A 57,671-nucleotide genomic window follows, 5' to 3' on the forward strand; every position below is an offset into this window, starting at 1 on the left:
CCTGACGCCTGAAACCTGACGGCGCTATCGGTGGGCCGGCGCTCGCAAGCTCGCTGGTCCCACCCTACGCTCTTCTTTTGCCCCGATCACGCCCCCAAGGCCGCGGCGGGCACGGGAAACGATTCGCACAGCTCGCGCACCTCGCCGCGCACGCGCCGCGCCAGGCCGGCGTCGTCGGCCGAGCGCAACACCTCCATGATCCAGCCGCCGATGCGCGTCATCTCGTCGGGTCCCATGCCGCGCGTGGTGAGCGCCGGCGTGCCGATGCGAATGCCGGAGGGATCGAGCGGCTTGCGCTGGTCGTAAGGAATCATGTTCTTGTTGACGGTGATGCCGCAACGGCCGAGCGCCTCTTCGGCCTGCTTGCCGGTCAGGCCGATGGTGGTCACGTCGGCCAGCATCAAGTGGTTGTCGGTGCCGCCGCTGGCGAGTTTCAGTCCGCCGGCCACCAGCCGCTGGGCCAGGGCTTTGGCGTTGTCGATGATGCGCCGCGCGTACTCTTTGAAATCGGGCCGCAGGGCCTCGGCGAAGCAAACCGCCTTGCCCGCGATGACGTGCATCAACGGCCCGCCTTGCAGGCCGGGGAAAACGCTGCGGTCGATGTCTTTGGCATAATCGCCGCGGCACATCGTCATGCCGGCCCGCGGACCGCGCAGCGTCTTGTGTGTGGTGGTCGTGACAAAGTCGGCGACCGGCACGGGGTTATGGTGCAGTCCCGCCGCCACCAGTCCGGCATAGTGGGCCATGTCGACGAACAGCTTGGCCCCGCAATCTTCGGCGATCTCGGCGAAGCGGTCGTGCGGAATCTCGCGCGGATAGGCACTTGCCCCGGCCACGATCATCTTCGGCTTGTGCTCGCGGGCCAGCGAGGCGACCTGGTCGAAGTCGATCAGGTTCGTGTCGCGCGTCACGCCGTAGCTGATGAAGTGGTACAGCTTGCCCGACAGGTTCAGCTTCATGCCGTGCGTCAGATGGCCGCCGTGGGCCAGGTCGAGTCCCAGCACGGTGTCGCCAGGTTCCAAGGCGGTGATGTACACCGCCTGATTGGCTTGGCTGCCGGAATGGGGCTGCACGTTGACGTGTTCGGCGCCGAACAGGGCCTTGGCCCGGTCGCGGGCCAGCTCTTCGACGCGATCGACGCATTCGCAGCCGCCGTAATAGCGCCGGCCGGGATAGCCCTCGGCGTACTTGTTCGTCAGCACGCTGCCCACGGCCTGCATCACGGCCGGGCTGACGTAGTTCTCGCTGGCGATCATTTCCAGGCCGTCCTGCTGGCGGTCGATCTCGCCGGCGATGGCGGCCCAAACGTCCGGGTCTTCTTGCTCGATGAAGTTCATGATCGCCTTACTATAACGGAGGCGTGCGGCCCGTGGCCAGTAGGCCAATCAATCGTAGTCGATGGCCCCATCCCCTGGAACCGGCGCCCCATTCATGGCAAGATGGAGCCTCGTCGCGGTGCGCATTCCCAAAAACATCAATCGTGGCCGATGAGTAAACGTGTTGCCGTAATCTTGGCGGCCGGAAAAGGGACCCGGATGAAGTCCGATCTCCCCAAGGTGCTGATCGAGGTCTGCGGACGCCCGATGATCGACTACGTGCTCGATGCTCTGGCCGAGACCGCTGTCGATCGCGTGCTGGTCGTGGTCGGCTATCGGGCCGATCTCGTGCGGCGGGCCCTGGCGGACCGGCCCCAGGTCGAATTCGTCGAGCAGACGGAGCAGCTCGGCACGGGCCATGCCGTGATGGTCTGCCGCGAGGCCCTCGCCGGACATGAGGGTGCCGCGCTGATCGTGACGGGCGACTCGCCGTTGGCCCAGCCCGACTCGCTGCGGCGGCTGCTTGAAGACTTCGACCGCGACCGGCCGGCCTGCTTGCTGGGCACCGCGCACAAGGAAGACCCGCACGGTCTGGGGCGGATTGTCCGTGACGCGCGGGGCGAGTTTGAGCGGATCGTGGAAGAAAAAGACGCCAGCGACGACGAGCGGCGGATCGGCGAAGTCAATATGAGCTGCTACGTTTTCGCCGGCCCCGACCTGCTTTTTGCACTCGACCATATCCGTCCGGCCAACCGTCAATCAGAATACTATTTGACCGACTGCCCCGGCGTATTGAAGGCGGCGGGCAGAACGGTGCGGGCGTTGCCGGTGCTCAAGCCGATCGAGGCCCTCAGCATCAACACCCGCGAAGAACTGGCGGCCGTCGAAGCGGTCGTGCGCAGCGGCCGGCACCGGGCCGGTTTTTGACTGCTGCTTGGTAATCCGCATGACCTACGTTAGGAACCCATGAACGACTTGAAGATTTTCAGCGGCCGGGCAAACCGCGAGCTGACCACGCGCATTTGCGAATATCTCGGCTTGCCGGTCGGCGCCGTTTCGATCGGCAATTTTCCCGACGGCGAAATTTCGTGCAAAGTCGACGAGGACGTGCGCGGCCGCGACGTGTTTCTGGTGCAGCCCACGTGTCCGCCGGTCAACGAAAACCTGATGGAGCTGCTGATCATGATCGAGAGCTGCATGCGGGCCAGCGCCGAGCGGATCACGGCCGTCGTGCCGTATTACGGCTATGCCCGGCAAGACCGCAAAGACGAGGGCCGCGTGCCGATCACCGCCAAGCTGGTGGCGAACCTGATTACGCGGGCCGGGGCCGACCGCGTGCTGGCGATGGACCTGCACGCCGCTCAAATCCAGGGTTTTTTCGACGTGCCGGTCGACCACCTTTACGCCTCGCCGGTGCTCAACGACCATTTCGCCCGCATGAAGTTTTCTGAGGACGAGTTGGTGGTGGTCAGCCCCGACGAAGGGAGCACCAAGCGGGCGCTGGGCCACGCCAAGCGGCTGGGCACGCGGCTGGCGATCGTCGACAAGCGGCGGTCGAGCGCCGAGAAGACGCGGCAAGAGTACATCATCGGCGCCTCGGTCGAGGGCAAAATCGCGCTGATGTTCGACGACATGATCAGCACCGGCAGCTCGATCTGCGGCGCCGCCAAGAAGGTGCATGAGGCGGGCGCCCGCGAAGTTCACGTGGCCGCCACGCACGGCGTGCTCTGCGGCAAGGCGATCGAGAACATCGAAAAGGCGCCGATCAAGAGCATGGTGATCACCGACACGATCCCCCTTTCGCCCGAAAAAAAGCTCCCCAAAATCCAAGTGCTGACCGTGGCCCATCTCTTGGGCGAGGCGATCAAGCGCATCCACCGGAACGAATCGGTGAGCAAGCTTTTTGTTTGATCGCGGTCGTGCGCCGTCACGTACGGGCACCACAACACTTCTTGAATTTTTTGCCGCTGCCACATGGGCAAGGATCGTTGCGTCCGACCCGTGGCGCCCGAGCGGGCAGCGGCCTGGCCGCCATGGGTTCGCGAAGCGCGGTGACGGACGGTGCCGGCGACGTGGGGAGACCAGCCAACAAGGGAACCCGCCTCTCGGCGGGCGATGGCCTGGGTTTCTCTTGAAAACTGGCCCAATGTCGCAGCTCCTCGATGGTGTCCTCGATCGGCGTTGGCGGGCACTCGTCGAGAGAGCCGCGAATCTGCGCCTCGCCCTCCGCCAGGCTTTGCTCGATGTACGGCAAACTGATGATGCTGGGATCGGCAACGCCGCGCCGGTAGGCTTCGCGAATGTCTTCCATCGCTTCCCGCGGAGCGAAATCCGCCAATTCAGAAATGAGGCCGCCGGCAATCTTGTGATCGTTTTCGTCGATTGCCCGCCGCAGAAGCTGCTGCAATCGCCGGACGGCCTCGTCGCGCTCCATGCGGCCGTCGCGCACCAGGTGTAGGTAGGCGTTGGCGGCGGCCCAGCGGACGTACTCATTCAATGCTCGGTCGCCAATCAGCGCGTCGATCGCTTCCGGCCGCTCGCCCGAGAACAGGACCAGCGCCCGCGGGAGCGCGGAATGTACGGCCTCACCGAACAAGTCGAAAGGCAAGTCACCGGGCAGCGAAAACGCCTCGACCATAACCGGAAGCGCTTCCGCCACCTTGAACTCAAGCAGCAGGAAGAGGGCGAAGAAGTGGGCGTTGCCTTTGGGCGGCTCGCCGGCGCGGGCCAGGGCGACCGCGCTTCGGATGACCTCGATGAGTCCGGGAATCATCAAATCGCGGTGCTTGCGGGCCTGGCGAATCGCCTCCTCCGGCAACCGATGAACGCCCGCGTCGAGCTCAGCCAAGATGTGTAACGACCCCGCCTGCGCGGCCAACGACGCCGCTTCGTCGGCCAGATCGAGCAGGCGTCGCAGATCAGCCTCGCTGAAGCTTTGATCGTCGCCTTCGTGCGGCGGCGAGTACCGAGCAAGCTTCTCCCGAACGCGGGTCAGGCCTGCTGACAACTCCTCAGCGCCTTCGTCGAGATCAGCACGCAGCAGTTCCGAAAACGCCTCGACGACCCGAGTCAAACGTTCGTAGTTCGGCAGCGACGCATCGCGGATCACGGCCTTTAATTGCCCCGCTTGTTCGATGAGATCCGGCATCGTCGTCCCTCCATCTCGTTGTCGAAGTAGGATACACCACTAATGCCCTAATGATACCGGCGTTTGGCAAGATTGCTCGTCCTGCACCCCTTTCCCAGCCTCCCGTAGAACTGGCCTGTGCCCGAATGGCCGATTCTCGCTAGAATCCCGGCCCACCGTAATGGACGTTGCCAACGGTGGGCCGGCGCTCGCAAGCTCGCTGGCCCCACCTTACTGCTTCCCTGTGCCAAAAAGGCCGTGCTGCCCTGTACCCTGAACCCCGGACGCCCCGCAGGCGGCGGCTGTTTGAATGACGACGGTCCAGACGGACATCTCCACAACATCTCCACCGGCCGCCGCCGCGCGCTCGCCTCGCAGGCGCTTTATCCGGCGCGCCTGCTTGCTGGCCCTTGCCGTCGCGGCCGCGTATGCCGGATGGTGGGCCTTCTGGCACCACCACGCGAAGCGCTTCCAGGAGGTCCGCAAGGGCGTTTTCTATCGCGTCGCGCAGCCTTCGGAGCTCGGCTTTCGCTATCTGGTCAACGATGTGGGCGTGAAGACGGTGCTCAGCGTGCAGCTTTACGACTTTCGGCTGCGCCGGGGGCTGGTGAGCTTTGGCCCGACCGATGGCTGCCGCGAGTCGGAATACGTCGAGCAGCTTGGTGCCCGGCCGGTGCAGTGGCCGATGGGCGTCGAAAAAAGCTGGCCGTGGCTCACGCCCTGGCAGTTCGAGCAGTTCTTCCGGCTCATGGACGATCCCGATAATTGGCCCGTGGCCGTTCACTGCCAAGGCGGGCGTCACCGCACGGGCACGCTCTCGGCCCTGTTTCGACTGGAATACGATCGCTGGCCGGCCGATCGGGCCTTGGCCGAAATGTACTCGTTCAAGTTCGGCGGAGCGATCCGGCTGCAAGAACACAACCTCCGCACCTATCTGCCGCGGCCGCACCCCGATGCCGCTGAATGGAACTCACTGGCGAGCTTCTGCTCGGCGCTTGTGGCCGGTCCGTGCGCCGATTACGAGGAACTTGTGCGGCGGTTGCGCGCCCTTCGCGAGGCGTTGAGGAGCAAGGCCGCACAGCATGCCGATGCAGGGTGGGACCAGCGAGCTTGCGAGCGCCGGACCACCGATAGCCACGTGCATGATGGTGGGCCGGCGCTCGCAAGCTCGCTGGTCCCACCCTACGAAGCCGGCAGTCTGCCGGAAGTCGACGAGCAGTTGTCAAACTACATCCAGCACGACGGGCACTTCGCCATTCCGCTAACCCAGCGGTTGATCGACCAGCCCGACGACCCGCTGGTGCCTGTCGTGGCGGCCAAGGCGGCGGCCAGCGTCGAAAGCCTCGATGCGGGCAGAGCGAACTGGTCGATGGCGGCCGCCTTGCTGGCCGATTTCGGCGGCCAAGACCAGCAGCGGCGGCTGCGAGCGGCATTGAGCGATGCGGCGTTTCAGCAAGCGTCGCCCGAACGCTTCGACGCCTTGGTCGACGGCGTGACGAACCGCTACACACCCAACCGCATCGCCTTTCTGGTGCCGCTGCTGGAGAACGAGGCAGGGCACCTTCGCGACGGTGCGCGGCAGTATCGCTATTGCGATACGGCGGTGGCCCGGCTCTCGGCGATCGTCGACGAGAATTTTCCCGACATCGTGCCGGGCTGGGGCATCGACGCCTGGAACAACGGCCGCGTGGCGGCGCGTGCGTGGCTGGCATCGCATCCGGCGGAGACCGAGCTTCGGCCGCTTGTGCCTGCCTCGGGCCAGACCGAGGTCTTGCCCGGCGACCCCGCACCGCGCGAGGATCTCAGCCGGGCAAAACTTTGAGGCTTTTCAGATGTAAGGTGGGACCAGCGAGCTTGCGAGCGCCGGCCCACCGTAAGCGACGTCTTTCACGGTGGGCCGGCGCTCGCAAGCTCGCTTGCCCCACCTTACGCCTACTGGCCAAGACCAAAAACCCAAGACCAAAGACCTTCTACTTACGATACCTCTGCTTGGACTTGCGCGAGGAGGTCTTTCCGCTGCCGTTCGAGCCGGGCGGCGAACTGAGGCGGGCGGCAGATTCACCTCCCGCGGTGCCGCCGCTCTGCGGGGCCGGTTTGGGCAGCAGCTTGCGCTCGGCGATGCCCCAGAGGCTCGAAGCGATGAAGTACAGGCACAGGCCGCTGGCCACCTTGAAGAACATCACGCCCATGAAGATCATCATCCATTGCATCATCTTCTGCTGCATGGCCGCCTGCTCGTCGGTGGGCGGCGGCAAGAACATCTTTTGCTGCACGATGAACAGCGCGATCGTCAGCAGCGGCAAAACGTTCAGATAGGGACCGAGCCAGCCGGCGGCCTCGTCGGTGAGCATGTCGATCGGCAGGTACGGCTTCCAATACCAGAGCATGTCGGGGGCGCCGAGGTTCGAACACCAGCGGACCGACTCGCTGATCAGCGGCGCCTGCCGCAACTCGATGTCGACGGCCAACGAGCGGTACAAACCCAGGAAAATCGGCAACTGCACCAGCGCCGGCAAGCAGCCGCTGAGCGGATGATAGTCGTGCTTGCGAAAGAACTCGCGTTGGGCGCGCATCCGCTCTTCGGGGTTCTTGTATTTGTCGGCCAGCTTTTTCAGTTCCGGCTGCAGCTCCTGCATCTTGGCCGCGTTGAGCGCCTGCTTGCGGCTGAGCGGAAACATGCCGGAGCGGACCAGCACCGTCAACATGATGATGGCCAGGCCATAGTTGCCGACAACCCCATAAAAAAAGTGCAGGATGGCCAGCATCGGCCTGGAGACCCAGCCAAACCAGCCGTAGTAAACCAAGTCGCCCAAGCCATAGGGCCGCACATACTGATCCAAGAGATCCGGGCGCTTCGGTCCGGCGAAGATCTGGAACTCCTGAGCCAGCGGTTTCTCCGGTTCCAGCGTGGCCACGTCGCTGATCAGGCGGCAGGAAACGTCGACCAGCTTCTTCTTGTATTTGTCGGCGGGCACTCGGCCGACCCGCAACGGCAGCAATTCCTTGAATCTCACCGACGCGTCGCCCGGCACCTTCGGAATCAACATCGCGGCGACGTATTGAGCATCGACGCCGGCGTAGACCAGGTCGACTTCCGTGTACGGTTTGGGTAGCTCGTCTTCGGCGAAGCGGACCGCATTGACCTGATCGTACTGAAAGCGTTTGTTGAGAATGCGGCCGATCGCCAGGTCGCGTATGCCCGGTGATCCGGACTGCCCGATTTTCGTGTTGAGCGAGTACCACCAGCCCTCGATGGGCAGCCCGGTGGGGCCGTCGAGCCGGTAGGCCACCTTCTTGCCCTTTTGGCCGAGGTTCTCGACTTCCACGCGCAGATTCAGATGATAGGCCGGCGCGTGCAGGTCGTCTTGCTGCTCCGGCGTCAGTCGAGCGATGCTGTAGGTCTTGACGACCCGCAATTGCTCCTTGTCGAGCAGATACTCGAACGACACCTCGTCGGGCTTCGCGGGGTCGCGCGGAAGCACGGTCCAGTTGGAGGTCCGCAGGCGCAGGCCGGGCAACTCTTCGTCGCCGGCCGCCAACGTCTTGTCGCCGATCTGGTTCAGGGTCAGCAGGAAGGAAAGCGGATCGGACCCTTCGGGCTTGACCACCTCCAAGGGGCGCCGGGCAAGCTTGGCGTTCAACGTTTTCTTTTTGCCCGCGCGATCGACGGTGAGCGTCACCGAATCGCCCGGCTTGTGCCGCTGCAAAAGATCGCCGAATTGCCTGACGGCAATGACGGTATCGTCATCCACCGCCGTGACGACGTCGCCCGGCTTCAGCCCGGCCCTTGCCGCCGGCGTTGCGTCGCCCACCACGCGGACGAGATACCCGGCCTTGTCCGGCGGCCTGGCTCCTTCGAGATGCCCGATGTAGCCGCTGCGGTCTTCCAGGTCGTGAAAGCGGGGACTGTTCAGCTCGATGCGTTGGACGGCCGCGCCACGGCTGGTGATCGTCGCTAGCATGCGATAGGGATCGTCGGGGTCCGCCGAGCCGAGCGTCGCGAACACCAGCTCCGGTTCCTTGCGCGCGGGTTCGGCCGGGGCGGGGCCATCTTTTTCGGCCTGCCGCTCATGCTTTTGCGCTTCGGCCTTTTGCTTGTCCGCTTCGGCCTTTTGCTTGTCCGCTTCGGCCTTTTCCTGTCCGGCTTGGGGCGTCTTTTCGGCCTTCTTGACCGCTTCTTTGGCCGCGACTTGCGCCGGCTTTTTCGGCGGCGCGGGGGGTCGATTCTTCTGCATCCACCACAGCGCGGCGAAATTGCAGACGATCACCAGGGCCGACAGCGCGAAAAATAGGATGTATCGCTTAAGCATCCGCTCTCATTTCTGAATCCAGTCCGTGCGCCAGAGCGAGCCACGACGCTTCCTCGCCCCATGCTGTTCGTCGGACTCGGGCCGTTCTTGTGCCGAATCTTCCACTGCGGACGGCGTTTGGTCAACGGCCCTCGCGGAGCCGGTCGCCCAAAAAATTGTCCAGTTCCGGCGTGGCGTAGATTTTCTCGATCGTCTTTTCGAACGGATACTCGATGCGGCGGAACTTGACCAGATCGTCTTCGAGCACCACGTAGCAGGCGCGCGGGTCGCCGTCGCGCGGCTGCCCCACGGACCCCACGTTGATCATCGTCTTTTCCGTCGTCAGACGATATTGATAGCCCATCTCCTCCGGGCTGAAAAACGAGCAGCTTTGCGTGAACACGCCCGGCACGTGGGTGTGTCCCTGAAAACAGTGCTGTTCGATCAGCGAAAACAGTTTTTCCATTTTTCGTTGATTATAGATGTCTTCAGGAAAGACGTATTCGTTCAAGGGATTGCGGGCCGAGCCGTGGACGAACAGAAAGCCGTTTTCGCGCCGGTTGCGGGGCAGCTCGCCCAGAAAATCCCAGCGGACGGCGTTCTCAGCCGGCTTGCCCGGCCCGATCTCCAGTTGGTCGCGGGTCCAAAAGATGGCCCGTTCCGCGCCGGAGTTGAAGCCTTCGGGGTCGAACAAGGCGCCCTGATCGTGATTGCCCAGGATGCAGACATTCATCGTCATCACCCGGTCGATGCACTCGCAGGGATTCGGCCCGTAGCCGATAATGTCGCCCAGGCAGTAGATTTCAGTAATCCCCTGCGACTCGATATCGGCCAGCACGGCCTCGAGTCCCTCGAGATTGCTGTGGATATCGCTGATCAAGGCACGCTTCACGCCCGTCGACCTTATTGGTTAGAAGAACTGGCGCGCCACGAGCGCGCCCCGGCCGCCAAAAAATCGCCACAAACCCAACGCGCAGTCTAAGTTAGCGACCCACGGCGGTCAAGCCATCGGCCCGCTGGTTCCCGCGGCGTCAGGCATCAGGCATCAGGTTGTTTGTCTGACGCCTGACGCCTGAAACCTGACGCCTTAAATCGTGGGCCGGCGCTCGCAAGCTCGCCGCCCCCACCTTACGATTATATGCCGGCGGCACGCGAGTCTATTCCACGGCAGGACAATTTTGCACATTTTGGCCCTCGAAACCAGCGGAACCAGCGGCAGCGTGGCCGTTTTTGACGACGGCAACGTCTTGGCCGAGGTGCGGCTAGAGCCCGCTCAGCGCAGCGCAAGAGTGCTGGCACCGGCTATCAAGCGGCTCATCGAGCAGGTCGCCTGGAGGCCGGCCGACGTGGATTTGGTGGCCGTTGCCATCGGCCCCGGCTCGTTCACGGGGCTGCGTGTCGGCGTGACGACTGCCAAAACGTTCGCCTACGCCGTCGGCGCGGAGGTCTTGGCCGTCAACACGCTGGAGGTCATCGCGGCCCAGGCCACGACGGCGGGCCACGGCGAGCTGATTGCCGCGGCCATCGACGCCCAGCGCGGCGACGTCTACACGGCGACGTTTCGCCGCCGCGCGCCGTTGGGTCTCGAAATCGTCGTCCCGGTGAGCATTCGCCGCGCTGACGAATGGATCGCCGGCTTGTCGGCTGGCACGCTGGCAACCGGGCCGGCGCTGGAAAAGCTGTTGCCGCGATTGCCGGCTGACGTGGCTGTTGCCGCCGGAGAACTCTGGTTTCCCCAGGCGAACATGGTTGGCCGGCTGGCGGCCGCGAAGCACGCCGCCGGGCAGCGCGACGACCTCTGGCGGCTGGCGCCCCTTTATCTGCGGGCCAGCGCCGCCGAAGAGAAGGCCGCTCGCCAAGGCGGCGATTGACAGATGGCCGTCGAAACGGCGCTGGCTGGGGCAGAGATTGGCCACGCTCTTCCTGGGCCGGTGAAAACTTGGGCTATTGCATGGGTTGACGGCATTTTGCTTAAAGGGTTTTTGTTCCGGCGAAGCGTAAGGCGGGGCAACCTCGCTGGCCCCGCGCTACGCGCCGGCCGCCACCGGCTCTTTCCGCTTGATCATCAGCACCTCGTTGCCGAGATCGTTGTACGTCACCTCGTCCATGAACATCCGCATCAGCACCAGGCCGCGACCGCCTTCACGCGCCAAGGGGGCCGGATCGTCGGAATCGGCCACCGGCATGACGTCGAAGCCGGGGCCTTCGTCGCGGACCAGCAACCGCAATTCTTCGGGCGAAATGTGTACTTTGACGAAAATCTTTCGTTCGCAGTAGGGAGCCTGGCCCCGACGCTGTTCGGCCACCCCCATGCTCAGGCCTTGCAACAGGTTGGCGCGGTCTTCCTGCATCTGCTCGAAGCTCAGCTCCAGGTTGCCGCGATAGAGCGCGTTGAGCAACGCTTCTTCCAGGGCGATGCCGATCCGCACTCGACCGGTAGTGTCGCAAAGCTGCACCTTATCGACCAGCCGTTGCACCACGTCCACCAACGGGTCGATCAGTTCCGCGTCGTTCTCCAAGTTCAGGGCAAACTCGGTCCAGGCCAGACACTGCGCCAGCCGGTCGAGGTTGTGGTCGGCCCGCGACACCGCCAGCACCTGCTCGACCGTGTCGACCAGCTTTTCCGGCAGGACCGATTTGGGCACATAACTCGCCGCGCCCGCTTCCAGGGCTTCGACGGCCAAATCTTCGCTGCCGAAGGCCGTCATCAGCACGACGGGCACGCGCGGATGGTGCATCCGCACCCGGCGGATCAGCCCGAGCCCGTCCAATTCGGGCATCTGCAAGTCGGTGACGACGATGTCCGGCTCGCGCCGCTTGAGGTACTCCAACGCGGCCACGCCGTTTTCGGCGGTCTCGACGCTGAGCGTCGTTCCCTGGCTCAACAGCAGGCTGGCCAAACGGCGATCGACGGGCGAATCGTCGACGACAAGAACAGAAGGCATCCGCGCGCCTCTTTAAAAAAATGGTTTCACGTCAATAGACCGCTGACGTGGCCGGGAGTCAAGTTTTTTGAAGGGTTCAGGCTTCATGTTCCGCAAAATAGAGCCCGGCGTAGACCTTCGGGTCGATCAGCACGTCGCGGCTCGCTTGCTCCTGGAGCCACTTCGCCACGCGATCGAGCCCAATGGCATGCACCTCGATCTGTTCCGATTCAACCCCGCCCCCGGCGGCAACCTGTTTCAGCCCCCTTGCCACCACCATGGCCACCAACTCAGTCGCCAGCCCCGACGTGGGCGGACCCATCGCCATCACGTGGACGCTTTCCGCTTCATAGCCGGTTTCCTCCAGCAGCTCGCGCCGCGCGGCCGTTTCCAGATCGTCAGTCTGCTGACCCTCGATGTCGCCCACCAGTCCGGCCGGCAGCTCGATCACCCGTTTGCCGACGGGGATTCGATACTGCTCCGCCAACAGCAGCCGCCGGTCGTCAGTGACGGCCACGATCACCACCGCACTCGTGGCTTTCGTCCGCTCGGCATATTCCCAATGCCCCTCGCGGACCAGCCGCAGGTGCTTTCCTTCCGCCAGAATCACACGACTGTTCTCAGTGTTCGATGGTTGGCTCATAAACCTCGTTCTACTTTACCTAGCCGTAAAATCCTCACGCGCGGCCGGTCTGCGCGCCGATGTTTTTTGTCGGAAAGGAGTCCGCATGCACCTCTCTGCCACCCAATCCGCGCAGAACCCCGGCTCGACCGACACAAACCAGTTCGCCGGAAACGCCAGCCCCTTCTCCCATCAATCGTACACTGCCGAGGCACCGTGTGTGCCCTGCCATTATTTGCGGGCCGCCGCATCGCCGGCCGGCGGACCGGCGGAGTTTCGACGCCGAATGCGGGCGGTCGGCGACATTCTGGCCGCGTCGCGGGTGGGCGCAATCTACCTGGTGCATGGTTCCTTCGCCGCGCTCGATTCGCTGAGCATCCTATCGTCGCTGGCGCGCCATTACCTTGCCGGTCGGAGAATGATCTCCCGCATTGCGTCGCAGATCGTCGATGCCGACGTCCGCGACGCCGGGAACTATACGCCACGCTACGCGGAGGTGTTCGAAGCGGCGACGGGCGGTCGCACGCCCGTGCGATTGGTCTCCTGGTCGAGCGAAAACCACCACCTTGGGCGGGCAGACGCCGCGGTGCGGCTGCTCGACGAGCTGGCGTCGTTGGAGCTGTCGGGCGGCCAACGCGTCATGTTTTGGGGGCACGGGCATGCCGGCAACGTGTTCGCCATGATGAGTCAGCTTCTGTCGGCTGAACCGGCGGTCGTCGAGCAGTTCTTCGCGGCTGCGTCGGTCTATTACCGCTGGCCGATGGCCGGGCTGGTCGATATCCCCGTCTGGCAGCGAGTGCGGCAACTCCTCACGCGTACACGGCACCGCCTTCAGCAGCGGCCGTGCGACTACGTGACGTTCGGCACGCCGGTGCGCTACGGTTGGCGGCTCCGCGACGACGACCGGCTGCTGCACTTCATTCACCATCGGCCGAGTGGCGGGCGGGCGGGGCACCTGGCCGCGTTTCCGGCCCGGCCGCAGGATTTCGAGCAGGCCGCGGGCGGCGATTACTTACAGCAAGTGGGTATTGCGGGAACCGACGCGCCGCCGTCGCCGCTCGCCTGGCGGTCGTGGTTGGCCAATCGCCGGCTGGGCAGGCTCTTGGCGCCCAGTTACGGCCCGCACGACCTGGCCGACCGGCTGCAAACCGGCGCGCGCGTTCCCGACTGCGGCACGACGCTGTTGGTCGATTATGGCACTTCCTTCGGGCCGTTGTCGGAACACCTGGCGGGCCACGCCGTTTACACGCGGCCCGAATGGCTCTTGTTTCACGCCGAGAAAGTCGTCGAGCACCATTATGGCGGGAGCGACGCCCGGACTCAGGCCGCGTAGTGCTGACACTGCTGACACTTGAACCGTTTGACGTCGGGATACGGCCGACATAGAATCGAGATTCTGTGAACTTTTACGTCACTGTGGTCCGTATTTCTCGCCCTGTGGGAGACAGCGTCAATGAAGAAGGCAGAGATGAAGGTGTACAAAGAGCGGCTCCTGGCGTTGCGCGCGCGTCTGCGCGGCGATGTCAACCAGATGGCCGATGCCGCCCTGCGTAAGAACCGCATGGATGGTGGGAGCGAAATCTCCAGTATGCCGATTCACATGGCGGACCTGGGCAGCGACAATTTCGAGCAAGAGTTCACGCTCAGCCTGTTGGAAAACGAGGGGGGCACTCTCGACCTGATCGAGCTGGCATTGGAGCGGATCGAAGACGGCACCTACGGCGATTGCGACGAGTGCGGATCGAAAATTCCCAAAGCCCGGCTGAACGCGCTGCCCCACGCGCCGCACTGCGTGAAGTGCGCGGGGCAAGTCGAACGCGGGTAACGCCTGCCATGAAGGTGGTTCCTGGTAACCGGTATTGGGCGTTCCTTGCCATCGCGGCCGCCGGCTGCGCCGCCGACCTGGCCTCGAAGGCCTGGGTGTTTGCGTTGCTGGGGGCGCCGGGCGGCCGCACGCTGTGGATCTGGCGCCCTTTTTTTGGGTTGCAAACCAGCCTCAACCAAGGCGCGCTGTTCGGCATGGGGCAGGGCATGGTGTGGCTGTTTGCCCTGCTGTCGCTGGCCGCGGCGGTCGGCATCGTCTATTGGTTGTTCGTGGTGGGGGCCGCGGTCGATTGGCGGCTGACGCTGGCTCTGGGCGCGATCATGGCCGGCATTCTGGGCAATCTGTACGACCGGCTTGGTCTGTGGGCCGTGCCCGGCCGGCCGGACCAGCGGGTCTACGCCGTGCGCGACTGGATCTTGTTCAAGTACCAGAACTGGACGTGGCCGAACTTCAATCTGGCCGACAGCTTTCTCGTCTGCGGCGCGGCGATTTTGATGTGGCACGCCTTCCGCTCGCAGCCCAAGGCCGACGCCGCGGCGCGCAGCGTCGAGGGCGCGTAGCGCTCCGCGCGCATCGACAATTCCTTCAGATCCGCGACGGCGCCGCCGATATTCTAGTGCTTGTTACCAATTCATCCTTGTAAGAGGCGCTGCGGATGTCGACGCATTCCATCGAACCTGGTCAACGGCTGAAAGTGCAATCGGGATTCAAAACGGGCTTTGTTCAAGTGCTGGCGGAAGCGGTCGTGCCGGCGGGCTATTGGGTCTGCCGCGAGGAGGGTTCGGGGCAGCAACGGGTGATCGCACAAACGGCTCTATTCCCCATCGCCGCCGGTCCGCTCGTCGTCGACGCCCCACCCGTGCCGAGCGCAGCCACGCCGGCCGCGGCCTGAGTGCAGCCGCACTTAGGCGTTACCGTTGTAAGACACTTTGCGCCGCCAACGTCCAGCGGCAGCCAGCACCGCAAGGCCGCCCGCCATGAGCGATAACGTCGACGGCTCGGGGACGACGGAAGGGCCGGATAGGGTGTACTGCGAGAGCGTCGGGGTTGACGAGTCGATGTTCGCAAACAGTACCGAATCGAAGCCAGACGGGTCCGTAGTGGCGACGGGCACGAAGGTGTTGGCGTCGAGGATGGAAAAGCTGAATGTGTCCGGAACGCCCCCGGTATTGAATTCAGTGGCAGCAGATCGTTCGCTTCATCGTTGCACCTTTGGCGATTGGGTGATGGAGGTAAGGTATTGCCGTAACTGAAACCTGGAGGCGATTGGCTGGGGCGTCGGGTCGCTGAGCCGGGCTCTTAGCTCGTGTGCTGCGTGAAGTATTCGTCGGAGCCGGTGAACCCGGCGATAATGTCTTCATTTCTCTTGCCGTCGGCGAACTGCCCCAGCCAGTAATTCCAGGCCGCTGGGGTCGGCGGCGCGGCCCAGGTAATGGAAATAGTCGTCGTTCACCAGCAGCGAATCGTTTTCTTGACTGGCCGTGATCTCTTGCGCTACCCGAAGGCGCGATTGCCCGTTGGCTAACTGCCGGCTCCAATAACCTTCGCCGCCGGCGTCGGGCGTGCGGCCCAGAACCCGCTTGTAAACGGCGTCGATCCAGTCGAGGTTGGTGCCGCCGGCCTTCGCGAAGAATTCGTCGGTGGCCACGATTTCGGCCTCCACACCCTGATCGGTGAGACCGGCGTCCATTTGAGCGGCCAACGATTGAACCTCGGAGTCTTGGGCCGGCCGGCCGAGCAGCTTCAAGAAGTCGGGCCGGATCACGAAATTGGCGTAGTATTCGTCGCTGTGCGCGATCGCCTCGGCCACGCTGCCGGCGTTGCGTAACGCCAAGCGGCGGGGATAACAAGGGCGCGTGGGCGGCGCGAGCCCGCGCCGCTGAGAATCCGGCCGTGCTCAACGCACCGGTGGAGGCCCGGCCGCGGTGGCGACGATGGCCCGGCCGGCCCGTCTTGCGCATGCTACACGCGGCCTGCCTTGCGGCGCCGTCGAGCAGCGCCGGCCAGCGCCACGAGCCCGAGCGCCGTCAACGTGAAGGTCGATGGCTCGGGCGTGACCGTCACCGGGGTGGGATTGAAGCTACCTGCGGAGATCGAAATTGAGTCCGCGTTGATGTCGGTGAAGAAAGTGCTCGGATTGCTAACGCTGTTGTAAGGTACGAGGCTGACGCTGAAGGTGTCGCCCAGAGGCGGCGCGGAGTTCGTCAGGGTGGTGACGGGCAGCATCGCCAGAAGTTCCGGCGTGGTACTCAACGGCACGAAGAAGTTCGTATTATTCGCTTCGTCGCCGCCAGCAAATGTGGTGGTCGTGCTCGCAGTGCCCAATGGGTTGGCAAAAGCTTTGTCGCCGCTCGCGCCGAAGAAGACGTAATTCAAATTATTGAAGGTGGGGTCGACCGACGGGGCCGGAGAATTGACGAATTGCACCGCCGTCGATCCGTTCGTGGTGATTTGAAACTCGAAGCTTGTCGCGGCCAGGTCCACTGTGCCGCTGTCGGTATTGATATAGACGGGAAGATAATCCACCGGACCGCCCGGCGTTACCAGCGAGCTGCCGACGGTGACGATGATCGCGGCTTGCGCGTGGGCCGCGCAGGCGAGAAAGACGGCGCACAAACAAAACCACGATCGTAAACGCATCTCACACCTCTCAGTTGTCAGCGCCCCGCGCGTTATCGGTTATCGAGCTGTTACAGCCGCTCACATTGTCATTCGCGGCGACGCAACAGTCAAGCAAATGACTCAATCATCAATGTGCAGGCCGGCCGCCAGCGTGCGGCCCACCGACTTGGCGGCCAAGAGCCGGTCGTTGGGCGTCACCGCGCCGGCGCCGTTGATGTCGTCGTTCAATAGCGGACCCGTCTCGCCCACCGCGGAGCTGATGGCCGCCACGTCGGCCGCGGTGACCTCGCCGATTGGATTGCCGCTGACCGTCGAGCCCGTCGTCGTGGCGCCGCCGGTCGGGTTGCCGATCACGTCGCCAAAGAGGCGATAAAAGTCCTCCTCGATGTCATGCTGGCCGGTGCCGTCGGGGTTGATGAGCAGCTTGTAATAGCCGTCGTCGAGAATCAGCTTCGGCCAATAGGCCAAAAGGGCCGGCAGGTTTTCATCACCGCCAATCCCTCCCGCACCGAAGTCGATGGCCATCACGTGGTCGACCAGCGCGATCTTGTTCGTCAGGTCGATGTCGCCCAGGAACGTCTTGCCGTCCAGGCCGAAGTGTTCCAGCGTCACGTGGGCCGCGTCGAGCGTCAGATTGGAAACCGGCTCATTGAACGTCAGGTCGAGATAGCGAATGTACGAGCGTTCCTCCAGTCCCTTTTCGACGACGAACGAGGTGACGGCGGGCGACACGCTTCCGCTCGTGACCGTGGCCGTGGGCGATACGGCCACGGCCGGCGAGGTGTCGTGCGTGATCGTGACGCTGGCCGTGTAGGTGCCCGGCTCGGCGTAAGTGTTTGTGCCGCTGACGGTGAACACGCCGTTTGCCACGCTGATCGTGCCGGCCGAGTTTTGGCCGTCGCCCCAGTTGATCGTGGCGGTGTAATCGGTCGTCGCTTCCGCACCGGCCGGATCGGTGAAGGTGGCCACATTGACCGTGGCCGGCGCGCCGGCCGTCGCCGAAATGGCCACCGCCGCGGCGCGGACGCTCGGATCGCTGACGGTGGCCGTGCCGGCGATGGTGGCCGACGTATTGGCATTGCTGATCGTGACGCTCGAGGTGAACGTCCCTTCCTCGGCGTAGGTGTGGCCGCCGGAGACGGTGAACCCGGCGGCCTGGCTGCCCGAAATCGTGCCGGCCGACGACTGGCCGTCGCCCCAGGCGATGCTGGCGGTGAAGTCGCCGGCCGCGACCAGGAGATCGGCGTCGGTGAAGGTGACCACGGTCACGAGGCCGGTGGCGGCCCCTTCGGCGGCCGTGAAAGCCTGGCCGGCGGCGGTCACGGGCACGACTTCATAAGCGCCGATATCGACGGTGCCGCCCTCAATCCGTGGCAAGCCGCGCTGGTCGGTGGTCAGTGCGTTGCCGTTGGCGTCGACGGCCAGGGCGTTGGAGCCGGCGTTGATGGCCGGGCTGCCGGCCAGCAGGGCCACCGTCTCGGTGGGGCCGCCGTTGTTGGCCAGCGGGCCGATCTCGGGGTTCACGTTCAGCACGTTGTTGGCGCCGGCGATCGTGGCGCCCGCGGTCGTGCCGATCAGGCTGTAGTTGGCCGTGAAGGCGTCGCCGGCGAGGTCGTTGGCGACAGCGGCGCCGCCGCCTTGGAAGTTGCCGGCCACGACGGTGTTGTTCACGTTGAACTCCACCTGGTCCGCGCTGCCATAGCCGAGACTTTCGAAGTAGGCGCCTCCACCGCCGGCCGAGGCTGTGTTGGCGGTATTGGCGGTGTTGGCGGTGACCGTGCAATTGATGAGCGTGAACGTGTACGGCGCGCTGAACACGCCTCCGCCGTCGTTGCCGGCCGTGTTGCCGTAAAGGGTCGAGTTGATCGCCGTCACGAAGCCGCCCGACTCGGGATCGTAGGTGGTCCCGTTGGCGATGCCGCCGCCGTCCTCCGTGGCGGTGTTGCCGTTGATAGTGCAGCCATCCACGATGAGCGTGCAGAGAAACTCGGCTTCGATGGCGCCGCCATAACGGGAGGAGTTCGCTGTAAAGGTGCTGTTGTTAACCGTGACGACGCCACCGGAGTCGTCGAGGGCGCCGCCGCGGCCAGAGGCCTGATTGCCGGTCAGGACGCAGTCGTCCAAAGTCGTGTTCGACTCCACGTCCGTGTAGATGGCGCCGCCGTAACCCGCGACGTTGTCGGAAAAGGCGCAGTCGACCAAAGTCAGCGACCTGCCGCCGGAGTCATTCGCAATGGCGCCGCCGTGACTCGCGGTGTTGCCCGACAAGGTGCAGCCGGTCACCGTCGCCACGGCGGCGTTGTAGATGCCGCCGCCGTCGTAGCCGTCTGGGGCGGAGTTGTCGTCGATGGTCGAGCCCGACACGTTCAGCGTGCCCGCGTCGTTCGAGATGCCGCCGCCGTAGGGGCCCGAAGCATTGCCCGTGATCGTGCAGCCTGTGATCGTCAGCACGCCCGTGTTGTTCTCGATGGCGCCGCCCGTGTAGGTTGCCGAGTTGCCCGAGAACGTGCAGCCGGTGACCGTGAGCGTGCCGCCGGTGTTCTCAAGGGCGCCACCCGCGTAGGCGCCCGTGTTGCCGGAGAGCGTGCAATCGGTCAGCGCCAGGCTGCCGTTGCTGCTGATGCCGCCGCCGGTGATCGTCAGGCCCGACAGCGAGACCGTGCTGCTTTGGACGCCGCTGGGAGAGTTGGATCTGACGTCGAACACGCGGCCCTGGTTGTCGCCGGCCACGGTCACCCCCGCGGCCGGCGCGGTGATCGTCACATCGTCGGTGGCTTGCAGGGCGCCGCCGGTCAGGGTGATGGTCTGGTGCGTGGCGAACACAGTCGGATCGAAGGTGATGGTGTTGTCGAAGCCGGCCGTGTTCACGTCGATCAGCTCGAGCGCCTCGCGCAAAGAGAGGTGGCCGAAGCTGTAGTTGCCGTCGTTCTCGTCGGAGGTGGTGGAGACCACCAGGTGCAGGTCTTGATACTCGAAGGCGCCGATGTCGACGCTTGTGCCGGCGACGCGCGCGAAGGGGGCGCCCCGCTGATCGTACATCAGGGGGTTGCCGGCGGGGTCCACCGCCAGGGCGGTGGAACCGGCGTCGATGGCCGGGCTGCCGGGCAGCAAGGCGAACGTCTCCGTGGGTCCGCCGCCGTTGAGACTCGGATAAGGCGCCAGCTTGGGATTTTGGTTGAGCACGTTGTCGGCCCCGCCGATCGTGGCGCCGGCCGTGTTGCCGATCAGGCTGTAATTGGCCGTCGCGGCGCCGCCGACGTCGGTGGCGTTGCCGGCCACGAGCGTGTTCGCCAAGCTCACCGTGCCGCCGGTGTTGTCGATGCCGGCGCCGCAACCCGTCACAGTGACGTTGGTCAGCGTGACCGAACCGCCGCTGACGGTGACGCCGTCGAGGGCCTCGGAGATCGTGCAGTTGGCGAGCGTCACATTGCCGCCGGAGACGGACAGGGCGCTGCCGGCAAGAGTCCCGCTGAAACCGGTGGAAGCGGCGGTGTCGAGGAACGAGTTGAGCAGTGTGGCTGTCGCGGCCGGCCCGTTGTCGATGCCGTCTTGCGTGGTCGAGTTTGTCAGCGTCAAGCTGCCGAGGTTCGTGACGCTGGAGGCCAGGACCATATCGGTGATGGTCGCCGTGCCGGCGTTGTAGATGCCTTCCTGCTCGAAGTATACTCTGCAGTTGGTCAGCGCGACGACGCCGCCGCTGGCATTGTAGAGGCCGCCGCCGTTGCCGTTGCCGTCGCTCTGTTCGTAGGAGAGATCGCAGCCCGTCAGTGTCACCGTGCCGCCGTTCTCGTTGGCGATGCCGCCGCCGTTTCCGCCGATGAAATTGGAATCGAAGGTCGTGTTGGCCGCCGTCACGACGCCGCCGACGTTGTCGAGGCTGCCGCCGTCGCCGCCGCTGACGTTGGCGTCGGTGCCGGGAAATACGTTGCCGTAATTGGTGGAGACGCTGCCGAGATTGGAGCCGCTGATCGTCAGCGCGCCCGTGTTGTAAACTCCTCCACCTCCTCCATTGGCCACGTTGTTGATGACGGTGCATTGGTCGAGCGTCAAGGCGCCGCTGTTGTCGATGCCGCCGCCATTGCCGGCGGCGTTGCCGTTTTCGATGGCCAGGCCGGAGAGCGTGGCCGTTGCCGCCGCGTCGATCACGAAGACCTGGCTGGTGTTGTTGCCGCTGACCGTGAGTCCGGAGCCTGAGTAGACGATGTTGATGCTTTGACTCAGCACGAGCGGACCGTCGGCCAGCGTGATGACTCCCGTCAGTCCGGCGGCGAACTCGATCTCGTCGCCGCTGACGGCCGCGGCGATCTCGCCGCGCAGCGAGCCGTCGCCGGCGGTGAAGCCGCTGGAGTCGTTGAGATTGGTGACCATCAGGGTGATCGGTGCGGTGACGGTTACCGTCGGCGAGACGGCCACCGTCGGCGCGGTATCGTCCGCGATCGTCACCGTTGCCGTGAAGCTGCCCACGTCGGCGTAGGTGTTCGTTCCGCTGACGGTAAAGACGCCATTGCCGTCCGGGCCGCTGATCGTGCCGGCCGAGGTGTGGCCGTCGCCCCAGACGATCGTGGCGCTGTAATCGGCCGTCGCTTCCGCTCCGGCCGGATCGGTGAAGGTGGCCACGTTGACGCTGGCCGCGAAGCCCGCGACGGCCGCGGTCGGCGACGGCGTGGCGTTCACCGCCGGGTCGCTGACCGTCGCCGCGCCCGCGGCCGTGGCCGAGGTGTTCGCATCGCTGATCGTGACGCTCGCGGTGTACGTGCCATCTTCCGCGTAGGTGTGGCCGCCGGAGACGGTGAACCCGGCGGCCTGGCTGCCCGAAATCGTGCCGGCCGACGATTGGCCGTCGCCCCAGGCGATGCTGGCGATGAAGTCGCCGGCCACGACCATGGGATCGGCGTCGCTGAACGTGGCCACCGTCACGAGGCCGGTGGCGGCGGCTTCGGTGGCCGTGAAGGTCTGGCCGGCGGCGATCACGGGCACGACTTCATAAGCGCCGATATCGACCGTGCCGCCCAAAATCCGCGTCATGCCGCGCTGGTCGGTGGTCAGGGCGTTGCCGTTGGCGTCGACGGCCAAGGCGTTGGAGCCGGCGTTGACGGCCGGGCTGCCAATCAGCAGGGCCGCGGTCTGGGTGGGACCGCCGTTATCGGCCAACGGGCCGAGGTCGGGGTTCACGTTCAACAGGTTGTTGGCCCCGGCAATCGTGGCGCCGGCGGTGGTGCCGATCAGGCTGTCGTTCGCGGCGATCGTGTCGCCGGCGAGGTCGTTGGCGGTGCTGGTGGCGCCGCTGGTTTGCAGGTTGCCGGCCACGATGGTGTTGTTCAAGGTCAGCGAGCCGTAAGTCAGGCTGTTGAAATAGAGTCCGCCGCCGGCGCCGGCCTGGTTGGCCGTGAGCGTGCAATTGGTCACCATCGCCACGCCCACGTAAGAGGAAGGCGAAAGTTCAGAGCTGCCCTGGCTGTAGATGCCGCCGCCCTGAGAGGTGGCCGAGTTGCCGTACAGGGTCGAGTTGGTCACGGTCAGCGTGCCGCCGAACAAATACGCGGGTGACGAGTTGGCGATGCCGCCCCCGACAGCCGAAGCGGTGTTGTCGGCGATCGTCGAGCCCGTCACCGTCAACGTGGCGCCGAAGTAGTTGAACAGAGCGCCGCCCTCCGCGGCGGAGTTCCCCGACAGCGTGGAGTCGCTGACCGCGACGACGCCGCCGATTTCAACGTCAACCGCGCCCCCCTCGGAGGATGCCCGATTGCTCGTCAGCGTGCTGTGGTCGACGGTCGCGTGGCCCACGCTGTCGATCGCCCCGCCGACCGCGGCGGAGTTGCCGGTCAATGTCACCTGGGTCAGCGTCAGGTTGCCCATGTTATCGATCGCGCCCCCGGTGCCCCCGTGGTTGTCGGAGAGGGTGCCGCCGGTCAGAGTGGCCGAGGCGTGGTTGTAGACCCCGCCACCGTAACTGGCGGCAGTGTTGCCGTCGAAAGTGCAGGCCGACACCGTGGTGGTTCCTTCGAAGGCGATGCCGCCGCCCAGGTTTGCCGAGTTGCCGGAGAAGGTGCTGCCGCTCAGCGACAGTGTGGCGTAGTTGACGATGCCCCCGCCTTCGCCGCCGGCGGAGTTATTGTCGAAGGTGGAGCCCGACACCGTTCCGCCATACGTCGAGATGGCGCCGCCCACGTTGACGGCGGAGTTGCCGGTGAAGGTGCTGTCGGCCACGCTCAGCGGACTGCCCGCGTTCTCGATCGCGCCGCCGCCTGCGCCGGCGCCGGAGGCGGAGTTGCCGGTGAAGCTGCCGCCGCTCACGGTCAGCGAGGCGGATTCGGAGTTTTCGATCGCCCCGCCGCCCAGGGCCGAGTTGCCGCTGAAGCTGCTATCGCTCACGGTCAGCGTGCCGCCAGCGCCATTGAAGCTGGCGTTGAGAATGGCCCCGCCCACGTTGCCGTTGGTGTTGTCCGTCAGAGTGCAGCCGCTGACGATCAACGTGGCGTAGTTCACGATTCCGCCGCCCGAAATCGTCAGGCCGTCGAGCGTGACGGTGCTGGGCCGGCCGTTGGACGGAGTGCCGATTTGCAAATCGCGGCCTTGGCTGCTGTCGATGGTCACTCCCGCGGCGGGCGCGGTGATCGTCGCCTCGGCGGTCAGCAGTGGCGTGCCCTGCGTCAGGTCGATCGTTTGCGGCGTGGCAAACACGGTCGTGTCGAAGGTGATCGTGTTGTTGAAGCCGCCGACGTTCTGGTCGACGAGCTGGATGGCCTCGCGCAGCGAGAGGTGGCCGGAACTGTAATTGCCGTCGTTTTCGTCGGCGATGGTGGAGACGACCGCGTGGACGTTGTAGTGCTCGAAGGCGCCGATATCGACCTGGCCGCCGCTCACACGGGCGTAGGGCGCGCCGCGCTGGTCGGTGGTCAACGGGTTGCCATTGGGGTCGACGGCCAGTGGGACCGAACCGGCGCCGATGGCGGGGCTGGCCGCGGCGAAGGCGAAGGTCTGCGTGGGTCCGCCGTTGTTGGCCAGCGGCCCAAGGTCGGGATTCACGTTCAGCACGTTGTTGGCCCCGCCGATGGTGGCACCCGCGGTGTCGCCGATCAGGCTGTAATTGGCCGTCACCTGACCGATGACGTCGGACGAGTTCTGGCCCACGATCGTGTTGGCCAGGGCCACCGTGCCGCCGCTGTTGTCAATGCCCGTGCCGCCCTTGGCCACCGTGCTGTCGGTCAGCGTGGCCGAGCCGCCCGAAAGGTAGACGCCCGTGCCGGCCGCGGCGACGGTGCTGTTGGTCAGAATTGCCGAACCGGCCGAGATATTGATGCCCGTGCCACCCGCGTTGACCGTGCTGTCGGTCAGCTTCAACGAACCGGCGGAGAGCTCGATGCCCGTCCCGTCGATCACCATGTTGAAGGCGTTGAGCGTGGCGATCGTGGTGTTGACGGCGCCGAGCGAACCGCCGGCGACTTGGAGGCCGTCGTCGACCACCGAATTCAGCAGAGTGGTGGCGCCGGCGCTATCGATTCCGGCGCCTTGGCCGCCGCCGTTGACGTTGACGGCGAAGGTGCCGCCGCTCACCGTCAGCGTCGAAGTCGCGTCGTTGTAGATGCCACCGCCGTTGCCGCTGGCGGAGTTCTGCTCGATTTGGGAGTTGGAGATGGTCGCGGCGCCGCCGTTTTCGTTGGCCAGCGCGCCGCCGTTACCGGACGCGACCGCGCTTTCGAGCGACGAGTTGGCGAGCGACAGCGTGCCGCCGTCGTTCAAGATGGCGCCGCCGTCGCCGCCCGTCGTGCCGTTGACGAGGGTCAGACCCGTGAGTGTGGCCGCGGCGCCGGCGTCGATCTGAAAGACGCGGCTGCTGTTGTTGGCGTCGATGGTCAGGCCCGCGGTCGGCGCGGTGATGGCGACGTTTGCCGCGCTCAGCTCCATTTGGCCGCCGGTGAGCGTGATGGTCTGGGCCGTGGCGAACACGGTCGGGTCGAACGTGATGCCGTTGACCGTCGAGTTGGCGTCGGCCAGCTCGACCGCCTCGCGCAGCGACAGGTGGCCGAAGCTGTAGTTGCCGTCGTTCTCGTCGCTGGTGGTCGAAACCACCACCGTGTGGTTGAACTCATAGGCGCCGATATCGACGTTGGGGCCGACGACGCGCGCGTAGCCGGGGCCGCGCTGGTCGGTGGCCAGGGCGTTGCCGGCGCCATCCACGGCCAGGGCGTTGTTGCCGGTGTCGATGGCCGGGCTGCCGACCAAGAGGGCCAGGGTCTGCGTGGGACCGCCGTTGTCGGCCAGCGGCCCGAGGTCGGGATTCACGCTCAGCAGGTTGTTGGCCCCGCTGATCGTGGCCCCCGCCGTGTTGCCGATCAGGCTGTGATTGGCGGTCACCGGCCCAACGATGTCCGTGCCGTTGCCGAACACGATCGTGTTGGCGAGCGTCAACGAGAGTCCGTGCTTGGCGGAGATGCCCACGTCGGAACTTGTGCCCGCGGCATCGTTGTTGTCGGCGACGGTGGAGTTGGTCAAGGCCACCGTGCCCAGGTTGTTCCAGATCGCGCCTGAGCCCTCCGCCAGGTTGTCGGCGACGGTGGAATTGAGCAGCGTCAGCGTGCCCGAATCGTTGTAGAGGGCGCTGACCGCGCCTTGGTTGTTCGAGAGCGTGCAATCGGTCAAGGTCAGCGTGCCCGCGTTGTAAATGCCGCCGGCGTTGTAGAGATCGGTGCTCGGAGAAAAGCCGCCGCTCACGGTCAACCCGGCCATCGAGACCGTCGCGCCCGCGTCGACCTCGAAGACGGTGCTCTGGCCCTTGCCGCTGACCGTCACGCCGCCTCCGGCACCGACGATGCTCAGGTCTTGGTTCAGCACCAGCGGGCCGTCGGTCAGATCGATCGTGCCCGTCAGCCCCGCGGCGAATTGGACCGTGTCGCCGCTGGCGGCGGCGGCGATTTCGCCGCGCAGCGAGCCGTCGCCGGCCGTGAAGCTGCTGGAGTCGTTGAGATTGGTGACCGCGAGCGTGGTGAGCAACTGCCGCTGTTCCAGTGGCTCGATTGACATGGACTTGCGGCGTTCGAGCCCCCGCGGGCCGGAAGCGAGGGTTCCGGGCGAGAACAAAAACGGCGAGCGGCGCGCTGTCTTGCGGCGGGCCTTCGGCTTGGAGGAGCGGTCGGGGAGGGAGAGCAGGTTGGGCAGCCAGCGAAGTGCGCACATGTCGTGAGGCGTCCTGTTGCAGGGGCGGGTGGGAGCGTCGCGGCCGCATTCCAAGTCAAACCGCGCGCGAACAGCAAAAAACGACAGCGGCCGCGGCGTCGCGCCGCGGCATATCGCCTGTTACCCTAGAGATCGTAGGGAGTGTGACACGAATTTTTTTTCAGGCGCCATCCCTCATCCCTCATCCTACGAAGGCAGCAGCTCGCCCAACTCCTCGCGCAAGCGATGCAGCACGCGCGATTTGGCCTTGCGGACCGCCGCTGGCGTAACGCCCAGGTCGGCGGCGATCAAGGCGGGCGATTGGCCCTCGACCGCCGCCCGCCAAAACGCCTCCCAGGTGCGTTGCTCGAACTCGCCTTGCACCAGCTCGAGCGCACGATGGTAAACCCCGCTCAGCTCTTCGGCGGTGTCGTCGGGCCATTCTTGCTCGGCCACCTGCTGCAACTGCAAGTGGGCCTCGGTGCCGCCCTGGGCCTGGGGGTCCTTGCCGCGGCGGCGAAAATGGTCGAGCAGCTTGTTGCGCGTGACGCCGCGCAGCCAGCCGCGAAAGGTGTCGCCCGGCCGGTCGCGGCGAAAACCCTCCAGGCCCGTGGCCACCGCCTGAAACACCTCTTGCTGGATGTCGTCGGCGTCCTGGCCCGTCACGCCGCGATGACCGCACCAGCGAGCGACCAGCGGGCCGTAGAGGTGTACCAGGCGTCGCCAGGCCTCCTCGTCGCCGTCGCGCACCCGCCCCAACAACGTCAAAGAGGTCTGTTTGTCCGGCGGATTCATGGAGTGCTTTCGGCCTTGCCAGGGCGAGTCTACTTCACGCGGTTGAGAATGACACCCGAGCCGCCGCTTCTGTAGGGAACGCCCTCCGTGGCGTTCCACGGCTTCGCCCGAGGAGAGTCCATTGGTAAGCCGCGGAACGCCACGGAGGGCGTTCCCTACAGAGACTTCGGGACCAAGGATCTTACTTCCGGGCGCGTGAAGTATAACGCACAAGATGTCACAGCCGCCGCGATTAGGTTAGTATGTTGTGAGTTTGTCGAAACGCAACCCCCGATCGCTTTTAGGTTCTGTTTTCTCCGTCAGCCACCCAACCCCCCTCCCATCGTCTGAGAGCGACCCGCCCCGTGCTTCGTAATTGTCCTCCCGAACCCGACCTGCTGGCTTTCCATTTGGGAACGCTGGCCGACCACGAAGTCGATCGCGTGGCTGAGCACCTGGAGACGTGTTCGGCCTGTGAAGCGGTCGTCCGACTGCTCGAAACCGAGGTCGACCCGTTGTTGGCCGCGCTGCGCCGACCGCACTCCGCGCCTTCAGACACTTTCGGTCTTGCCAGCGGGCGACGGCCTGAGCGGCCCGAAGCGGACGAGGCCGCGCCGGTCGGGCACGAATTGCCCGGCTATGAAATCCTGGGCGTGCTGGGCCGCGGTGGCATGGGCGTGGTATATCTGGCCCGGCAAATCGGCGTCAACCGGCTGGTGGCCCTCAAACGATTGCGCACGACCAATCCGAAAGAAGCGGCACGCGCCCGCGTCGAGGCCGAGGCGCTCGGCCGCCTGCAGCATCCTTATATCGTGCAGATCCACGAAGTGGTCGAGCACGAGGGGCGCGTCTACCTGGCGTTGGAGTACGTCGAGGGCGGCTCGCTGCAAGCCAGGCTGACCGGCAAGCCGCAGACGAGCGAGGCCGCCGCAAAGCTGATCGAGCTGGTGGCGCGGGGCGTCCACCACGCTCACCTCAACGGCATCGTCCACCGCGACCTGAAGCCGGCCAACATCTTGTTGGCGCGCGGCGCGCAGGAGTCGGAACTGTGCGCGACAAACCACGGCGCGCGAACGACGTCCTACGGTTTGCCCAAGATCGCCGACTTCGGCATCGCCAAATGGCTCGCCGACGACTCCGGCCACACCGAGCATGGCGACGTGCTGGGCACCGCCACCTACATGGCCCCCGAGCAGGCCGCCGGCAACTTGGACCAGATCGGGCCGGCCACCGACATCTACAGCGTCGGGGTCGTGCTCTACGAACTGCTTACGGGCCGCGTACCGCTGCAAGGGATCACCACGCTGGAAACGCTGGCCCTGGTGCGCGGCGAGGAACCCGTTTCGCCGCGCCGGCTGCAACCGCAGATTCCGCGCGATCTGGAAACGATTTGTCTCAAGTGCTTGGAGAAGGAACCGTCAGCCCGCTACTCCAGCGCGGCCGCGCTGGCCGACGATCTGGACCGCTTTTCGAACCACGTGCCGATTCATGCGCGGCCGATCACCTTCTGGGAACGTGGGTGGAAATGGGCCAAGCGACGGCCCGCCGTGGCGGCGTTGTCGCTGGCTTTGGTGCTGGTGGCGGTCGCCGCAGTGGCGGCGGTTACCCGGCAATGGCGGCTGGCCGAGGAGCAGGCGGCGAATGAGGTGGTTCTTCGCGGCACGGCCGAGCGGAACGAACGTAAAATCGAGCGCCTGTCCGCCAATATGATGCTCGATCGGGCCGCCGCGCTGTGCGAGGCGGGCGACATTCGTCGCGGCTTGCTGTGGATGGTCGAGGCGCTCGATGCCAGTTTGCACGCCGGCGACAGCGACCTGGCGCGCGTGGCCCGCCTGGACTTGGCGGGCTGGATGCCCTTTGTGGTGAGCGATCGCGCTCAGTGTTCGCCCGTCGCCGTCACCGCGGCGATGTTTGATCCGCGCGGCAACGTGCTGCTTACCGGCGGCCCCGATGGCCAGGCACGGCGATGGGACGCCCTCACCGGCCAACCCCTCGGTCGATCGCTGGAACACGCGGGGCCGATCCGGGCATGCTCCTACAGCGGCGATGGGAAAACCATCCTGATCGGCTGCGACAACGGGTCCGGGGGCGGAGAGGCGCGCGTTTGGCACGCTGCCACGGAGAAGCCGCTTTGTCGCGCATTGATGCATGCGCGGCCGGTGATTCAAGTTGCGTTTTGCGGCCATGACCAAACGTTTATAACGGTCACCGCCGACGAAACCCGGCTTTGGAGCAGCGATGGCCGGCCCATCGGCCAAGCGATGACGCACGATCCGCTGTACGTCGACGCTGCCGGCCGTCCGCGGCCGATGACGGCGTCCGTCAGTCCGGATGGTGCGTTGATTGCCACGGGAGGCAGCGATCTGATGGTGCGTCTTTGGAACGCCGCGACGGCCGAGCCGGTCGGCCGACCGTTGGAGGCCACGCACGCCGTCGTCGCGCTGGCCTTCAGTCCCGACAGTAAAGTCGTGCTCGCCGGCGCCGCCGACGGAGGCGTGCGGATGTGGGACGCCGGCACCGGCGAGCGCCGCGGCGAAAGCCTGAAAATGCGCGGTATTGTCAACGCCGTCGCCTTCAGTCCCGACGGCCAGATTGCCGCGGCGGCGGGCGCGGTGGGCGAACCGCACCTGCAACCGTCCGGCGAGGTGCAGCTTTGCCAGGTGGAAACCGGCCAGAACCTGGGAGCTGCCCTGGCCCACCCCCGTCCCGTGCGAGCGCTGGCCTTCAGCCCGGGCGGCCGGCTGTTGCTCACCGGTTGCGACGACGGACAGGCGCGCTTCTTTCTGACCGCCACGGCGTCGCTGCTGGGCCAACCACTGCACCACGAGGGCCCCGTCACCGCCGTGGGCTTTAGCGCCGACGGCGGCACGGCGGTAACGGCAATCGCCACGGGCGACAGCCCTGCCTGCGCCCGTCTGTGGCAGACCCCGCGCGAGCAACCGTTGGGCAGACCCTTGGTCTTGCCCGGTGAGCTCGACAACATCGCGTTCGCTCCCGACGGCGCCCTGCTTGCCGGCACTCGCGACGGCTCGTCAAGGCGATGGGAGTTGAACGGCGACGTAGCGCGCAGGGTGCCGGAGCGGCGCGCGGGGCCCCTTGCCGCCCCCGCCCCTGGCGGGCGCGGCCGGGCAAACGATTCAGACGCCGGCCCCAATTCCGTTGATTCGCCCGATGGCGGCTACATTCTGGAGGCGGATACCGACCAGCACGCGCGGCTCCACGATGCGGCCACAGGGAAGGCCTTTGGGCCGCCGATCGGCGGCAAGGATGTCTGCTGCATCGCCTTCAGCACCGACGACACGCGGCTGGCTGCCGGCAGTTCTGACGGCCGAATCGCTCTCTGGAACAGGTGGCCGCCGCTCAACGGAGATCCGGAGCGCGTGCGTTTGACCATTGAACTGCTGACGGGAATGGAGTTGATCGCGCACGAGTCGGCTCGCAAGCTATCGCAGACCGAACTGGAAGATCGCCGTCGCCGCCTGGACGAGTTAGGCGGTCCATGTGTCTTTTAGCGGCGCGAAACTTTTCCACTTCCGCGGGGTTGGATGGGGCGGGCTTCTCGGACATGATTGGCTTTTACCAGCCCGCTGGCTGAGCACGGGAGACGGAACATGCTTCGACGCACATGGGCTGTGGCGGTGATGGCCGCGGGGCTGACACAGGCTCGGATGGCGAACGCCGCCGAGCCGGGACCGGGACCGGTGCCGCCCTGGGCGCAGGCGCGCGATCCCGACGAGGTGCTGGTGTTCAAGTGGCCCCAGGGCGATCTCAAATTGCACATCTACCGTCCGCAGGACTGGAAAGCCGAAGATCGTCGGCCCGCGATCGTCTTTTGGTTCGGCGGCAAGGCACAGGATGCCGGAGTTCGCTGCGAGCTATGGACCGCCGAGGAGGGATGTTACTGAATCCCGAGCCAATAAGGCGCAAATCGATTGAGCCCTGATGCACGTAAACGACCGGCGGATCAATCGCCGTCAACGCGAGCGGATCGGACGGCTCGCGGAGCACCGTGAAATCGTAGTTGTGCCCGGGCACGGGCGCCGGCAGCGGCCCCGTCTTCGCGTCGTCAACAGTGATGCAGACTCGCGCCGTCTGACGTCCCAGCGGCGCGTCTTTGGGCAGGTTGAACATGATATAGCTGCGGTCTCCGGCAACCGCGGTCGGCGCAAACGCGGCCGAGTTGCCCACCGTAATCTTGAAGTCAGCGGCCGAGGCGGGGAAGTTCGTGCGGAAGATGCAGACCTGCGCGCCGCGCAGGGCCTCGGCCGGCTCCAACTTTGCCACGGTCGGAATCGTCTCCGCCGCGGGAGGCGATGTCTCTTGCGCCGTCAGCGCGACAACAAACGGCGGGCCAAAAAACAGCAGCCAGCCAAAGACGATGCCGCACCGCCGAGGGTTGAATCGGCAGCCACGGTCTGCGGGCGTCAAGCGTATCGATGTCGCGCGAAACATGGTTGACTGAACGCCGAGGGTGATTCACGGTACAAGACCAACCGCTTGTCCAGCCTAATCGCAGCGCCGGACGATTGCCACCCGCCTTAGCCGGCGGCGGATCCGCCAGCACCCGCACCGGCACCGGCCGGCGCGCCGGCCGGGCCGTTGAGCAAGGCCATATTTAGAACGTGAAGCAGGTTTTGTCCATTGGGGGTGCCCCAACCCGATGCCGCGTCGTAGCCGGGACCGGCGCTGTAACCGCCGACCTGCGAGGTGTTATTGTCGCCCGACTCGACGTCAGTGCAGCCGAGAGCGCCGACGGCCTGTGCGCCAAGCTTCTGATACAGGACCGGCGTTACATAACCGAGCCGCTTGCCAGGGCCGCGCTGGCCGTTGATGCGGGTGATGAGTGCCGCCACAAGGGGCGAGGCGGCGCTCGTCCCGCCGTTGGGCTGCGCGTGGCCGTCGACGACCAGCAAGTAGGGCGAAGCCGTCCAGTCAGCATTGGCCGATAAATCGGGGATGCAGCGGCCGAGGATTGCGCCTGGATTGACCGAAATGATGTTATCCAACCCCGCCTGCCAAGCCGGTCGCGGAAAGACAGCGCTGACGCCCCCGCCCGTGCTCCCGCCGTTATCGTTTCGCAAGCCATCTCCTTCTTTCCAGGCCACGTCGGGTGCCGATCCGTCATCGGCCAGGACCGTCGTGCCACCCACCGATAGTACATACGGGCTCGATCCCGGAAAATCGACGTGGGCATGTCCGTCCAGGTCGGCGTCGCTCGATCCGTCATCACCGGCGGCGAGGCAAACCGTGATCCCCAAGTGAGCCGCTTCCAAGAAACTTTCATTCACCTGCGTCATCGCCTGCTCAGTCCAGATGTCGGTGTCTTCCGGCGCGCCCCAACTGATCGACAGTACCCCAGGGTCGTTATGGCTATCCTGGATTGCGGCATCGAGGGCTGTGATCCATCCGATTTCCGTCCACTGGGCAAAATAGACGGCGATGTTCGCCTCGGGGCACACGCCGGCCACTACCTCGATATCGAGCATCACTTCGCCTTCGGCGCCATCCTTTGCCGACGTGGACGTTCCGTCTGTGCTAATGGCGGTCACCGTCGGGGGTGAGATGCCCGCCAGACTGCAGAACTTCTTCAGGTCGTCGGGAAAGTACCCGCCGCCGAATTCCAACAGTCCGACCGTTTGTCCGCTGCCGTCGCCCGAGGGATAGTTGTAGTGAGCGGCGAGCTGTAGTCCGTCGAGATGCGTTCTCAGCGAGGTGTTGTTAGAATTCTCGGCCAGGCCCGGAACCGCGCATTGCAGAGATTGCCAGATCCGCAACGACGCCTCCAACTCGAAACGTCTCGGCAGGCGCGATAAGAGCAACCAGGCCAGCGCTTTGCGAGTCTTCCGCGGCAGCCGCTGGAAGGCGTCGGCCATCGGGTGCCGCGCCAGCCTTCGCAAGAGCTCTAAAAACACGTAGCTGCCCCAGAGAAATTGCCAGATGGTGAGCCAGAACAGGCCGACGACCGCGAGCCACGTTAGCCACACAACGGTGTTGAACTGCGCCGATTCGTAGGCCGCCAGGGAGTGTGCCCAAGCGACGACCAGGAATAAGAAGGGGAAGATGATCAAAGTATGCCACGCCAAGACCCGCGACACGGAGGCAAAACCATGCCCGAGCACCGCTCGCCACGTGAAATCCTCGGCGTCGTTGCGGGACGGCCAGCCTCGGCCGCTTTCCAGGCAACCCACCAAGGGGCGGATAATCTGTGTCAAGCCGGCATAGTTGAGATCGCGAGGCTGTTGCGGCGCGCGCTCAAACGGATTCAACAATGGAAAGCGATCCGCAAAACTGCGACGCTGCAGATGGCCCCGGAACCACCAGGCGATCGCGATCGCCACAAAAAAGCAGGGAAGCGTGGGCGTCACGCGGTCGCCGAAGCGCGCCGATCGCTCCAAAAAAATCGCGGCGTCGGAAAGCGGCTTCGATGGATTGGAGACCAGATACAGCACGACCGCCTCAACGGCCGCCGCCGCGATGAACGACCACGATACGGTACGCATGACCACTGCGGGCACTCGGGCACAGTCTTGGCGGATTCGTGGCCGCCGCATGGCGAGGACGGTGCCAACGGCAACGGCTGCGAAAACCGCGCCCAGCGCGGCGTGCTCGGTTGCCAATACAGCCAAGATCACGGCCTGACGCCTCCAGTTATCAGTCCCGAAGCAGAATGACACTCTACCGCGGAGCCAAAGCGAAAGATGAACGAGCGTGGGCGAAGCAAGAGCAATCTCGGCCGCCAACAACGAGAGAAAATAGGGCACCGGCCACCAGTAGTGCCGAAACGCGTCGTCGCCGCCAGCCGTCGCTACGATGTGGCCGGCCAGATAGCGCAGGGAGCTTACCACGCAAAAGCCGCTGAATCCCGTCGCGATGAGGCCCAGCATGCCGCGCAAGCCATCTTCAATATCTGGGTCGCCGTAGGTCGCAGACGAATCGCGATAGGAGTGATGCGGCTTTTTCTCGCTCACAGCTCGTAGAACGTAGTGTCGGTCGTTTTCGCTGGCGTCTTGCGCGTTCCCTGGCGTGTCCCGGATAGTTTTGTCGTCGCCGTTCTTGGGCAGTTGCTGCTGTTCCAATGGTTGCCATTTCTCTCGCGGAACGACGGCGATGGGCCAAAATTCGCCGTTGCTGACGGCAGTCAACCATACTGGCGGCGCGACGTGATATCCGTCGCCGATGTCCTCGAATGGCGTGCGGTATTCGAGTGGCTCAAACGCAACTCGACTCGCCGGGCCGTTTGCCGCCCGAGGCTGGTCGTCGGAGCAGCGCGACGACTCGCTGCCGCCGGGTACAGGCAAGTCGCTTTGCGCCAAAAGCGCCAACGTGGCATTGTAAACGCCCTCAGAGGCTACGTTGGTGAAGGAGATTCTGCGCGATGCGCTGCGCGGATCGAGCGCAGTCCACTTCTGATTCTTGCTGATGAGAGGATAGGTCGTTGCGATTAGCGAACCTTCCAAGGCAGGCCCGACGTCGGGATGAGTAAAAATGGAATCCGCTCGAAACAGCACGAGTTGAACTTCGGGACAGTAGAACCGCACCTGCTCGGCCAGGAATAGCTGGTCGCGAACATCGGTGGCGATCAGACCAATGCAGCGAATCCCTCTGCGGGTCATCGACAGGAGAATGTGCGCGATGGATCGCTCCACGGAGGAAATCGTGGTTGGCGAAAAGGATGGCACGTGTTGCGGCGTCCCCCTTGTGTCTCCGAGTGAAAGATCGAGGTTCGATTTGGGTGCATTATCGACGTCGCGCCGCTTGCCGGTGAGCAGCCGCGAGTCTTTGTCGTACGCGCTTCGCATGGAGCTGATGTGCATCGGAAAAGGCACCTGAAGTACGTCGCCTTGGGGCGACGTTAAGGTTTGACTCGCCTTTTTCCCGGCGCCCTGCCGGGGCTTCGCTACCGGCAACAATAACTGTTCGCCAAAACTCGTGTCCGCCTCCGTGAGGAACGCAACCTGATGCGGTTCGATGCCGTGTTGCCACAAATGGTCCAGCAGCACTTCGCGGATGACCGAATCGGGAATAACCGTGGCATGAAACGTTACGCTGAGGCCGGGCCGATTGGCCGACAGTTCGCGGAATTCGAGGACCGATTTATTGGATATCGCGGATGCAGAGCCAGATACACACGAAATTGCGACGGGCGCTTCGGCGCTATCTCCTCCAGACCATTCCTTGAACCACTCGCCGATCGCCAGGCGAATCGACGAGGCAGCCCCAGAAAAGAACGGCGCCACGAGATGAAGCCGCAAGCTCGTCTTCGACAGTGGATCCGGCGGCGCGGACGGTTCGGGCCCAGCGGAGACCGGCGCTCGTGGAGTTGCCTGCCAAAAAGACAAAAAGTCGAGCGATCTTCTGAGTGCAACCTTATCGACGCCTGTGGTCGGGGTTTCACCAACGACGAAGACCGCTAAGACGTCGCTCGCATTTCCGGAGCAGCGAAAAAGAATCAGCCCGGGCGCATGGTCGGCTGTCTTGGTTAAGACGCCGGGGCTCACCCCAGGTCCATCGCGTGCGGGTGCCCACGGTAGCCAGTAGCGATCGAATACGTAACCTCGACGTTCGGCAGCACGCTGGAGTCCGTCGAGGGTGATGTCGCTAAAATAACCCAAGTTGGAATCAATCGGGTCGGGCACCGATAGGATCAAGAATCGAACGCGAATTCCGTGCTCGTCGGCTGCCGCACGAAGCGAACCGACTTCCGCAAGCGTCGGCGGACTGGGGCTAGGCGGGCTGATGCCAGCCGCGCGGCTCACCGCCGCCGCTAACGCATCGAAGAAGCCAGGAGAGCTGGGGTTGAATTCGGCGCTGTAAAACTCCTCGATCAAACGTTCCGGATCTTTGCCGCGAATCGATGCTAGGGCAGTGTGGGCGTCGATGCCCCCGGTGGTTTGCTCCCGCACGGGGGCGGCGCCGCAACCGTTTGCGGTAGTAAGCGGACGAGTATCCGGTCCAAGGCGCATAGCAAAGGCAGCAACCAGTCCTAACAGAAATGCTTGACCGATGGTTCGATTCATAGACAAAAACCGGTGGGTTCGCCGACACGGCTAGAACTCGATACGCGACGATCCCTCCTGGACGGTTGACAGTGCAGACGGCGGTAATTTGGCAGAGGTGGACTCGACGTTCAATCGACTTTCTCTCGATCTTCTCGCGAAGTCGCGGGTTTATTCCATTAGTCGGGCCCTGCCTCAGGGGCTAAATCTGGCCTGGAAATCGAGCCTGAAGGGCTTGCACAAAATGTCCGGCGAGTTGCTTGAAGCCGTCGGGATAAGGATGTAACTCGTTCGCCCAGTCGCCGGGCTTAAGCGTGCCTTGTGTGTTGACGAGAATGAAGTTGTTGGCGGCGTTGCCCGCCAAGCCGAGAAGCATCGTGTTGAAGGTGGCTAGTGCTTGCCGAACAATCGACGTGCCTTGCGCGAGGTTCCAGCCACAATAGTCGAGCGACGGTTTGAGCCAAGGGCCGGCACAAGCCGGGTGCGAGCCGTTGGGAATCGCAAAGTCGTAGCTGTGAGCGAAGGGCCTGAATGATCCGCTCCTGCTTCGGCAGCGACATTTCTTCGGTGGTGGCGTCGCCAACGTGCGAGACGTGGAGGATCACCGGGCTTGTGTTGCCCATCAGCGCGAGCTGGGCGACGATGTCGGTGCTGTGGACCGAGACGTCGTTGCCGGCCAGGGGGTAGTCGAATCACGAGTCGCCGTGGGCCAGCATGACCAACGGCTCGGCGGGCACGGGCGCGCCGGCCAGCGCTGCCGCGGCGATCACTTGCGTGCTCGATTTCAGACGTGCGATGGTCCGCTGATGCGCGGCCGTCCGCTCGGCGATTTCATCGTCGATCGCGTCTCGCAACTGCTGCCGTAGTGCAATGCTTTCACGCATGACTTCCCCGCTTCATCGCCCGGTCATTTCACGAGCGATGGCGGTACTTTGGCACAGGCTGACTCGATCTTCAATCGACGTTCTCTCGATCTTCACTCGATTTTCTACGATCGAACTGGCGGGCCTAAAACGCCATCATTTCCCAGAGATACTTGTCGATGTACGTCGCGGAAATTTGGCCGTAGCCGATTTCGGGGGAGAAATAGCCGGGAGAAGGCGCCTGGGTGGCCCAAACGCTGCCCCAACTGTTGCGGAGGATGAACCAGCCGCCCACGGGTTCGGATGGGTCGGGTTCAAACCGAGTCACGCAAATTGCATGGCCGCCCGCCACCACCGACGTCGGTAGAGGGTCGATCACTCGGCCGTAGAGTGCGCCGATCGCCGTATTCCAGTTCGTGGCCAATGGGTTCAGCGCGTCGCGGAAAACGGGTACGGAAATGGCGACCGGGCGCTGCCCGCTCTGCAGAGCGCTCAGCACGGCGGCAGCACCGCCCGACGACTGATACAGCCCCGGGGTGAGAAGCCGACCGCCCGCGTCGGCCTGCGCAGCCGCGGAAGGATCGGCCGCGGACTGTTGGCCTATATTGCCCGGAATTGGAGTGCCGTTGTAATTCCAAAGCGCTTCGGGGCAGATACCGACGGTCGCCAAAGCGGCGCGTGCATATTAGAGGGGTCAAGGGACATTGGCGTGCTCCGCAGTTGGCTAATTTAACGGACTGTCTTCTTGCTTGAACTGCCGAAACGAATTAGAATTTGCTTTGAAATGCCTCACCTGACCCTAAGACCTCTGTCTTTAAGACCTCTGGCGACCGCCACGACGCGGCCGGGCGATTTTGGCATTCGGCTGACCGGTGACGGGCTGCTTGCGCCCCGGAATATCCTGATTGAGCTAGAAAAGCTGGGTATCCGCGACGGCGTCCAGTTGGTGTCGTTCGCGAACGCATTTCCGTCGTCATTGGCGTCGGTGTTCGGATGGTCGGTTGATGAGGTCATCGGCGCTCGTGAAGCGCTGTTGAATGACTTGCGGGGATTGCTGCCTGACGAAGTTTTGAATCCGCCTCCCGCTCCTCTACGTGCCTTCGGTGCGATGCCGCCGGTTGCGGCCGACGAATCAGAGCCGAGTTGAGTATCTCGGGGATCGATCTTCAATCGACGTTTTATCGATCTTCTTGGCGCTCGCGGCGACCATTGCGGCGGGCCGGCCGTTTGGGTTTGCCGTTGTGCGACGGGTGACGAGTCGCCTTTTTCTGCCGCCACTCCCAGCGGACCGCACCGCCATCAGCGTGAAAGTCGATGTGCGTCTGCCGCTGGTTAAGCTTGTAAACCGCGTCGGCCAGGTGCGACGGCTCGTTGCCGTCGGGCAGACCATTCAGCGGCTTCGCCACGCGGTCTTCGGGTTTCGGGGTCCATCACGCGGGCTGGCGTTCGCCGTGGGTCGGAACTAGACTTGATCTCCGTTGTGGCAACTGGGTTCGTAACGATGGGACGCCGATGATGACGCGCACTTTATTGACGCTGGCCTGTTTCAGCCTGGCAATCGACACCGTATCCGCCGCGGACTGGCAGCCGGCCAAAGGGCCGCTCAAGACCCGCTGGGCCGACGACGTGTCGCCCGACAGGCCCCTGCCCGAATATCCGCGGCCCCAGTTGGTGCGGACCGATTGGCAGAACCTCAATGGTCTGTGGCAGTACGCCGTCCAGCCGAAAGCCGCCGAAAAGCCCGCACAGTACGAGGGGCAAATCCTCGTGCCTTTTCCCGTCGAGTCGGCGCTGTCGGGCGTGATGAAACGCGTGGGGCAGGACCAGCGGCTCTGGTATCGACGCACGTTCTCGCGCGACGATTCTTGGGCGGGCCGCCGCTTGCTGCTGCACTTCGGCGCGGTCGATTGGGAAACCAAAGTCTGGGTCAACGGCCGACCGGTCGGCGAGCATCGCGGCGGATACGATCCCTTCACCTTCGACATCACCGATGCCCTCCGCGAGCGCGGCGAGCAGGAAATCGTCGTCTCCGTGTGGGATCCGACCGACGCCGGACCGCAGCCCCGCGGCAAACAGGTCAACAAGCCCGGCGGCATTTACTATACGCCCACCAGCGGCATCTGGCAGACGGTCTGGTTGGAACCCGTGCCCAAGGGCCACATCGAGTCGCTGAAGATCGTGCCCGACGTCGATCGGCACGCCGTGCGGGTCACCGTGCGATGTGCCGGCCAAACGGGCGACGACCGCGTGACCGTGAGCGTAGCGGGAGCCAGTGCGGGAGAAAAGACTGCGCCGGTCAAGGCCGTTTCGGCGAACGGCCGGCCCGGCGAAGAGCTATTAGTCGAGTTGGCCGACGCGCGTCTCTGGTCGCCCCGCGAACCGTGGTTGTATGACCTTTCGGTGACGCTCGGATCGGGCGACCAACCCGGCGACCGCGTGACGAGCTATTTCGGCATGCGCAAAGTTTCGCTGGGGCCGGACGAGAACGGCGTGACTCGCATCCAGTTGAACGACCATCCGCTGTTCATGTTTGGCCCGCTCGACCAGGGCTTTTGGCCCGACGGGCTTTACACGGCTCCGACCGACGAGGCTCTGCGTTACGACGTGGAGCTGACGCGTGAGATCGGCTGTAACATGTGCCGCAAGCACGTCAAGGTCGAGCCTGCCCGCTGGTATTATTGGTGCGACAAGCTGGGACTGCTGGTTTGGCAAGACATGCCCAGCGGCGACAAGTCGGTGGGGCCGGGCAAAGGCGAGATCGAGCGGTCGGCGGAGTCGGCGGCGATTTACGAGCACGAGCTGCGGGCCATGATCGACAATCTGCACAACGCGCCCAGCGTGGTGATGTGGGTGGTGTTCAATGAGGGCTGGGGCCAGTTCGATACGGTCCGCGTCACCGAATGGACGAAGCAACACGACCCGTCGCGGCTGGTGAATTGCGCCAGCGGCTGGAACGACTTTCCGGTCGGCGACGTACACGACATCCACAACTACCCGGCCCCCAACTCGCCCGAACCCGAACCGAAGCGAGCGGCCGTGCTGGGCGAATACGGCGGGCTAGGGCTGCCGCTGAAAGGCCACACCTGGCTGGGAGAGAAGAACTGGGGATATCGCAACTACGGCGACCGCACCGCGCTGGCCGATGCCTATTTCGGGCTGCTGTTTGGTTTGCGGCAGTTGACTTCGTCGCCGGGACTTTCGGCCGCCGTCTACACGCAAACCACCGACGTCGAGACCGAGGTGAACGGGCTGTTGACGTACGATCGCGAGTTCTTGAAGATTCCGGCCGAGCGGTTGGCCGCCGCGCATCGACGGCTCTACCTGCCGCCGCCGCGGCTGCTGGCGGTGGTTCCGACCTCGGAAGAAACCGCCACCGACTGGCGGTATACCACCACCAGGCCCGCCGACGGTTGGCGGCAAAAGAAGTTCGACGATTCATCGTGGCCGCTGGCGCCGGCCGGCTTCGGCACCAAGAGCACGCCGGGGTCGGTGGTGCGTACCGAGTGGAACACGCCCGATATTTGGCTGCGGCGGACGTTCGACGTGCCGGACAGCGCCGTCGGCGAAGGGCTGTTCAGCGATCCGCACTTGATGGTCCACCACGACGAAGACGCCGAGATTTACATCAACGGCGTGCTGGCGGCGACACTGCCCGGCTTCACGGTCGGGTATGGCGCCTTCCCCATGCGGCAAGAGGCCCGCGCCGCCATGCGGGCCGGCTCGAACGTGCTGGCCGTGCATTGCAAGCAAACCGGCGGCGGCCAGTACATTGACGTCGGGCTGGTGGACGTGATGGAAACGCCGGGCGAAGAAGGGATTCGCGCCGGAAAGTAAGTAAACTTCATGCGGCCGAGAATGAGACATTTGCCGCGCGAATAAAAGCGGTGGCTGGGGCAGAGCTTGGCCAGATAGCGGCTGGCGTCCTTCAATCGCGTGACGGTCAAGCGATGCCCCGGTAGTGCCACCACCGGGCATCCGCTGGCCGGTGGCGCGTATTGGTCGTTGCCGGGTCGTTCCCGGCCAGCTTCTGCCGCAGCCATCGCCAAGGCGTCATTCTCGGCCGCGCGACGAAGAATACGGTCCGCGCAAAAAAAACGCCCGGAGCATTTCCGGGCGCCTGGCGCCGATCGCAACTCGACGTGGGTTTACTTCTTCGTGACTTCGAAGCCCTTCGCGAAAGCCTTGTCGCCGAAGACCTTCTCGAGTTTTTCATCGCCGCTCGCCTTTTCAACCGCGCCCTTGCAGTTGTTGCAGCAGAAGCAGACCGCGACGCCGTCGACCTTGATGGCGGTCGCCGTGTTCAGGTCCTTGCCGCTGAGCGGGCACTTCACTTCCTTGGCCTGGCCGGTGGCCACAAGCTGCATGTTCGCCTTGGTGGCAAACTTGGCCGTGTCCTTGGCGAACGCCTTGGGGCAGTTGTTGCAGCAGAAATAAACGGCGGCGCCCTTATAGGCGACGCCGGTGTCCTCCTTGCACTCCTTGCCCGACACCGGGCACTTGGCCTTCTCCAAGCTCACCTTCTCCGCCGCGTAGAGCGAGGCGGTCAAAAGGGCCGCAATGGCCAAAGCAGTCACAGCACGCATCTTCATCGAAATTCTCCTTTGCCGCGGATTCGCGAAACAAGTAAGCACAATACCGCATCGGTATATGTCCTACAGATTATCGAGTCGGCAAGGCTTTGTCATCCCATAATTTTCGGTTTATGCAACGATGCCTTAAAACGGCCATCCGCCCGGAAATCTCGTGACATAACATACTGTCGCCACACGACTTACGCATGTTAATCGAGGTCGAAAAAAGCCTCTGTATCGCGGATCGCTCAAAAAAAATTATGAGATTTCGGGCCGCGGCTGGTCCGATGGCGGCGAAAGACCGCCCGTCTTCGCCTCTTTATCCGCAATAGGCAGTTGCTCCCACCGCGGCAAACTGGTCTGACCAGCGTCCATCAAGGCGTCCGCCGCCGGAGCTGGGGCGGCTCCCTCAAACATCCGTCGCGCCAAGGCCCGATAGCGGCTTCGCTGTCCGGTGGCCACCCAGAACAAGAATGCGTTGCAGCCGAGAGATGCGAACAGTCCAACTTGCATCAGCGACGGCTTGAGCGGGGGGGCGACCGGCAGGCCCGGTTTGTGGTCCGAGGGAGAATCCTCTTTCTTCGCCTGCGCATGAACCTCGGTGTCGGTCGGGGTCTTGCTGTTCGAAGCCGGCTTTTGCGGCTCAGTGCGTTCGACATGGGGCGCCGCCGTGGCCGCCTCGCGATGTTCCGCCTCGTTCGGCGACGAATCGTCAGCGCCGCTGGATTTGCTGTGATAGCCCGCTACGCGGCTGTTGAGCGGCTCGGCATCTGCCGCGATGCGTCGGGGTTCATGGCCGGCGACACGCGGGTCTTCCAATGTGAGAGCCGGTCGAAGCACGGGACCGGGCAACTGCGAGAGATCAATGTCGTTGGTCTCCGCCCCGGCATCGTCGTCGGCTGGGGATTCGCTCACCGGTCCGCCCGCCGGCACAACGGCCGATTCGGGCGGCGGCTCGCCGTGGTGCGGAAGCCGGGCCGTGCCGACCGTGATGCGATAACTGCGGACCTGGCGCACCGAGCCGGGCAGATCGCTGAAGATATCGTGCCCCGATTTCAAAGCGTCGAGCATTTGGGGTTCGATCTGAATGATGTATTCAATGCCGCCGCCGGCCACCGGTTGCCAACCATAATCGACGCCCAGGGCCGCGGCCGACAGACAGACCAGAATGCCGGTCATGGTTCAAATCTCCAGCGTTTGCGGATCAATATGACAATCCCCAATATAGCGACTGGGTAAACCCAAAAACGCGCCTGATCGGCCCGTTTGCGTCAGGCAACGGAATTCTTGCCGGCCCAGGTGCAATGCCGTTATCGGGCTGCTAGCATAATAGGGGTGAAAAAACGCCACACTAGGACGCAAACGAAAAGCGGTGCGGTACGATGAGCATCACCGGCCAGTTGAGGGGGCGCCGTCTTTCTTACGCTACGAGCGTCTCCCTGACCGGGTTCTTGCTGCTCGGCCTCTGCGTGACGCATTTCGCGCAGCGCGATCATGCCGCGCCCGCCGGTATCGCCGCCCCGGCCCAGGCGGCCGCGACGGAACCGAACGCCGGCGCCTCTGTGGCGGTTGTCGAGGTGGCGGAATCGTCGGCGTCCGAGGCCCGCCAATCGTCTTCGCAGCCCGAATTCGACGCCAATACGGTGGTCCATGAATCGCCCGAAAGCGGCCTCGCGCACGACGGCGCGGACCGCAGCGCTGTCGCCGCGGCCGGCGAAAGCGTAACTCCCGTGTCGCCGGTCGGAAAAACCGTTGGCCAAGCGTCACCGTGGCGACTTGCGGCGGCGCCTCTGCCGGCGACCGCCACGGGCCGACCGCGGACGCGCGACGACAACGGCGTGGTGTTTGCCGGCCAGTCCGACCAAATCGCCAAGGTCAAGTCGCAGATGGCCGCCCTGCTGGCGCAGATGGCATGGACCGCCAACCAGGTACTGGTGCGTGAATCGCCCGGCGGCGAGCGAATCGCTTATGTGCTCAACAGCCCGCCCGGCGACACGAACACGTTCGTGCTTTCGCGGCAGCCGCAGCTTGGCATCGGGCCGGAGATGATTACCTATACCAGCCGGCTCGGCCAGAAGAAGACGCTGGCTTTGGTCTCGCAAAAGGAAATCCTGGCCACGATGCTGCAAGCCGGCCGGGCCTTTCTGTTCAGCGGCCCCAATTGCCTGGTCGAGGCGCTCAAGGAGCAAATTGCTCTGCGGCAGAACGTCGTGTATTGGGGACTGCGGGCCGACTGGGTGTTCCCCGAAGACAAACTATATCGTTACAACACGGGCGACTATTGGCAGGTAATGCAGGGCGACGACTGGACGCTCAAGCCCGGCATCAAGGCGGCACCGGCGATCGGTGACGCCTTTGTGGGCAAGTTTTTTTATCAGATCGGCTGCACCAGTGCCTGCCGCTTTATCTTCACGCACGGCATTTTCGATTTCTACCAGGCCGTCCGCCCGAATCCCGCCGTGCTGGCGAGGCTGAGCCAATTGCTTGACCCTGAGCGGCCGTTCGTCGGAATTGCCCCCACGGTCGACCGCAATCGCGTGGTGGTGAAAGAAGGGCGGCTGATGGAGCGGCATACCGACGTTCCCTGGAACCACTGGGTGCCCGGCGACTGGGGCTGGATCAAGAACCCCGACGACAAGTCGGCCGAGGAGCTGGGGAGCGAAGGCTGCAACATCATCTATGCGGGCGGCGGCTTCTTCGTGAACTACTATCCTGAGCGGCCTCCCAAAACGCTCGACCAGGCCATCAAGCGGGTCTACGGCTGGCGTTTTGGTCTGGAGGAGTCGGAGTTGGATTTATCTGCCGACTTGATGCAGCAGCTTCGCCAGGACCCGCGGTCCGGCGGCATGCTTCGCGACGTGCGCGACTACCCGAAGCGATTCGGCGTCGTGGGGCCGGCGCCGCCGGGGGCGTAGCCATAAATGCTGTCGGGGCAGCGACACTTTTGTGCTATACTGGCCCGCCGTAGGGCACGCTTTCAGCCTGACATGTGTTGCCACGGAGTTCATCATGGCTTTCGTCATTCGCGCCGGCATCATTTGGCTGCTCCTACTGTTCACGGCGTCATCGGCCCACGCGCAAACGGTCGCCCGTTGCGGACAAGGCTTCTTGGAAGAGATCGATGGCTACCGCGTGCTGCACGTCAAAGGCCCGGCCTACGAGATGGGCTATCAGCATGGCGCGCTGCTGAAGGACCATATTCAGGGCAATATCGACTATCTCTTCAATGTCAAAGCCAAGCAGAAGCCGCTGGCGTTTTTGGGCGTCGAACTCGACCCCAAGCAGTTGATCTCGATGATCGTCGCGATTCAGCGGCGCTATATGCCCGAACGGTTTCTCGAAGAGCTGCGGGGCGTGGCCGACGGCGCCGAGTGCCCGTTGGAAGACGTGCTGGTGGCGAACTTCATTCCGGAACTGTTCCATTGCAGCGGCTTCGCGGTGATGAACGGCGCGACGAAGGACGGCACGCTTTATCACGGCCGCGTGCTCGACTACTCCATCGATTGGCAGCTTCAGGAGCACGCCGTGCTGGTCGTGGCCCAGCCCGAAGGCCGCGTGCCGTTCGTGAACGTGACGTATGCCGGCTTCATCGGCTCGGTGACGGGCATGAACGCCGAGCACGTTTCGGTCGGCGAGATGGGCGGCGGGGGACGCGGGCATTGGGGCGGCACGCCGATGGCCTTCCTGGTGCGCCGCGTGCTCGAAGAGGCCAAGACGCTCGACGAAGCGGTGGCCGTCTTTCGCGACAGCCAGCGGACGTGCGAGTATTACTATGTGGTGGCCGACGGCGACGACAATTCGGCGGTCGGCCTGGCGGCGAGTTGGAACACTTTCGAGGTGGTGCGGCCGGGCGAAGCCCATCCGCGGCTGCCGGAGCCGACGCCCGACACGGTGCTCCTTTCGGCGGGCGACCGCTACAAGGAGCTTGCCCGGCGGGTGCGCGAGCAAGCGGGCAGGCTCGACGCCCCAAGCGCGCTACGCCTGATGGATTGCCCGGTGGCCATGAAGTCGAACCTGCACAACGTGCTGTTCGAGCCGCGTTCGACGAAGCTCTGGGTGGCCAACGCATCGCCCGACGGCCAACCGGCGGCCACGCAGCGGTACTATGCCTTTCAGCTCAGCGAGCTGCTCCAGCGAGAGCCGGATCCTGCCGCGCGCCGGATCGCGGAGAGAGATGAGCGATGAGGGCAATCCGATTCAAGCGCCGCTGGTCGCCGTCGGCGAAAAGTTTGGGTGTCTTGCTTTCGCCTCGCCGGCCAGGCGTTCGAGCTGCCGCGTGCCGCTCGCCTGGTACAGCAAAACCGTACTCACGATGCCGGCTTCGTCACCACCTCCAGAATCTTCTGCTCGCGTGCCTCGAGCAGTCCGCCCTGCCAACTCAGGACCCATCGGCAAAAGAACGCTACCGCTACGCATTCGGCCACCGCCAGCGGCAGGAAGAGCGGCGCTGCGTGCGTCCAGCCAAGCTGTTCGTAGAGGGTTTCGATTCCCAGCGGTAAAAAGGTCGGCAACTGAGTCAGCGGAAAGAAGATCATGACCGCCATGAATTGCACCAGGACCGTTAACGCTTTGGGACTGGCGGGCTTCAGCGAGCCGGCGGCAAGGTAAATCGGCGTGAAAATCGAAAGCATGTTCATCAAGACGCAGAACAACAGATACATCGAGAGGAACTGCGGCGGCATCGCCGCCAGATGATCCAACCGCAACGGGCAAACCGCCTCCAACGCCGCCACCATAAAAGCCGTCATCCCGGCCGCCAGCGGGAAAAAAGCCAGGTTCTTGCCCAGCAGGATGTCGCGGCGAGAGGCCGCGCAGAGCACAAACACCCGAAAGCCCTCGCGATCGAAACCGAACTGGTTGGCCATAAGCTGCATCATGCCGAACAGCACCACGATCATGGCCCCAATCGCCATCAGCGGCCGAAGCTCCGCCGGCAACGCATTCGGCTGCCTTAGCACCACGCCCCCCAGCACCACGCTCATGATGATGGGCGTCAACAACATCATTTTCGCTTCGGGCGACCGCAACAGCGAGCGAAAGCCGGCCAGCGCGATGGCCGACACCGGCTCTGACACGCCCGGCAAGCGCAGCTCCAAAAGCTGCGGGCCCGTCGTCCGTGCGACCGCCGGCGCGGGGGCGGGCGATGCGGCCACGGGCACCGGCTTGCCCTTCCGCGCGGTGAACTGGCCTTGGTAAAGCCGTAGCGTTGTGCGGTAAGACCGCCACAGGCTGCCGGCGCCGATCGCCGTCAAACCTATCAGCGCCAGCAGCGGCACCCACAGGTTCCCTTCGGCCGCCTGCATGACACCCAGCGGCAGCCAGCCAATCGGCAGCACCCAATTCGATAGCGCGACTGCCCGCTGCCATTGTTGGGCGGTGGCGGCCATCGCCTCTTGGTTTTCGCGCTGATGTTTCTCCATGATCTCCTGCTGACGGCGGAGATACTCCTGGGCCTCGCCTGGTTTCTTTTCGAATTCACGCTGCAACGATTCCAGTTCCCGGACATGTGCGAGGGAGCGGTCTGCCTGCTTCTGCCAGGGCGCAAACAGGTTCAGCACGTTGGGCAACTGGGCGATCAGCACGAACACGGCGGTGGCGCCCACAATCACGGTGCGGCGACGGCGCGGGTTGGTCATCAGCGAAGCCAGCCATCCCTGAAACTGATAGCTCAGCGCCGTGACCATCAACAGCAACGCCGCGGCCAACGGCCACGCCACCAGCAGCAACAGGCCCTGCGAAAAAACCAGGCCCAAGGCGAACCCGAAGAGGATGGGCACGAACAGGATTGTGGTCAGCGAGACCAGCGAACTGAGATAGTTGATGATAAACGCGCCCTCCAGCGAGACCGGCAAGTGCAAGAACTTAGAGAGCGCCAGCGACTCCGTGCGCTGCAACTCGGTGAGCAGTCCAATTGCCCAGACGAAAACGAAGCCCAGTGCCAGCACGTCCCAGGCGTAAAGCAGGTTGATCGGCGCAACCTCGGCAAACGCATACCTGCCGAGCAGGCAGGAGCCGACGAACAAAGGCAGCGACGCGATGAGGGCGAACGCGACGAAGATGGCCGTGATCAAGAAGTTGATCCGGCCGCCGCGGCGCCAGCCATTGGCCAACAACCGCCAACGGAGCCAAACGAAGGCCCGCAGATGCTGCCAGTTCACGAGACGGCCCCCTGCAGCCAATCGAGCTTATGCGCCGCCTCGGGGTGCGCTCCCGCCTGTTCCAGAAAGCGGTCTTCCAGCGAACCGCCGCGGCGGATTGCGTCCAGCGAGTTCTGCTCGACCAGCCGGCCCTTGACGATGATGCCCAGGTGCGTGCAGAGGCGCTCGACGATCTCCAGCACGTGCGAAGTGAGAAAGACCGTCGACCCGCGGGCCACAAAGCCGGCCAGCAGATCGCGAATGACGCGCGACGTGACGGCATCGACGCCTTCGAACGGTTCGTCGAGAAAGAGCAGATCGGGATTGGGCAGCAGTGCGGCGGCCATCGCCAGCTTTTTCTTCATGCCGTGCGAGTATTCGAGCGTGAGCTTCTTGCGTTCGTCGGCGAGTCCCAACAACCCCAGCAGCTCGTCCGAGCGGCTGTGGATGGTATCGCGCGGCATGAGGTGGATGCGGCCCACGAAGGTCAGATACTCGCGGGCGGTGAGGTTGTCGAACAGCGCCAGGTCTTCGGGGATGACACCCACGCGGCGCTTGGCCTCGAGCGACTGGCGGCGGTCGAGCATGTTGCGGTCGAGCACGCTGATCTGCCCGGCGGAGGGCGCGAGCAGTCCCGTGAGCATTTTGATGGTGGTCGACTTGCCGGCCCCGTTGGGTCCCAGGAAGCCGTAAAACGTGCCGCGTTCGACCGCCAGGTCGATTCGATCGACGGCGCAGAAGTCGTTGAAGAACCTGCTGAGCTGGTGTGTCTCAATTGCCAGGCAGTTGGACATGGGCGGCTCCGGCGTTCGCGTTGGGAAACCGACACTACGTTAACATAGCGCGGGGCCCGACGCCACCGCGGCGCAAAGATCGGGCCGCTTGCCGGTCCGCACGGCGGATCATATTATTCTTGCTGCGGTTCGCCTGACACGATCCTCACCCTATGAGCGTCCTACGAAAAGTATTCGGTCCCTCAATCGACGAACTCTTGCGGCGGCTTCCGAGGCACAATTCCTGTGGACGTGTTGCACATGGAAATTCCGGGCCTGATCCTGGACATCGAGCGGCTGATTCCGCTTTACAACCTCTTCGGCGAAGTCCTGGACCAATTGTGCCACATTGGCACGGCGCACGAACATAATCCAAGAATCACTTTGTGACGCGATTGGAAACTGCCGGCCCTAGCTCCAGACGCTCCCCTACTTCAGACGCTTTCGGTTAAGGAACATGCCGGCCGGTCGTCGCCCGAAATGGCGAAGCTCGCCACCTTTTGATTATAGTGATCGAACAGCCGTGCTACGGTTCGCCCTCTTCCGGCATGTCTTGCCGCTTCGCTCGCGGCCCCGCGCGATCGGCGAAGTCCACCGCCGCGAACGCCAAGGCGCACAGCACACATGTGGCGACGCCGGTGGCGAACAGCATGCCGACGCCGGCCAGGCGTTCGAGTTGCCGCGTGCTGAAGAGCGGCGTCTCGACCAGAAACACGACCACGGCCGCAATGGCCGCCAGCGCGCATATCGCCGCACCCAATATGAAAATGCCGAACAGGCCGCTTTTCATGAAATCGTGCATGCTTTGTCTCGCTCACTGATCGACGCGACGATACTCGCCGTAGTTGAGCAAGGCAAGGCCACTGAGGAACTGGTCGAAGGGGTTGAGCGGTCCGGGCGGCCCCACGCCGATGCCGATCGAGTTGATCGTCAGCCGCCGCGTCTGGTTCAGTGCGGTGAGCACGGCGACGATCTGCGCGGGGTTGTCGATCTTGCCGCCGGCCGGCTGACCGTCTGTAAGAAAATAGATCGACTCGGTGTCGAAGGCAAAAGCGGCTTCCAGCGCGTTATAGGAGGCCGTCTGCGGACCAAGGCCGCGCGACAGCACCCAGGCGATCGCGGCGGCCTTGTTTTCGGGCGTCGAAGGCATCAGTTGGGCCGACCAGGGAAGCACCACGATGTCGAAGGAGAGCACGTTGAAATGCGTTCCTTCGGGCAGGCTGAGGATGGCGCTCGAAAGCTCGCGCTTGGCGGCCTCGATCCGCCCGCCCGCCATGCTGGCCGAGGTGTCGATCACAAACAGCAGCCGCGCCGCGTAGATCGGCAGCCCGTAATAGGTCGATTTCGACGGCATAGCCTGGGCCATGCTGTAAGTTTGCCCGGCGTCCTTGGGCGTCCCGCGTTGCTGGGCCTGCCACCACGTCATCCAGGCGCGGGGATCGACTCCGAACTTCCGGCCGCTGACGGAGGTCAGGTGCCGCACGATGTCGACGCGCACCTCGCCGGTGGCGGTCGCCAGGAGGTTGACGAGGGCTTCGGTCGACTTGAGCACCGTAATGCGGGTCAGCGATTGCACCACCGCGCGGCGGACGGCGAACAGGTTGTTGTACGCACGCCGCTTGGCAATCTTCACCAGCGTGGCCACGCTGGTTTCGTCGTTCAGCAGGCCGAGCTGGTCGATCAACGTGAGCGCGATGGCCGCACCGGCATGGGCGCGCTCGATGGTCTGGTCGAACAACTCCAGGGCGCGACGCTCGACGTCGGCGTCGCTCGACGCCATCACGGCCGCCAACGCGCCGCAAAGCGTTTCGCGCGGCTCCGAGCGTTTGACTTCTTTGGCCACGGTGTCGAGCAGATAATCGGCGACGGGACCGGGGCCGTTCAGTTCCAACAGGGTCTTATACGTTGTTTCCCGCACGTCGTCATAGGCGCTGGTGAGGCCGTGCTGGACGAGGAACCGGGCGGTTTCGGCGGCCGGAAAGGCCGCCAACTCACGGACGGCCGCCACGCGGATGTTCGGCTTGCGGCTTTTCATTTTTTGCAGCACGGCGCGCTGCATTTCGCGTGAAGGCCCGGCGGGGGCCGCTTGTTTGTCGCCGTCCGAAGTGGGCGTGGTTTGGCTGGCCGAAGGTGGATTCGCGGCCGGTTCTGCCAGTGCCGTGCTTGCCGTAACGGCTGCGAAGAAGCCGGCGATGTGCAGCAATCTCATGGGGGCCTCTCAAGCTGGATGACACCGGTCGATTATAGTCGAAGCTGCCCGCGGGATCTTGCATCTGGTCCTGGAAAACGCTTCAATGACGGCGCTCGCCCAACAACATTAAGGAACCCCGCCATGAAATGCTGCCGGTTTGCATCGTGGATCTTGGCGTTGTCGGCCGCCGCGGCCGTGCTGGTCTTTCTGGCCGCGCCCCCAAGGCCGGGATCGGGTCACGAAGAAGACGAAAAAGAAACCGAGCCGGGTCCGGCGATCGAGTTGCCCGAACGGCCTATCGAGCTGATCATCGAGCTCGGCCGCAAGGACGAAGAGCAGGTTTTTTGGGAAGGTGAGTTGAAGCTTTCGGAAGGAAAGATTCTCAACGTCGAGTTGATGCAGGCCGCCGCCAATTCCACGCTCGACGGGGCGAAGTTCAAGGTCCGCGCGGCCCGGCGGCCCGGAGCCAAACCGGCCCAGCCGGGCAGGCAGAACCGCGGCGCGCAACGTCGTGCCCGGCAACAAAACCGCGCGGCCCGGCAGCAAGCCCGGCAGGCCAAGCCGCCGGCCGAGACTCCGGCCAAGGGCGATCAGCCGAAGCAGACCGCCGCGAAACCCGCCGCGCAGTTTCACCTGGTGCCCGTGCGAATGCGGGTGACGCTCGACGCGCCGCTCTCCGCCCGGCTGGAAATGGCCACCGATCGCGGCTCGTTCGATTTTTCGCTGGAAGAAGCGACGTCGGGCGAGGAGCAGGAATATCTCGACGGTCAGGCCTCGGTGAGCGGCGAATTGGCGGCCATCCGCCTGACGGGCGCGAAGACCGAAGACGATTTCCCCGTCATGGCCAAGGCGCCCGACGGCACGGTCTGGCTGGCGTATGTCGAGTATACGCCGGGTCCGCCGGTGGTCTTCGAGCGCGTGGCGGCGGGCAATTTCGATCTGCTCGAACCGCACGGCCACGGCGACCACATCCGGCTGATGCAGTATGACGGCCGCTCGTGGCACGCGCCGCTCGACGTGACCGAGGGCCAGCTCGACGTCTGGCGGCCAAGCATCGCCATCGACAAGCAGGGTATGGTGCGGCTGGCCTGGGCACAACCGGTCGACGGCGACTGGGAGATTTTCTCGCGCCGCTTCACTCCTCCGCGGCCCGGCATGCCCCGCGGCCGCTGGTCGGCCATCGAGCGCGTCACCAAGGTTGCGGGCACCGACTACAGTGTGCAGCTTGTCTGCGATGCGGGTGGGCAAGTCTGGGCCGCTTGGCAGGCCTGGCGCGACGGCAACTACGATATCCTGCTCGCCAAGGCCGGCGCCGAAGGCGGATGGAGCAAGCCCAAGACGATCTCGGACAGCAAGGCAGACGATTGGTCGCCCGCCGCCGCCGCCGATTCGCAAGGCCGCGTGTATGTGGCCTGGGACACCTACGACCGCGACAACTACGACGTGAAATTGTACGTCGAAGGCGACAAGCCGCGGACGATGACGGTGGCCGATTCCGCGCGTTTCGAGGCCCGGCCGGCGCTGGTCTGCGACGCCGCCGACCGGCTCTGGGTGGCCTATGAAGAAGGCGACGAGCAGTGGGGCAAGGATTACGCTTCGGCCGACGGCTTTCGCAAAGTCGGCTTCGAGCGGAACCCAGGCTTCGCGTTGTACGTCAACCGCACGTTGCGGGTGAAGTGCGTGAGCGACGGCCAGTGGAAGCAGCCCAGCGCGTCGCTGGAAGAGGCTTTTGGCGACGTGCTGACGCGCGGCAAGAGCGTGCCGCGGCTGGCGACCGACGCCGCCGGCGGGCTGTGGCTCGCGTTGCGGCACCATCCGCTCAACGATGGAGCCGGTGAGGTCTGGCACAGCTACGCACTGCGCTACGACGGCAAAGAGTGGAGCGAACCGGTCCATCTCAACAATTCGTCGAACTTAATGGATAATCGCCCGGCGCTGGTGCCGCTGGAGCAAGGGCTGCTGGCCGTCTACTCCAGCGACCGGCGCTATAACACACAGAACCGTGGCGAGGACGACCTGTACCTCACGCTGCTTGACGTGGACGGCCCAGCGGGCGAGCCGCAGCTTGTCGACGCCGAGGAGTCGCCCAAGGCCGAGGTCGAACCGGTGCATCCCCATGAGAACGAGGACGTCGCTCGTCTCCGCGAGTTCCGCCTGACGGTGGGCGACAAGAAGCTGCGGCCGCTGCGCGGCGAGTTTCATCGGCACACCGAGTTCACGGCCCACCGCGACCAGGACGGCCTGCTGGAAGACGCCTGGCGTTACGCGCTCGACGCCGGCCGGCTCGACTGGATGGGCGACGGCGACCACGACAACGGCAACGGCCACGAATATATGTGGTGGCTGATCCAGAAGACGACGGACGTGCATACCCATCCGCCGCACTTCGTGGCGGCCATGACCTACGAACGGAGCGTGGTGTATCCCAACGGCCACCGCAACGTGATGATGCCGCGGCGCGGCATCCGGCCGTTGCCGCGCGGCAAGCTGCCGGGCACGGCCGAAGAGGGCACTCCCGACACGAAGATGCTCTACGCTTATCTCAAGCACTTCGGTGCTATCTGTTCGTCGCACACCAGCGGCACGTCGATGGGCACCGACTGGCGCGACAACGACCCGGAAGTGGAGCCGGTGGTCGAGATTTACCAGGGACACCGCCACAACTACGAACACTTCGGGGCGCCGCGTTCGGCGACGGCCCAAACGCAGATCGGCGGCTATGAACCGGCCGGCTTCATCTGGAACGCTTTGGAGCGCGGCTATCGCCTCGGTTTCCAAAGCTCCAGCGATCACGTGAGCACGCACATGAGCTACGGCGTCGTGTTGGCCGAAGAGGCCTCGCGGCAGGGAATCATCGACGCCTTCAAAAAGCGGCACAGCTACGCCGCCACCGACAACATCATTCTCATCGTCCGCAGCGGCGACCAACTGATGGGCGACGAATTCGAGACTTCCGAGCGGCCGACGCTGGCGATCGAGGCCCACGGCACGGCGCCCATCGCCCGGCTGCACATCATTCGCGACAACAAGTATCTCGACACGCTGGAGCCGGGCCAGCGCGACGTCGAGCGCACCTTCACCGATATGGACGCTCAGCCGGGCAAGACGAGCTATTACTATGTCCGCGTCGAGCAAGACGACGGCAACCTCGCCTGGGCCTCGCCGATGTGGATCACGTACAAGCCGTGAGGTTCCCAGGTCTCGTCATGGATCAATACCCAGTGGATCGTCGGCGATCGGCACGGCCTGGTTCAACGCCGCACGGGCCAGGCGGGCGATGAATACCGTGGCGGCGAAAGTGGCCAGCAGGCCGAACGCGAGAAAAACGCTTTGGACCATGCTACCCTGATAACGGCCGCCGGCCAATTCGGCCAGGCTCTCCAGCGTCGAGCCGAGCCAGACGTAAAGCACCGTGCCCGGCAGCATGCCGATCCACGACGCCAGCAGAAAATCGCGGAAGCGGATGCCCGTCACGGCGAACACGTAGTTGGTGAGCGCGTAGGGAAAAACCGGCGACAGGCGGAGCAGGATCACGATCTTGAAGCCGTGGCGGCCGATCGCTTCGTCGAGCGCCCGAAAGCGGCGATTGGCGGAGACCCGTTTTTCCATCCAGCCGCGGGCCACCGTGCGGCCGATCCAGAACGCCGCCGCCGCTCCCGCCACACTGGCCAGCGAGACGACGGGCACCCCGAGCGGTACGCCGAACAGAAATCCCGCCCCCACCGTGAGGACCGCCCCCGGCACGAAAAGCACGGTCGCGACAACGTACACCGCGACGAGCGCGAGCGGGCCCCAGACGCCCATCGCCCGCACGGCTTGCAGAATCGCTTCCAACGCTTCACGAACAGGAAGCACGACCAACGCCGTCGCCACGGCCGCGGCCAGCACCAGGAACACGAGAATGCGCGCAGTCGGGCCGGGCTTCATGTCGAGCGTTCGTTACTTATCGACCCACTCGACGGGCTGCGGCTGGATGGTGTCGGCCGGCCGCGCTCCCGCGTCTTGGCGGCCGCTGCCCGCCAGCCGGCTGATGGCTTGGACCGTAATGTCATGGTCGCACGTCATTTGGCAGCTCAACCGCACGCCGGTAAGGCCGCGGGCGGCAAGCACGTTCTTTTCCGCCGCGGTCATTTTTTCCGGCTCTCCGGCAACGAAGTGGACGCGGCAGGTGGTGCATCGGGCGTTTCCGCCGCAGGCATGGAGCTGGTCGATGCCGGCCTCGTCTTCCAACGCCAGCACCAGCCGCTTGCCCGCGGGCACTTCGAATTCTCCCACGCCTTCCACGGTCAGCTTGGGCATCGCGGTTTCTCCTCTCCAAGTGGTGTCAAAAATCCGGGTCTTGCCAATCACTGAGATCGAGGCCCGTTCGATCGGCAAGCCGGGAGTGGGCCACGTTCTCTCCCCGCGGGTGCGGGCCGGAATGGTTGGCGTGCGGCCCCGGCGCGCGCCCGATCCAATCCGCCTGATAAATCTCTCCGAGGTATTTTCCGGTGGTCGAGTAGGCCGTGGTGCCGGCTAAAAAACCGACGTACTGGCCGAGGTGGTCATACAGCGCGTCGTTGGAATACCAACCGGCGAACATGCCCGATCGCAACTTCCAGACCGGCGTCATCCGAGCCTCGCGGACTGATAGAACCCTTTGTTGATCGACGCCTGAATGGTATCGGTCGCGGGTCAAGTTGTCCAGGAAAACCTGGCAATCGTGGCGACGGCAGCTTACAATAACGGTCGTTCGTGCGGAACGGAGCGAGGCATTGGATGTTCCCACACGTCGTGGGAGTCACTACCGAGAGGCCACGCCCATGTCGATCTCCGTTGTTTGTCAGTGCGGAAAGAAGTTTCAGGCCAAGGACGAGCACGCGGGTGCGAAAACGAAGTGCCCGGTGTGCGGGCAGCCGTTGACCATTCCCAGGCCCGGCGGCGGCAAGCCGTCACCTGCAAGTTCCACCGCACGCGCCCCCGATGCGCCTCAAAGGCCGCTGGCGAGCACCCCCGCGCCCGTCGCCGCGCCCCCCGCCTATGAAGGCAAGCGGATTGCCGATTGGCTCGACCTCTTGCAAGTCGATGATCCGGCGGCCCGCAAGCACGCGACCGAGGTGCTGGCCACGATCGGCCCTGAAGCGGGCACCGAACTGCCGGTCTTCATCGAGCGTCTCGAAGCCGAGCACGTGTTGATGCGGCACTGGGCGGTGAGCTGCCTGGAAAGAATCGGACCGGCGGCGCGGCCGGCGATCGACGCGTTGGTGAAGCGATTGGACGACGAAGAGCCACTGATTCGAGAACGCAGCGCCGCGGCCCTGGAGCGAATCGAGCCGGCGTGCGCGGCCTTCGCGGCCCGCCTGCGCCGGGGGTTGAGCGACAAAAACTCCGCGAAGCGCGTCTCGGCGGTGGCCACGTTTCGCCGCGAGATGAAAACGCTGGGCATTTCTCGCTGCCGCTTTTGGGCATGTAGCTGCGGCAGCGTGTTTGAAAAAGACGATCTCGAGGAACGGCTCAGGCTGCTGGCCGACGGCGAGGAGATTGAATGGGAAGGTACGCGCGGTTGCAAGAAGTGCGGCCAGAGCCATGCCCTGCGTGACGTTTACGCGGGCAAGCATGATGTGCCGCGAAAATTCTGGCCGCAGTTGATCAAGCGCTTTGGCGACCGCGTGCAGGTGCCCGACGATCTGTTGGCCGACGCTTCGCAAGAACCGCAGAGCTATGAAATCAGCGACAGCCAGATGATGGATGTGTTGGCATTAGGCCTGTCGGCCATGCCGTCAACGATGCCCGTGATTCCGGCGTCGCTGGACCTGTCCGACGACGCGGGCTATGCCCTGGCCGAGCCTGCGCCGGCACACGCCACGCCGCCCCACCTGGAAACCGACGACGCGGACCAGGAGATGGTGCCCGGCGCCATCGTCCGCAAGTCGGGCAACTACAAGTGTACGGCCTGCCATAAGATGCGCATGTCGCAGAGCAAGAGTGCTCTGAAACTTGGCCCGGCGGTACAGACCAAAACGGTGATGAAACACTTCAAAGCCGGACGTGCCTTTTCCGAGTGCCCGCATTGCGGCGATCTGACGGAGTGGCAGTTTGTGGAGTAAACGCCGTGCCGCTGGCCGAAGTAGTCCGCTTCACGCGGGCCAGGTCTACCCGCTCAGCAGCAACCACTTGGCGATGGCAAAGTAGGCGACGATGCCCGTGACGTCGACCAGGCTGGCCAGTACGGGGTTCGACATCAAGGCGGGATCGAAGCCGGTGCGCTTGAGCAAGAGCGGTAACAACGCGCCGACCAAATTGCCCCACAGGACAACCACGGCTACGGCGGCCGCCACCACGATCGAGAGCTTCACCGGGTCGAGACCGTCCAACTTCGTGCGGTCGGTCAAATAGGCGCGCAGAAATCCGACCAATGCCAGGGCCAGCCCCAACGACGCGCCCATCAAGATTTCATGCCACAGCACGCGGAACCAGTCGCTCGGCCTGACTTCGTCCAGCGCCAGCGCACGTGTGATCAACGTCGTCGATTGCGAACCGCAGTTGCCGCCCGCTGAAATAATCAATGGCAGGAAAAACACGAGCGCCGGCAATCCCTTAAGCACCGGTTCGTAAATTTCCAAAGCGCTCGCGGTCAAGAAGCCGGCCACGAACAAGATTGCCAGCCACATCACCCGCTTGCCCCACAGCGTGGCAAACGGCGTGCGGAGGTAGCTGTCGCCCAAGGGTTCCACGCCGCCCAGGCGGTAGACGTCTTCAGTCGCCTCGTCGACGATCACGTCGATCACGTCGTCGTGGGTCACGATGCCGACCAGCCGGCCGTGGGCATCGACGATGGGCAGGGCAATCAAGTCGTATTCCCTTAGTTTCTGTGCCGCCAGCTCGCGGTCTTCGTCGACGGTGGCCGACACGACCTCGGTCTGCATGATCTGCGAGACGGGCCGTTGCGGCGGCGCCAGAATCAGGTCCTTCAGCGAGACGAAGCCGATCAAGCGCCGCTCGTCGTCGAGCACGTAAGAGTAGTAAATCGTCTCGCGATCGGGGGCCACGTGACGCAGCCGGTCGATGGCCTGGGCCGCGGTCATTTCGGCCGGCAAGGTGGCGTAGTCGCTGGTCATCACCGCGCCGGTCGTCCCTTCTTGGTAGGAGGCCAGCGTGCGGATGTCTTCGCGTTCGGCATGGGCCAACAGCGGCATGATCTGCTCGACCCGCTCCGTCGGCAGCCGGCTCACCAGGTCGGCCCGTTCGTCGTGCGACATGTAGGTGAGCAAGGCCGCCAGCGTGCCCCGCTGCATCAAGCCCGTCACGCCGTCCTGCAAATCCGGCTCAAGGTAGGAGAACACGGCCGCCCGCTCGCGGCCGTCGAGCAGATGGAGCACGAACACGACTTCGTCGGGCTTGAGATCGTCGAGCAATTCGGCCGAATCGGCCGGATGATGGCCCACGAAGAACTCGCGCAGCCCGACCTCGTTTCGCTCGATGATGAGCTCGCGAAGATCGGGCGCCAGC

At 64.5% G+C, this 57,671-nt stretch carries 43 protein-coding genes (1 of these 43 running past the window's edge); 18 read left to right on the forward strand and 25 right to left on the reverse strand.

The window, feature by feature from the left end; genetic code table 11:
- Positions 1-86 precede the first annotated feature (86 nt).
- The gene (gene glyA / locus VNH11_34895) at positions 87-1,337 is read right to left on the reverse strand and encodes a serine hydroxymethyltransferase (protein HVA51581.1); all 1,251 of its coding nucleotides are present in this window, start codon (positions 1,335-1,337) and stop codon (positions 87-89) included.
- A gap of 150 nt (positions 1,338-1,487) precedes the next feature.
- Between glyA and VNH11_34900 the strand changes: the two genes are divergently transcribed.
- Positions 1,488-2,243: an NTP transferase domain-containing protein gene (locus VNH11_34900; GenBank protein HVA51582.1), complete on the forward strand. Its 756-nt coding sequence runs from the start codon at positions 1,488-1,490 to the stop codon at positions 2,241-2,243.
- 39 nt (positions 2,244-2,282) lie between these two features.
- Positions 2,283-3,227, forward strand: a complete 945-nt coding sequence (locus VNH11_34905; protein ID HVA51583.1) for a ribose-phosphate pyrophosphokinase — start codon at positions 2,283-2,285, stop codon at positions 3,225-3,227.
- Positions 3,228-3,243: 16 nt separating this feature from the next.
- On the opposite strand, the gene VNH11_34910 is transcribed toward VNH11_34905, so the two are convergent.
- Positions 3,244-4,464, reverse strand: a complete 1,221-nt coding sequence (locus VNH11_34910) for a DUF1186 domain-containing protein (protein HVA51584.1) — start codon at positions 4,462-4,464, stop codon at positions 3,244-3,246.
- Positions 4,465-4,843: 379 nt separating this feature from the next.
- Here VNH11_34910 and VNH11_34915 point away from each other — a divergent pair, with 379 nt between their 5' ends.
- Complete coding sequence (locus VNH11_34915; GenBank protein ID HVA51585.1) at positions 4,844-6,265, forward strand: tyrosine-protein phosphatase; 1,422 nt, start codon at positions 4,844-4,846, stop codon at positions 6,263-6,265.
- Positions 6,266-6,413: 148 nt separating this feature from the next.
- Here VNH11_34915 and VNH11_34920 read toward each other — a convergent pair whose 3' ends face one another.
- Entirely contained in the window at positions 6,414-8,753 is a 2,340-nt protein-coding gene (locus VNH11_34920) for a YidC/Oxa1 family insertase periplasmic-domain containing protein (GenBank protein HVA51586.1), read from the reverse strand.
- 121 nt (positions 8,754-8,874) lie between these two features.
- Positions 8,875-9,624 carry a metallophosphoesterase family protein gene (locus VNH11_34925; GenBank protein HVA51587.1) on the reverse strand — a complete coding sequence of 250 codons (750 nt, stop codon included), beginning with the start codon at positions 9,622-9,624 and terminating at the stop codon, positions 8,875-8,877.
- A 286-nt stretch (positions 9,625-9,910) separates the two neighbouring features.
- Here VNH11_34925 and tsaB point away from each other — a divergent pair, with 286 nt between their 5' ends.
- Positions 9,911-10,603 (forward strand): tRNA (adenosine(37)-N6)-threonylcarbamoyltransferase complex dimerization subunit type 1 TsaB, encoded by a 693-nt coding sequence (tsaB, locus tag VNH11_34930; GenBank protein ID HVA51588.1) that lies wholly within the window; start codon positions 9,911-9,913, stop codon positions 10,601-10,603.
- Positions 10,604-10,759: 156 nt separating this feature from the next.
- On the opposite strand, the gene VNH11_34935 is transcribed toward tsaB, so the two are convergent.
- Together VNH11_34935 and VNH11_34940 are read right to left on the reverse strand one after the other, a co-directional pair.
- Complete coding sequence (locus VNH11_34935; GenBank protein HVA51589.1) at positions 10,760-11,677, reverse strand: response regulator; 918 nt, start codon at positions 11,675-11,677, stop codon at positions 10,760-10,762.
- Positions 11,678-11,753: 76 nt separating this feature from the next.
- Positions 11,754-12,299 carry an NUDIX hydrolase gene (locus tag VNH11_34940; GenBank protein ID HVA51590.1) on the reverse strand — a complete coding sequence of 182 codons (546 nt, stop codon included), beginning with the start codon at positions 12,297-12,299 and terminating at the stop codon, positions 11,754-11,756.
- A gap of 85 nt (positions 12,300-12,384) precedes the next feature.
- Here VNH11_34940 and VNH11_34945 point away from each other — a divergent pair, with 85 nt between their 5' ends.
- The 4 genes from VNH11_34945 (at position 12,385) to VNH11_34960 (ending at position 14,995) form a co-directional block, all read left to right on the forward strand.
- Positions 12,385-13,611 (forward strand): hypothetical protein, encoded by a 1,227-nt coding sequence (locus VNH11_34945; protein ID HVA51591.1) that lies wholly within the window; start codon positions 12,385-12,387, stop codon positions 13,609-13,611.
- Positions 13,612-13,731: 120 nt separating this feature from the next.
- A complete protein-coding gene (locus VNH11_34950; GenBank protein HVA51592.1) occupies positions 13,732-14,103 on the forward strand; it encodes a TraR/DksA family transcriptional regulator in 372 nt (123 codons plus the stop codon).
- An 8-nt stretch (positions 14,104-14,111) separates the two neighbouring features.
- Positions 14,112-14,663, forward strand: a complete 552-nt coding sequence (lspA, locus tag VNH11_34955; GenBank protein ID HVA51593.1) for a signal peptidase II — start codon at positions 14,112-14,114, stop codon at positions 14,661-14,663.
- 95 nt (positions 14,664-14,758) lie between these two features.
- Positions 14,759-14,995 carry a hypothetical protein gene (locus tag VNH11_34960; GenBank protein ID HVA51594.1) on the forward strand — a complete coding sequence of 79 codons (237 nt, stop codon included), beginning with the start codon at positions 14,759-14,761 and terminating at the stop codon, positions 14,993-14,995.
- Positions 14,996-15,460: 465 nt separating this feature from the next.
- Here VNH11_34960 and VNH11_34965 read toward each other — a convergent pair whose 3' ends face one another.
- From VNH11_34965 to VNH11_34980, 4 genes are all read right to left on the reverse strand, one after another.
- A complete protein-coding gene (locus VNH11_34965; GenBank protein ID HVA51595.1) occupies positions 15,461-15,937 on the reverse strand; it encodes a DUF4214 domain-containing protein in 477 nt (158 codons plus the stop codon).
- A 128-nt stretch (positions 15,938-16,065) separates the two neighbouring features.
- Positions 16,066-16,719: a PEP-CTERM sorting domain-containing protein gene (locus VNH11_34970; protein ID HVA51596.1), complete on the reverse strand. Its 654-nt coding sequence runs from the start codon at positions 16,717-16,719 to the stop codon at positions 16,066-16,068.
- Between the two features lie 126 nt (positions 16,720-16,845).
- The gene (locus VNH11_34975) at positions 16,846-25,746 is read right to left on the reverse strand and encodes a choice-of-anchor Q domain-containing protein (GenBank protein HVA51597.1); all 8,901 of its coding nucleotides are present in this window, start codon (positions 25,744-25,746) and stop codon (positions 16,846-16,848) included.
- A 339-nt stretch (positions 25,747-26,085) separates the two neighbouring features.
- Positions 26,086-26,673, reverse strand: a complete 588-nt coding sequence (locus tag VNH11_34980; protein HVA51598.1) for an RNA polymerase sigma factor — start codon at positions 26,671-26,673, stop codon at positions 26,086-26,088.
- Between the two features lie 344 nt (positions 26,674-27,017).
- Here VNH11_34980 and VNH11_34985 point away from each other — a divergent pair, with 344 nt between their 5' ends.
- Positions 27,018-30,164 (forward strand): protein kinase, encoded by a 3,147-nt coding sequence (locus tag VNH11_34985; protein HVA51599.1) that lies wholly within the window; start codon positions 27,018-27,020, stop codon positions 30,162-30,164.
- 99 nt (positions 30,165-30,263) lie between these two features.
- Positions 30,264-30,557: a hypothetical protein gene (locus tag VNH11_34990; protein ID HVA51600.1), complete on the forward strand. Its 294-nt coding sequence runs from the start codon at positions 30,264-30,266 to the stop codon at positions 30,555-30,557.
- Between the two features lie 633 nt (positions 30,558-31,190).
- On the opposite strand, the gene VNH11_34995 is transcribed toward VNH11_34990, so the two are convergent.
- Complete coding sequence (locus tag VNH11_34995) at positions 31,191-34,466, reverse strand: S53 family peptidase (protein HVA51601.1); 3,276 nt, start codon at positions 34,464-34,466, stop codon at positions 31,191-31,193.
- Positions 34,467-35,850: 1,384 nt separating this feature from the next.
- Positions 35,851-36,024: a hypothetical protein gene (locus tag VNH11_35000; protein HVA51602.1), complete on the reverse strand. Its 174-nt coding sequence runs from the start codon at positions 36,022-36,024 to the stop codon at positions 35,851-35,853.
- Positions 36,025-36,179: 155 nt separating this feature from the next.
- Between VNH11_35000 and VNH11_35005 the strand changes: the two genes are divergently transcribed.
- Positions 36,180-36,335, forward strand: coding sequence for a hypothetical protein (locus VNH11_35005; GenBank protein ID HVA51603.1), 156 nt, complete (start codon positions 36,180-36,182; stop codon positions 36,333-36,335).
- A 5-nt stretch (positions 36,336-36,340) separates the two neighbouring features.
- On the opposite strand, the gene VNH11_35010 is transcribed toward VNH11_35005, so the two are convergent.
- Both VNH11_35010 and VNH11_35015 read right to left on the reverse strand, forming a co-directional pair.
- Complete coding sequence (locus tag VNH11_35010; GenBank protein HVA51604.1) at positions 36,341-36,532, reverse strand: hypothetical protein; 192 nt, start codon at positions 36,530-36,532, stop codon at positions 36,341-36,343.
- Between the two features lie 124 nt (positions 36,533-36,656).
- Complete coding sequence (locus tag VNH11_35015) at positions 36,657-37,181, reverse strand: hypothetical protein (GenBank protein HVA51605.1); 525 nt, start codon at positions 37,179-37,181, stop codon at positions 36,657-36,659.
- A gap of 75 nt (positions 37,182-37,256) precedes the next feature.
- Between VNH11_35015 and VNH11_35020 the strand changes: the two genes are divergently transcribed.
- On the forward strand, positions 37,257-37,658 hold the full coding sequence (locus VNH11_35020; GenBank protein HVA51606.1) for a hypothetical protein: 402 nt from the start codon (positions 37,257-37,259) through the stop codon (positions 37,656-37,658).
- A gap of 31 nt (positions 37,659-37,689) precedes the next feature.
- On the opposite strand, the gene VNH11_35025 is transcribed toward VNH11_35020, so the two are convergent.
- On the reverse strand, positions 37,690-37,917 hold the full coding sequence (locus tag VNH11_35025; protein HVA51607.1) for a hypothetical protein: 228 nt from the start codon (positions 37,915-37,917) through the stop codon (positions 37,690-37,692).
- A 106-nt stretch (positions 37,918-38,023) separates the two neighbouring features.
- Between VNH11_35025 and VNH11_35030 the strand changes: the two genes are divergently transcribed.
- On the forward strand, positions 38,024-40,345 hold the full coding sequence (locus VNH11_35030; GenBank protein HVA51608.1) for a glycoside hydrolase family 2 TIM barrel-domain containing protein: 2,322 nt from the start codon (positions 38,024-38,026) through the stop codon (positions 40,343-40,345).
- A 311-nt stretch (positions 40,346-40,656) separates the two neighbouring features.
- Here VNH11_35030 and VNH11_35035 read toward each other — a convergent pair whose 3' ends face one another.
- On the reverse strand, positions 40,657-41,100 hold the full coding sequence (locus VNH11_35035) for a hypothetical protein (GenBank protein HVA51609.1): 444 nt from the start codon (positions 41,098-41,100) through the stop codon (positions 40,657-40,659).
- Positions 41,101-41,340: 240 nt separating this feature from the next.
- Entirely contained in the window at positions 41,341-42,261 is a 921-nt protein-coding gene (locus VNH11_35040; GenBank protein ID HVA51610.1) for a hypothetical protein, read from the reverse strand.
- A gap of 203 nt (positions 42,262-42,464) precedes the next feature.
- Between VNH11_35040 and VNH11_35045 the strand changes: the two genes are divergently transcribed.
- Positions 42,465-43,997, forward strand: a complete 1,533-nt coding sequence (locus tag VNH11_35045) for a hypothetical protein (GenBank protein HVA51611.1) — start codon at positions 42,465-42,467, stop codon at positions 43,995-43,997.
- Between the two features lie 94 nt (positions 43,998-44,091).
- The gene (locus tag VNH11_35050) at positions 44,092-45,267 is read left to right on the forward strand and encodes a C45 family peptidase (protein HVA51612.1); all 1,176 of its coding nucleotides are present in this window, start codon (positions 44,092-44,094) and stop codon (positions 45,265-45,267) included.
- A gap of 122 nt (positions 45,268-45,389) precedes the next feature.
- Here VNH11_35050 and VNH11_35055 read toward each other — a convergent pair whose 3' ends face one another.
- Together VNH11_35055 and VNH11_35060 are read right to left on the reverse strand one after the other, a co-directional pair.
- Complete coding sequence (locus VNH11_35055) at positions 45,390-47,240, reverse strand: hypothetical protein (protein ID HVA51613.1); 1,851 nt, start codon at positions 47,238-47,240, stop codon at positions 45,390-45,392.
- Entirely contained in the window at positions 47,237-48,013 is a 777-nt protein-coding gene (locus VNH11_35060) for an ABC transporter ATP-binding protein (GenBank protein ID HVA51614.1), read from the reverse strand. Before VNH11_35060 ends, VNH11_35055 begins: the two co-directional genes overlap by 4 nt.
- Positions 48,014-48,238: 225 nt before the next feature.
- On the opposite strand from VNH11_35060, the gene VNH11_35065 reads away from it, so the two are divergent.
- Positions 48,239-48,382 carry a hypothetical protein gene (locus tag VNH11_35065; GenBank protein HVA51615.1) on the forward strand — a complete coding sequence of 48 codons (144 nt, stop codon included), beginning with the start codon at positions 48,239-48,241 and terminating at the stop codon, positions 48,380-48,382.
- Positions 48,383-48,518: 136 nt separating this feature from the next.
- Here the strand turns inward: VNH11_35065 and VNH11_35070 are convergent, their stop codons facing one another.
- Both VNH11_35070 and VNH11_35075 read right to left on the reverse strand, forming a co-directional pair.
- Entirely contained in the window at positions 48,519-48,794 is a 276-nt protein-coding gene (locus tag VNH11_35070) for a hypothetical protein (protein HVA51616.1), read from the reverse strand.
- A 12-nt stretch (positions 48,795-48,806) separates the two neighbouring features.
- Positions 48,807-50,201 (reverse strand): hypothetical protein, encoded by a 1,395-nt coding sequence (locus tag VNH11_35075; protein HVA51617.1) that lies wholly within the window; start codon positions 50,199-50,201, stop codon positions 48,807-48,809.
- A 123-nt stretch (positions 50,202-50,324) separates the two neighbouring features.
- Between VNH11_35075 and VNH11_35080 the strand changes: the two genes are divergently transcribed.
- Positions 50,325-53,372, forward strand: a complete 3,048-nt coding sequence (locus VNH11_35080) for a hypothetical protein (protein HVA51618.1) — start codon at positions 50,325-50,327, stop codon at positions 53,370-53,372.
- Positions 53,373-53,387: 15 nt separating this feature from the next.
- Here the strand turns inward: VNH11_35080 and VNH11_35085 are convergent, their stop codons facing one another.
- From VNH11_35085 to VNH11_35095, 3 genes are read right to left on the reverse strand one after another with little or no spacing between them, the layout of a single operon-like run.
- Positions 53,388-54,110, reverse strand: coding sequence for a TVP38/TMEM64 family protein (locus VNH11_35085; GenBank protein ID HVA51619.1), 723 nt, complete (start codon positions 54,108-54,110; stop codon positions 53,388-53,390).
- 12 nt (positions 54,111-54,122) lie between these two features.
- A complete protein-coding gene (locus VNH11_35090) occupies positions 54,123-54,482 on the reverse strand; it encodes a 2Fe-2S iron-sulfur cluster-binding protein (protein ID HVA51620.1) in 360 nt (119 codons plus the stop codon).
- Positions 54,483-54,507: 25 nt separating this feature from the next.
- Entirely contained in the window at positions 54,508-54,795 is a 288-nt protein-coding gene (locus VNH11_35095; protein ID HVA51621.1) for a hypothetical protein, read from the reverse strand.
- A gap of 190 nt (positions 54,796-54,985) precedes the next feature.
- Between VNH11_35095 and VNH11_35100 the strand changes: the two genes are divergently transcribed.
- Positions 54,986-56,269, forward strand: coding sequence for a HEAT repeat domain-containing protein (locus VNH11_35100; GenBank protein ID HVA51622.1), 1,284 nt, complete (start codon positions 54,986-54,988; stop codon positions 56,267-56,269).
- A gap of 45 nt (positions 56,270-56,314) precedes the next feature.
- Here VNH11_35100 and mgtE read toward each other — a convergent pair whose 3' ends face one another.
- A protein-coding gene (mgtE, locus tag VNH11_35105) for a magnesium transporter (protein ID HVA51623.1) crosses the window boundary here: on the reverse strand, positions 56,315-57,671 show its 3' portion. The gene runs 14 nt beyond the window's last position; 1,357 of the gene's 1,371 nt are visible here — the last part of the coding sequence; its start codon lies off the right edge, out of view; its stop codon occupies positions 56,315-56,317.

The organism is Pirellulales bacterium (assembly GCA_035533075.1).
Lineage (GTDB): Bacteria > Planctomycetota > Planctomycetia > Pirellulales > JAICIG01 > DASSFG01.

What these genes read in the sequence shown, in the direction of transcription:
- VNH11_35095 (HVA51621.1), bottom strand. Translation starts at nt 54,795, where the DNA reads ATGACGCCGGTCTGGAAGTTGCGATCGGGCATGTTCGCCGGTTGGTAT.
- VNH11_35085 (HVA51619.1), bottom strand. Translation starts at nt 54,110, where the DNA reads ATGAAGCCCGGCCCGACTGCGCGCATTCTCGTGTTCCTGGTGCTGGCC.
- VNH11_34910 (HVA51584.1), bottom strand. Translation starts at nt 4,464, where the DNA reads ATGCCGGATCTCATCGAACAAGCGGGGCAATTAAAGGCCGTGATCCGC.
- VNH11_34950 (HVA51592.1), top strand. Translation starts at nt 13,732, where the DNA reads ATGAAGAAGGCAGAGATGAAGGTGTACAAAGAGCGGCTCCTGGCGTTG.
- VNH11_34945 (HVA51591.1), top strand. Translation starts at nt 12,385, where the DNA reads ATGCACCTCTCTGCCACCCAATCCGCGCAGAACCCCGGCTCGACCGAC.
- VNH11_35060 (HVA51614.1), bottom strand. Translation starts at nt 48,013, where the DNA reads ATGTCCAACTGCCTGGCAATTGAGACACACCAGCTCAGCAGGTTCTTC.
- VNH11_34920 (HVA51586.1), bottom strand. Translation starts at nt 8,753, where the DNA reads ATGCTTAAGCGATACATCCTATTTTTCGCGCTGTCGGCCCTGGTGATC.
- VNH11_35090 (HVA51620.1), bottom strand. Translation starts at nt 54,482, where the DNA reads ATGCCCAAGCTGACCGTGGAAGGCGTGGGAGAATTCGAAGTGCCCGCG.
- lspA (HVA51593.1), top strand. Translation starts at nt 14,112, where the DNA reads ATGAAGGTGGTTCCTGGTAACCGGTATTGGGCGTTCCTTGCCATCGCG.
- VNH11_34975 (HVA51597.1), bottom strand. Translation starts at nt 25,746, where the DNA reads ATGTCAATCGAGCCACTGGAACAGCGGCAGTTGCTCACCACGCTCGCG.
- VNH11_35100 (HVA51622.1), top strand. Translation starts at nt 54,986, where the DNA reads ATGTCGATCTCCGTTGTTTGTCAGTGCGGAAAGAAGTTTCAGGCCAAG.
- VNH11_34905 (HVA51583.1), top strand. Translation starts at nt 2,283, where the DNA reads ATGAACGACTTGAAGATTTTCAGCGGCCGGGCAAACCGCGAGCTGACC.
- VNH11_34980 (HVA51598.1), bottom strand. Translation starts at nt 26,673, where the DNA reads ATGAATCCGCCGGACAAACAGACCTCTTTGACGTTGTTGGGGCGGGTG.
- VNH11_35005 (HVA51603.1), top strand. Translation starts at nt 36,180, where the DNA reads ATGATCCGCTCCTGCTTCGGCAGCGACATTTCTTCGGTGGTGGCGTCG.
- VNH11_34990 (HVA51600.1), top strand. Translation starts at nt 30,264, where the DNA reads ATGCTTCGACGCACATGGGCTGTGGCGGTGATGGCCGCGGGGCTGACA.
- VNH11_34960 (HVA51594.1), top strand. Translation starts at nt 14,759, where the DNA reads ATGTCGACGCATTCCATCGAACCTGGTCAACGGCTGAAAGTGCAATCG.
- VNH11_35075 (HVA51617.1), bottom strand. Translation starts at nt 50,201, where the DNA reads ATGAGATTGCTGCACATCGCCGGCTTCTTCGCAGCCGTTACGGCAAGC.
- VNH11_35040 (HVA51610.1), bottom strand. Translation starts at nt 42,261, where the DNA reads ATGACCGGCATTCTGGTCTGTCTGTCGGCCGCGGCCCTGGGCGTCGAT.
- VNH11_35035 (HVA51609.1), bottom strand. Translation starts at nt 41,100, where the DNA reads ATGAAGATGCGTGCTGTGACTGCTTTGGCCATTGCGGCCCTTTTGACC.
- VNH11_35070 (HVA51616.1), bottom strand. Translation starts at nt 48,794, where the DNA reads ATGCACGATTTCATGAAAAGCGGCCTGTTCGGCATTTTCATATTGGGT.
- VNH11_34935 (HVA51589.1), bottom strand. Translation starts at nt 11,677, where the DNA reads ATGCCTTCTGTTCTTGTCGTCGACGATTCGCCCGTCGATCGCCGTTTG.
- VNH11_35000 (HVA51602.1), bottom strand. Translation starts at nt 36,024, where the DNA reads ATGCTTCTCGGCTTGGCGGGCAACGCCGCCAACAACTTCATTCTCGTC.
- glyA (HVA51581.1), bottom strand. Translation starts at nt 1,337, where the DNA reads ATGAACTTCATCGAGCAAGAAGACCCGGACGTTTGGGCCGCCATCGCC.
- VNH11_35030 (HVA51608.1), top strand. Translation starts at nt 38,024, where the DNA reads ATGATGACGCGCACTTTATTGACGCTGGCCTGTTTCAGCCTGGCAATC.
- VNH11_35050 (HVA51612.1), top strand. Translation starts at nt 44,092, where the DNA reads ATGGCTTTCGTCATTCGCGCCGGCATCATTTGGCTGCTCCTACTGTTC.
- VNH11_34900 (HVA51582.1), top strand. Translation starts at nt 1,488, where the DNA reads ATGAGTAAACGTGTTGCCGTAATCTTGGCGGCCGGAAAAGGGACCCGG.
- VNH11_34995 (HVA51601.1), bottom strand. Translation starts at nt 34,466, where the DNA reads ATGCACATCAGCTCCATGCGAAGCGCGTACGACAAAGACTCGCGGCTG.
- VNH11_34940 (HVA51590.1), bottom strand. Translation starts at nt 12,299, where the DNA reads ATGAGCCAACCATCGAACACTGAGAACAGTCGTGTGATTCTGGCGGAA.
- VNH11_35045 (HVA51611.1), top strand. Translation starts at nt 42,465, where the DNA reads ATGAGCATCACCGGCCAGTTGAGGGGGCGCCGTCTTTCTTACGCTACG.
- VNH11_35010 (HVA51604.1), bottom strand. Translation starts at nt 36,532, where the DNA reads ATGCGTGAAAGCATTGCACTACGGCAGCAGTTGCGAGACGCGATCGAC.
- VNH11_35080 (HVA51618.1), top strand. Translation starts at nt 50,325, where the DNA reads ATGAAATGCTGCCGGTTTGCATCGTGGATCTTGGCGTTGTCGGCCGCC.